Here is a 57,671-nt window from a genome sequence, read left to right as displayed (position 1 = left end):
CGGAAAGAACTGCTGTGTGTCCCTGAGTGTTCAGGGCATGCGCCAGCGCGACATACGGCTGCACATCTCCGCGACTTCCATAGGAATAGACCAGCACTCTCATCATTACCGCCCGTCTCGTTCCGCGTCCCGGCAGGCGCACTCCGCACGTCCCGGCGAGTGCAACTCACCAAAGAGCAAAGGGGCAGCGGGATCGGTTGTCAAGGGCAAGAAGGGAGGTGCTACAAATGTGCGGCGACAAGTGCCACAGCGGCTCTTCTTTACTTCTCAACCGTTCCCAGTACCGATGTTCGTGCTATATGGGCAACGCAGAGGACACTCCGCGTGGCGCTCCCATGAAGCTAAGTGCCGTTGTCTCGGCGGCTTCGCATTCGCCTCTTCGAGAACGCGGAGGGCTGTGGTTAACGTGCGGGGCAGGAGCGCCCTCGCGCAGGTCGTACCGGGCGCTTCGACAGCACCGGCCCACGAGTGTGCAGCACGAGAGGAGCAGCCGATCCGACAGCGCGACCAGCCCAACTCCCGTACCCCTGACCGTCACCGACTCCGAGCACCCCCGGCGGAGGGCCGGTCCACGGCAGGCCGTCCGGCGAGGGCCGGAACGGCGCGCCGGCTCCGGCCTGCGGCATCGATGTCAAGCCGCAACCCGCCAGCCCGTCCTGTAGATTACTGAAAACTCCTCTTCCGAGTTCCGCCGGTACTTGACCATAAAACGACCACAAGGCACTTTCGGTTCGATTTCAGCCTCGTTCCCTTGTGACCGTGAGGGCAATTGGCTGCACATCGACCCTGACCGGGCCCGCACCACGCACCGCACCGCAGCACGTTCGATACACGGGGGTATTGATCATGACGATTCATCTGACGGTTGCCCACACCGAAGGTCTCATGCGAACGGGGATCGTCCGGATTCTAAGAGAAGCCGACGACATGGAAGTGGTCGCGCAAGTCGCCACCCGCAGTCAGTTAGCCCACTCCAACGCCATGCAGCACTCGGACATCGTGGTAATGGACGGCTCATGTCGTGAGCTCTGTAATCCGCAAACCATCAGGGAAATAACGTCCACCACGACCGACGTGCTGCTCCTGACCTCCGACTCCCCGGACGGAATGATCCTGCGCGCGCTCGAAGCCGGCGCGGTCGGATTTCTGCCGGTGAATTCGAGTGCATCGGAACTCTATCGTGCCATCCGGCTGATCGCCGAGGGGAACGGTTTTATCGATCCGACCATCATCCGCCCGCTGACCCGAGCAATCAACCGTACGACCACCGAGGAAGCCGTGGCCTCGGACGCCCGGCTCATGTCGCTGCTGACGCCACGCGAACACCAGGTGCTGGTGTTCCTCGCCCGGGGCCTTCCCAACGCGAGCATCGCACAGCAGCTGAAGGTTTCTGAGAATACGGTGAAAACTCACGTGAGCCGACTCTTGGCAAAGCTGGGCCTCCGCAGCCGAGTTGAGGCCGCGCTGGCCATACGCGACAGCGAAACGTCATTGCCTCGGCTGACGACCGCAGCCAGCCGAGGCAGTGGCCCGACGATCCGCGACAGCAAATCCCCACTCCAGGGCTGCACTCCACGGGGCTCCGGGCAGTAGTCCGAAAGGTGACACGGGTCCCCCACCCGATGTATCGCGTAACACCAACCCCTCCTGTTTGGTGGCAGTTGAACGATGCTGGCACGACATGGGGGAGTTTTCGCGTGCAAGAGATCGCAGCACTGATATCGAATCGGTTCAGCCGGGCAGAACCGCGCAGGCGCGTGGTGGCCTATATGGAAGGGCTACTGTCCCCGACGCTACGGAAGAGCGCCTTCTCCCTGGCGACCCACGCACATGAGGCCGGACCGGACGGGATGCAGCGCCTGCTGCGTACCGCGAAGTGGGACGCCGACGCCGTGCGCGACGACTTGCGCGCGTACGTTCTCCAGCACACCCGCACCGAGAACGACGGCATCCTGGTGCCCATCTGGGAGACCTTCGTCAAGAAGGGACAACACTCCGCGGGAGTTGCCTGGCAGTACTCCAGCACCCACCAGCGCATGGAGAACTGCCAGGTCGGGCTGTTCCTGGGACACACCTCCGAGTCGGGACGCGGCCTGATCGACCGGGAGCTCTACATGCCCCGGCAGTGGCTCCAGGACCGGTCCCCGCAGGACGGGGCAGGCCTCCCACCGGACGTTTCGTACATCACGAAGGCCGGGCTGAACCGCAGGATGATCGCGCGGGCGCTTGAGCACGGCCTGCACACCCCCTGGGTGTCGGTGCCCGACCCCGACCTGTGGGACGAGGATCTGCGGCGGTGGCTCGACTCCACCCAGATCCCCTACGCCCTGCGGCTGCGCCCCGCCGACGCGCTGGCGCTCGCCCCCCGCCGGATGAGGGCCGAGTGGCGCCTCAACGAGGCGCGGGCCAACCTGACGTCCCGTGTGAACACCCTGCCCTGGAACACTCTGCGGTTGCGACAGGAACCGAGCGGGCGCACCTTCTGGATGCTGACGCACAACCCGCCGGGGTCGGCCCGCCCCCACTACTTCTTGTGTTCGGGGCCCGCCACCACCACCATCCCGGAGTTCATCCGCGCGGTAAGGGCCCAGTCGGCCATCAGGCAGTGCCTCGACGCGACCCGGATCGGAGCCGGTCTGCACGAGTACCAGGTGCGCAGCGTCACCGGCTGGAATCGGCACACCACACTGTCCCTCCTGGCCCATGCCTTCAGATCCTTCGCCCTGGACGCTCCGCCCGCGCAGCAGCCCTCCCTCGCCCGCCGTACCCCGCAGGTTCACTGAAGCAAGGAGAAATCACATGTCCGGACAGCCCCCCAGCGTGCCGGCGCCCCCGGGCCCGTACGCCGAACTGTTCGCCTGGAGCGCGCAGATGCGAGCCACCGAACCGGTCGTCTTCGACGAGTCGATGGGCCTGTGGCATGTCTTCGCCTACGCGGAGGCCAAGCGGGTCATAACCGAGCACGAGACGTTTTCCAGCGAGTTCACCACCCCGGAGGAGGAGCTTGCCATCTTCTCGACGGGCAACCTCGCGCTGATGGACCCGCCCCGGCACCGCATGTTCCGCAACCTGGTGTCCAAGGCATTCAGCCCGCGCAGCGTGGCCGGCTTGGAGACACGTCTGACCGGGCTCTGTGCCGAACTTCTCGACAACGTTGCCACGGACCGGCCCGTCGACTTCATCGAGGATTTCGCCTCTCTGTTGACCACGCAGGTCATGGCGGAGCTGCTCGGCATCGAGGCGCAGCACCGGCACAAGCTGCGCGTGTGGTCCGACGCCCTGCTTTCGCAGAACCGCACCGGTTTGGATCTGGAGCCCGCGCTCCTCGCCGAAATCGCACGCACCACCGAGGAGATGGACGCTTTTCTCCGCAAGGAGTTGATCCGGCGCCGCGAGACTCCAGGCCCGGATCTCATCAGCGGCCTGGTGCGCGCGGAGGTCGACGGTGAGCGGCTGGGGGACGACGAGATCGTGGGCATCGTGACGATCTTCCTGGTGGGTGGTCACGTCACCACCACCTCGGTGCTTGCCAGCGCGGCGCAGTGTCTCCATGAACAGCCCGAAGCGGTGGCGAGGTTGCGGGCCGACCGGTCGCTGCTGCCGACCGCCATCGAGGAGATCATCCGGTACCGGCCGCCGTTCTCCCGTGTAGTGCGCCGCTGCGCAAAGGACACCGAGCTCGGCGGCCGGCCAGTCCCCGCAGGCGCCGTGGTCGTGGTGTGGCTGGCCTCGGGAAACTTCGACGAGACGGTCTTCGACGCTCCGGAGCGCTTCGACATCACCCGCACGCCCAATCCTCATCTGGGCTTCGGCAACGGGGTGCACTTCTGCCTGGGCGCCCCATTGGCGCGGCTTGAGGTGCGTATCGCGCTGGATGCCCTGCTGGACCGTTTCGAGCGGGTGACCTTGCGGGAAACCGGCGCTCCCCTGGATGCGTACGACCCCTTCGGGGGCATCCTGGCGCTGCGGAAGCTGGATGTCGTCTTCGAGGGGGCTCCTGCCGTGCGGGCCGACTGAACCGGCCGACTGCACGGGCTCCGATGCCGGGCAGAGCCTGCCCGGCGGATCCTCATGGACGCCTCGTCCAGAGCCAGTTCACCCGGGACGATTGCGCTTCCCCGCCCAGTACGGCCCATGCGCACGCGTAGGGTGTTGCGCACCGTGCGCCCGTTACCGAGCCCACACCCGTGACGGGGCTCGATGCACAAGGAGAGAACACTTGAACACCGGATTACTACTGTCACTGGCGGGCCTCGCACTGCTGGACAGTGCCAGCCTGGGCACCTTGTTCATCCCGGTGTGGCTGATGCTCTCGCCGGCCCGTGTCGGCGCGGGCAGAATTCTCATCTACCTCGCCACCATTTCGGCCTTCTACTTCGGTGTGGGTCTGCTCGTCGTGCTCGGAGCGGGGGCGGTGTTCTCCGCCACCGGGGACGCCCTGGAGAGCCGCAGCGCTCTGTGGATCCAACTGGCCGTCGGCGTAGTGCTGTTCCTGCTGAGCTTCCGCTTCGCCCCGAAGAAGGGCGAGAGGGATTCCGCCTCCGCGTCCGGCCGGTGGCACGACCGCTCCGACGCCCGCTCGTCGTCGGTGGTGTTCATCGTCGGGCTCGCGCTGCTCGCCGCGCTCGTGGAGGTGGCCACCATGCTCCCGTACCTGGGAGCCATCGGCATGCTGACCACCTCCGGCCTCAACGGCGCTGCCGTCGTGGCCCTGTTGGCGGGCTATTGCGTGGTCATGGTGCTCCCGGCCCTGGTCCTGCTCGTCGGGCGGGCCACTGCACGGGCCCGGATCGAACCCCTGCTGGACCGCCTGAACGCATGGATTTCCAAGAGGGCCGACGGCGCCCTGGGGTGGGTGCTGGTCATTGTCGGGTTCCTGGTCGCCCGGGACGCGGCGGCCCGCCTGTGGTTCCCGGAGATGTTCGGCTCCTGAGCACGCTCGTACGCCGGGGGCCCATGACACGGGCTGCCCCGGCGTGTTGTTCCCACTGTTGAGTGGCGCTCAGCGCGGGAGGCGTGCGGTGCCTGGGGTGGGCGCCGCCAGGCCGGTGCCTGCCGCGAGGAAGGTGAGTACGTCCGCGGCGAAGCCCGTCGCGGCGCTCCACGACCGTGTTCCGTGCCCCAGGTCTTCGCAGCGCAGCAGCACGCGGGCGGGATCAGGCACGGCGTGCTGGAGCGCCGCGCACATCTTGCGTGCGTGCAGGGAGTCCACCCGGGTGTCGTTGTCGAAGGCCGACAGCAGGACCGCCGGATAGGCCCGTCCCTCGCGTACCTGGTGGTACGGCGAGTAGGACAGCAGCCACTGCAGTTCCTCGGGATCGCTCGCACTACCGTACTCATGGACCCAGGCCGGGCCCAGACCGGACCGCTCGTAGCGCACCATGTCGAGCAGCGGGGCCGCGCAGCTCACTGCGGCGTACAGCTGCGGCTGCTGCACCGCGGCTGCGCCGACGAGCAGTCCGCCGTTGGACGTGCCGGCGATGGCCAGCTGTTGCGGCGTCGTCCACCCCTCGTCGATCAGCCAGCGGGCAGCGGCGTGAAAATCGTCGAAGGTGCGCTGCTTGTCCGCCCGAGTGCCGGCGCGGTGCCACCGCTCCCCGTATTCGCCGCCGCCGCGGACATGCGGTTCGGCGAACACGCCGCCCGCCCGGACCCAAGCCGCGACGTCCGGCCCGTAGTGCGGTCGCGCGCTCACCCCGAAGCCTCCGTAACCACGCATGAGCAGGGGCCGGGGGGTGCGCGGGGCACCCGCAGGGTCCCGCGGCACAACGAGTGCCATCGTGACGCGCACCCCGTCGGCCGACAGGTAGTGCACCCGCAGGGTTGTTGCCCACTCGGCGTCCGGGGCACGGCCCGCCATGGGGGCCGAGGCGTGGTCCGGGGGTCGCCAGGGGGCGACAAGGCCGTCGTGCGCGTCATAGCGCAGGACGCGCGAGGCCGTCGTGTAGTCGGTGTAGGAGAACCATACTTCGCTGCCGCCCCCGGGCCGGGTCGTCAGCCGGGTGACCGTGCCGGCGCCGGGCAGCTGCGCGCGGGCCGTCTGCTTCCCGGAATCGTCGTCGTGCAGGGTCAGTTCGCCGCAGGCCTCACGGGACCACAAGGCCAGGATCGAGGGGCGGGCGTGCGGCCCCTCGATCAGCACTGCCTCCTCAAGCACCGCGTCGGGCCGCTCGGCGATCACCTCGGTCCAGGGGTCGTCGGGGCTACGGGGATCGAAGGCGCAGAGCCTTCTGCCGCTCGCGCCGTCGTCGGTCAGGACACGGGCCGTACCGTCCGGGCCGATCTCCACCGCGGAATGGCTGCCCTCGGTGGAGCGGACCGGGTGAAAGTCGGGCTTGTCGAGCGGGCCTGCGGTGAGGTCGGCCAGCCACAGCCGGTTGCCCCGCCGGCTACCCACGCGCACCCCCACCACGAGCCAGCGCCCGTCGTCGCTGACGGACAGGGTGTAGGCGGCGCTCGGGTCCATGCCGTCGCCCAGGACGGGCGGATCGGTGTCCGGGTCGGTGCCGATCCGATGCCAGTGGACCCGCCGATACAGGCGCACATCATCTGCCGGGATCGCGCCGGGTGCACGCCCTCGGACGTAGAAGTAACCGTCCTGGCCCGCGACCCAGGCCGGAGCCGGGCCGCGGGTCCGGTCGACGGGCCGCTCAACGCACCGCCCGGTCCTCGCGTCGAGGACGCGCAAGTTGGGCTCTTCCCGTCCTTCAACCGCCAACTGGCAGGCGATCAGGGCGCCGTCGGGGGACGGCGACCACGGACCGAGGACCGTACGGCCCGACGGGTCGCCGGCCGCCGGGTCCAGGACGGTCCGTACGGAGCCGGAGGCAGTGGCCGTACACAGGACCGGCTGTTCGCGGCCCGGCCCCGTGTACTCGAAGAAGCACCGGTCGGCCCGCCACAGCGGGACCCCGATCAGCTCCGCGCCGGACAGCGACCGGACCTGACGGTGCCAGGCCGCACGCGTGCTGTGCGACCGGACGCCGGTGTCGAACCGGTCGTGCTGGTAGCGGAGCCAGCGCACGGTCCGCTCCGACGTCGCCTCCTCCAGCCACCGGTAGGGGTCGGCGACGACACGGCCGAAGAGCTGGTCGGCCGTGTCGTCGCGCGGCGCCGGTGGGGCCGCCTCTTCGCCCATGCTGCCCATCGTGGCGTCGTCCCTTTCGGTGCTACGGCTGCTTGGCTATGAAGTCGGCCATGGCGCCCACCGTCTTCAGGGTTCCCAGGACGTCGTCGGGGATCTTCACGGAGAACTTCTCCTCCACCGTCACGCCCAGCTCGACCAGTTCGAGGGAGTCGATGTCCAGATCCTCCAGGAAGGTCTGGTCGTCCGTGATGTCGGAGACGGCCACGGACGCCACGTCCGACACGACGAGGGCGAGGTTCTGGAAGGCTTCTTCTCGGTTCATGGTTTCTCTCTTCTCGGTGAGTGGTGATGGATGGTCCGAACGTTCCCGTGTGTGTCACGGAGCGGTGCGGGGCTGCCGCGCGGGCACGGCGCCGCCCGAAGGGCCGGGCTCACGCGGACCCGAGGCGTGCGGGGATCAGCTCTCCACGCAGGTAGTGGTCCCGGCACAGTCCACGCTTGACCTTGCGGCTGCTGGTGCGTGGGATTCCGCCCCAGGCGGTGAGGACGACTTCGGTGACGGTGATGCCGTGCCCGGCCGACACCGCCCGGCGGACGTCGGTCCGGACGCGCTGCAGGTCTGCTCCCTGGTTGCGGACCTCGACGACGGCAACGACCTGCTCGCCGTCGGCCGCGTCGATCGAGAAGACGGCCGTCCCGCCGATTCCCAAGTCCTCGTCGAGAGAGGTCTGCACGGTGAACTCGATGTCGGACGGGTCGTGGTTCTTCCCGTCGATGATGACCAGGTCCTTCAGTCGGCCCGCGATGAACAGCAGTCCCCGGTGCTGGAATCCCAGGTCACCGGTGCGCAGCCATTCGCCCAGCACCGGGGCGCCGTCCGACCCGACGCAGCGGGCCCTGAACACCTCTTCGGTCCGCTCCGGTCTGCGCCAGTAGCCGTCGGCGACGTTGGGTCCCTGTATCCAGATCTCCCCCACCTCCCCCTCGCCGGCCTTTGTCCAGGTCTCGGGGTCGACGATCGTGATGTGGACGTCCTGCAGCGGTACCCCGCACGTCACCATCTGCCGGGCGCCCGGTGCCGTGTCGGCGACGGGCTGCGCCCGCCCTCCGGCGAGGGCGTCACGGTCGAAGGCGTACACCAGCTCCGGCTTGACCCCGACGGGCGGCGCGGTCACCCCGAGGGTGGCCTCCGCGAGACCGTAGGCGGGTCCGTCCAACCCCTCGCGCAGACCGCACGCGGCAAAGGCCCGGTTGAACCGGTCCATACTGTGCGGGCGTACGACTTCGCTGGCGTTGACCATCCCTTCCAGCGAGCTGAGGTCCAGCGTCCGCTTCTGGGCGTCGGTGATGCGGTCGATGCATAGTTCGTACGCGAAGTTGGGCCCGCCGGCCCAGACCGCACGGAAGTCGGTGATGAGTTTCATCCACCGGTACGGCGACTGAATGAACGCGCCGGGGCTGACGTTCACCGCGTGGGCACCCAGGCTGAGTGGTATGGCGAGCCCCATGATCAGACCCATGTCGTGGAAGAAGGGGACCCAGCTCGCGATGACACAGCGGGGTTGCAGGTACACCGTCACCGCCGCGATCTGCCGTACGTTCGCGGCGAGGTTGCCATGGGTGACCCGGACACCGCTGGGGGTGCCGGTGGACCCCGAGGTGTACTGGAGATAGGCCAGCGACGACGAGGAGAGGCGCGGCTCCCGCCAGTCCCGGGCACCTTCCTCGACCAGTTCGTCGATGATCAGCACTTTGGGGTGGGGAGCCCCCGGGGGGGCGAGCAGCGGGGTGACGCGCCCGGCCGTCTCCGCGGTGGTCAGGACCAGGAGCGGATCGGCGTCAGCGAGCACCGCGCTGATCCTGTCCCGGGTCCGGTGGACGTCGGGTGCGGGCAGCGGTACGGCCACCAGCCCGGCGTACAGGCACCCGAGGAAGGCCAGCACGTAGGAGATCTCGTGCGGGCAGACGACGGCGACGCGGGATCCAGCCGGGGCCTCCTTCTGCAGGCAGGCGGCGACGGCACGTGCCTTCAGGTCCAGTTCCGCGTAGGTGACCGTGCGGATGAGTCCGTCGGGGTCGTCGTCGTACTCCGCGAAGGAAACGGCCGGGTCGTCGCCGGAGGTACAAGCGAGTTCCCTCACCCTGGCCACCAGTCCGTCCACGCGCACGTCCAGGGCGGCGGGGTTGGCCTCGGTCCACATGTGCTGAGTCCTTTCGTTTCCCTGGCGCCGGCTCAGTGCTTTTGCAGGATGCGCAGCATCTCGTGGTCCAACTGGTGTCCGTGCCAGTCCTCGTAGGCGACGTCGGCGCGCCCGGAGTCGAGCACCCCGAAGGGCCCCCGCAGGTTCCACAGCGCGTAGCCGATGCCGTGATCAGTCAGCAGCCCCAGCGTGTCGTCCAGCCAGGGCAGCACGACGTCGTGCGGAACCTTGTTGTGCGCACCGGTCTCCCCGGCGTGCACTCCGACACCGGAGGCCGCGAGGTCGAACCATGGCTGGAGGGAGGCCGCAAGCCGGTCGCGGTCCCAGTGGGTCTCCCCGATCACTCCGCGTCCCTGCAGCAGTGTCCTGACGGGCTCTTCGATCTCGGGTGGCGGCGCCGGCAACCGCATGGGCCAGGACGGTTCGTTGCTGGTCAGGTCGAGTCCCTGTGGCGAGTACTCGCAGTGGTGGTGCGACAGGGCCAGCGGTGCGAAACCGTGCAGACTCTGCGCGACCCCGTGTGCGGCGCACCAGTCCGCGGGTACCGGGGTGTAGGCCCAGTCGAGCCCCTCGACGAGCATCAGCCGCTCGGGGTCCTTCGCGCGGATGGCGCGGACGGCCGCCGCGTACACCGCCAGGATGTCGCTGTCCGCGAGGGCGGGCACGAGGTCCGTGGCGGGGGGCTCGTTGACGATGTCGAAACTGAGCCGCTTCGAAGGTGTGCCACGGTAGCGCTCGGCGAGGATCTCCCAGAAGTGGACGAACAGGTCCTGGGAGCCGTACTCGTCAGGCACCCACAGGGTGCCGTGCTCGGGCTCGTTGTAGGGGTAGCCGAAATTGGTGTGGCCGGGGGCACGCCACATGTTGAGGGAGACGTGCAGGTCGTAGGCGGCCCCCAGTTCCACGACCCGGTCGAGGATGGCCAGCCGGTCCTCGGGGTACTGCCGCCGCTCACCGTCCCCGATGAAGTAGAGGTACGAGAACGGGACCCGGACGAAGTCGAATCCCCAGTCGCGCGCCCACCGGAAGTCGTCCTCGCTGACCCGGTTGTTGTCCATCGGCATCAGTTCGCTCCAGCGGGCGCTGGTGGCGAACATCTGGTGCAGGTTAAACCCCCGCCAACGGGGGAGCTTCGTGTTGTCCATGTCTCTCCCTGGTCCTCCCCCAGTGCCTGGCGGAAGCCTCGTTGTCAGTGCGTGCCGGGATGAATCACCCCGTCCGCCGGATGCGTGCGCCGGTCAGTACCCGGCGGCTTCTATGCCGAGTGGCACGTCGTCGTCGGGGACCGGTACGCGGATGACCGAGAACTGGCCTTTACGGGCGCGTGCAGCGGCCTCCCGCAGCGTTGCATCCAGTTCCTGCGGGTCTTCGACGGCCGCTCCCCATCCGCCGAACGCCTCCGCCACCCGGTCGGCCCCGTCCGCCGACCACCGGGTCAGGGCTCTGGCCCGGTCCCCGGTCCGTGAGCGTCTGGGCCAGCCGAAGCCGGCGTTGTCGAAGACCACGACGATCACGCCCAGTTCGTGGAACCGCAGCACGTCGAGTGCGCCGACGCTCATCCGGAAGGCGCTGTCACCGGCCAGCAGCACAGTGGGCCGCTCCGGGCGGGCCAGCGCCGCGCCGACTGCTGCGCCCAGGCCGAATCCCATCATCGTCTGCTCGCCGGGGCACACGACGGAGGTGCCCCGGTCGAGCGACAGCACGGGATAGTGGTAGCTCCAGATGTCGTGCAGCCCGTTCTCCTGGACCAGGTTGAGGTCCGTCCCCAGGACCTCCTGCGCTGCGCGCAGGACCGTTCGTACGGGGGAGGTGGCGAAGCCCGCCGATGCGTGCCGGCGCTGTCCTTCGGCTACGTCGCGCTGCACCGCGGACCATGCGATGTCGGGATCCGTTCCCTGGGCATCTAGCCGGGTGACCAGCTCGTCGACGACCATTCCGACGTCGCCGAGCAGCGCCTGCTGCACCGGGCAGCCCTCGCCGAAGGCCCGCACCGAGTGATCGACCTGGATGATGTCGGTGGTCCGCCAGGACTCCCAGCCCATCCGCGCGGTCTCCTCCAGCTTGCTGCCCAGGACCAGAAGCAGGTCCGCGCCCTCCAGGAGCCTGCCCGCGGGGGGTGTGGTGTAGAGGCCGACAAGTCCGAACGCGCGCTCGTGATCCTCATCGATGACGCCCCGGCCCGCGGCGGTGGTGAAGACGGGGCAGGCCAGCAGGTCGGCCAGTTTCCCCAGCCCGCCGGCGTCGGACCAGCGCGTTCCGCCCCCTGCCACGACAACGGGTCTCCGGGCGTTACGCAGTGCGGCGGCCGCGGTGTCCAACTCGGCCTGCGGCGGCAGGCCGCGCGTGCGGCGAACGGGGGGCAGGGCGGCGGGCACCGCGACCTCTGCCGTCGTCACCTCCTCCGCGATCTCGACCACGGTCAGACAGGGCCCCGCGTCGATAGCCAGCCGCACGGCCCGTCGGACGGCCCAGGCAAGCTGCACCGGGGTCTCGACGAGGTGGGTCCAGCCGGCCAGGGACTCCACCATCCGCAGCTGCTCCAGATGCTGGAAGGCACCCTGCCCGATGTGTTCGGCGGGGACCCGGGTGGTGATGACGACGAGGGGCACGGACAGCGACGCGGCTTCCAGCAGTCCTGCCAGGGCGTTGGCGAAGCTCGGTCCGGAGTTGAGGGCCAGGACAACCGGCTCCCGGCTCGTGATGGCATAGCCGACGGCCGCGCAGGCGGCGATCCGCTGGTCCCCGACGACCCTGACATCGAGCTGGGGGAGGATCTGCGCCGCGTCCAGGAGCCCTGGTTCGTCGGACGGAATGCCGAGGACCATCCGCACACCGGCGTCCGCGAGGGTGTGAGACACCACGCTCCAGCAGTCCTGGGCGGCTGCGTCGCGCACCGCCTCAGCCATGGAGGGCTCGCACGGTTCCGGCTCGGGTCGGTCCCAGTTCCGCGGACAACAGGAGCGGGCGCGCGGTCAGCGACGAGCCCACCCGCACATGGCTGGCTTCGGGGCCGTATCCGCCGAGTGGTTCGTTGCCGTTTTCGGCGTCGAGCGCGGTCTGTTCGCGCAGGACGACACTGTTACCTGCTCGCTGCCCGCGGACGGCGCTCTCTCCGTAGACCGATACGTACATGCCGCGTCGGCGTTCGGAGGGGCTGTCCAGCCACTTGACGATGTCCTCACCCGACGAGTACCGCATGACACAGATGACGGGCGAGAAGAACTCCGGCGGGCGGAAGGACGGGTCCCAGGGAAGGTCGATCACGGTGGGCGTGACGAGGCCGGTCGTGAGATCCGCCTGCCCGCCGGTCACCGTCCGGCCGGGGTGGTTCGACAGGAAGGCGGCCGCCTGCTCCACCGCGTCCGGGTAACTCAGCGGCGCCACGGTCGTGGTGGGGTCGGCGAGCGGCCCGACAGGAACATTCGCCACGGCCTCGCCCATCGCTGTGAGGAGGTCGTCGGCCACGTCGTCGTGCGCGAAGACGATGTCGGGGCACAGACAGTCCTGACCCGAGTTGTACAGGCGGGTACGCACCACGTCCTCGGCGACGGTTTTCACATCGGCGTCCGCGCCGACGACCACGGGGTTCGGCCCCGAGCCGAAGGCGAGGAGAGCGGTGCGGTCCGGTAGCCGGTCGCCCACCGCAAGGGCGTTGGCGGGGCGTCCGTTGAAAACCACGACGTCCGACTCCGCGCATCTGGCGATGAATTGGCGCTGCGTCAGTGATACGAGTTCGATGGGCAGTGTTCCGCGGAAGGCCGCGTCCGACGTGATGATCCGGTGGATGTGCTGGGACTGGGATGCGACCCGCTGGGAGGGGCGCATCGTGATGTGCGAGGAGTAGAGCAGAGGAATGAGGCCGAACAGTACGTACGAGTAAAGGACGTTGTTCGACGGCAGGAAAACACCCAGGCCTCCTACGGTACGAGGACGATGCGCGGCCAGCTCGGCCGATGCGCCGCGCAACGCGGCAACGGAGTTGCTGATCTCGTCGACTGCCGCCGTCCGCGTCCCGAACGTCTCCAGGGTGGCTACCAACTCCGCGCGGTTGTCCCACAGCACCCCGGCCGCCTGCTCGGCGAGGTCGCCGGGGCTGCTGCCGGGCGGCGCACCCCGCACCGTGACGGCGCTCCCGCGCGGGGCCGCGCCTGCCAGTGGTTCGGACACGTTTCCTCCTGTGATCGGGGATGACCTGCGGTCGGACGGGGATGATCGGCCCTGGTGGGCGAGGGTCGGGCCGGTAGCTCAGGCGAAGTCGCCGCGGCGCAGGGCCTTCAGCGGATCGCCGTTGTCGTACATGCCGACCAAACCTCCGTCGACCCGGGTGGCGTCATGGGCGACGTATCCCAACAGCGCGAGCAGGTCGTCCCCGAGCGCGGCGGCCTTCTTCGGCGGAACCGCCAGCATGTTGTTGTCCACCGGGCGCAGCCAGCCCGCGCAGTAGCTGAGCGCCAGCCCGCGTCGCGCCTGGTCCTTGGTCTTGTTGGCGCCGCCGCCGTGCAGGACGTCCCCGCGGAAGAGCAGCGCGTCACCCGGCTCCATGACCGCGCGCGAGATCTGATCCATTCTTGGTCGTTCACCGAGGGGCCACTGGCAGCTGCCGGGTACCACCCGGGTCGCCCCGGTCTCCTCGGTGAAGGGCGTCAGCGCGATCATCGCGGTGACATTCCACGGGTGCTCCTCGCGGGGCAGGTGCGGCCACCAGGAGCCGGTGTCCCGGTGGATCAACTGCGCCGACTCGCGCGGGCCTATCTGGATCAGCTCGGCGAGGCTGAGCAGGATCTCGTTGGACCAGTGGCCGAGCATGCGCCGCATGCTCGCAACGATCTCGGCATGGGCGATGAGGGGGTGCGACGCCTGGATCTTCCCGGGTACCCCGTGCAGCCGCAGCGTCTTGCGGCCGAGGAACTTGTCGTACAGCTGCGAGCCGGTGTCCGACCCCGTGGTGCGGGGGTTGTCCTGGAGCCAGGCGTCGAGTTCGCGATTGAAGTCGTCGACGAGTGAACGTGCCACAAGCCCCGGCACGATGGCCGCGCCGACCGTGCGGACACTCTCTTCGATGGCCGGCCAGTCGTAGGGCGCGCGGTAGAGCGGTACGGCCGGGCGGCCGGGGTGCGGGGTGTAAGTGGCCGTCTCGGCCGGCTCTCGGGGAGCTGTCTCCACGATGGTTTTTCCTCTCTTCCTTGAACGATCACTGCGCGGGGCGCCACTGCCGCAGCACGAGCACGGCGTTGTGTCCGCCGAAGCCGAAGGAGTTGCTGACGGCGACGTCCACCGCGTGTGTCTGTGCCTTGTGTGCGACGAAGTTCAGGCCGGGGTCCTCGGGATCGTCACAGTTGATCGTCGGAGGGACCTGACCGGTCTTGATGGCTTCCATCGCGGCAATGGCCTCGACGGCCCCTGCGGCGCCGAGCATGTGCCCCGTCATGCTCTTGATCGAGCTGATCGGGATGGCTTCGGCACGGTCCCCGAAGACACTCCGGATTACCTTGACCTCGGTGGTGTCGTTCTTCGGGGTGCTGGTGCCGTGCGCGTTGATGTAGCCGACGTCCGCCGGTGTGACACCGGCGTCGGCCAGGGCCTGGCGGGCCGCCCGCTGAGCGGGCAGCCCTTCCGGGTGCGGGGCGGTGACGTGGTACGCGTCGGTCGTCGCTCCGTAGCCGGCGAGTTCGGCGTGGACTCTCGCCCCACGGTGCTGAGCGTGCTCCTCGCTCTCCAGCACGACCACGCCGGCGCCCGCGCTCATCACAAAGCCGTCGCGCGCCTTGTCGAAGGGCCGACAGGCCTTCTGCGGATCGTCGTTGCGGCGTGACAGGGCCTGCGACATCGCCGCACCGTTGATGTCGAGCCGGGTGATGGAGTCGTCCACACCGCCTGCGATTACCACGTCTGCCACGCCGAGGCGGATCATGCGCATGGCCTCGCCCAGACAGGTGCTGCCGGTGGCGCAGGCCGTGGTCATGCAGGTCGACGAGCCCTGCAGGCCGAACCGCAGTGACACCTCGCCCGCCGCCGCGTCCACACTGCTGGTGGCGAAGAAGAACGGGCTGACCGCTCGCGGCCCGCGTTGGACCAGCGCCTCCTGCGCGGCGACCGAGGAACGTGTGGGACCGCTGGCGGACCCCAGCACCACGGCGACCCGGGGGGCGAGTTCCGCCGTGATTTCCAGGCCCGCATCCCGGACCGCCTCCTCGGCAGCGACCAGCGCCAGCTGTACCGAGCGGTCCATCCGGCGCGCGATCTTTCGCGGGAGGTAGGCCTCGGGGTCGAAATCCTTGATCTCCCCGCCGATCCGCACCGGGAGGTCCTGTGTCTCGATACCGGTCAGCTGGCCGATGCCACTGCGCCCGTCCAACAGGTTGGCCCAGGTCTCGGGCCAGCTCAGGCCCAGTGGTGAGACCACTCCCCGACCGGTGACGACGACCCGGCCCGCACGGTGCGAACGTATGGCGCTGCTCACGTTCTTCTCCCTTGGTGAAAGTCCCGCCGGGCCCGTTCTTCGAGCGAGGGGAGATCAGTTTTGTCCTTGCTGTTCACTGGAAAGCTGTCCATGACCACGACGAGATTGGGCAGTTCGTAGCGTTCGAGAACCGCCGCGAATCGCGCGTGCCACTCGGCGGCCGGGCGTTGGTGCGGATCCTCGACCAGGTAGACCAGCCGCAGGCCGCCCCGCTCGTCCTCGATGGGCGCCACATGCACCGGGCGTCCGCACTGCTCTGCCTTGCGTGCCAGGTGCGCCGGGTAGAGCGTGTATCCGTGCCGGGTGAGTGCGGACAGCCGGCCCAGCACCCGCAGGCTCCCCCGGTCGTCGAGCACCCCCAGGTCGTGCGTCCGGTAGGCGCCCGGCCTCACGGGCGTGGGCGCACCGCCGTCGGGCGCGAGGTAGCCGGACATCACGTCGGGGGTCTGCACCCAGACCTCGCCCGGCCGGCCCGCCGGAAGGCTGCGGCCCTGCTCGTCGCGGATCGTCACCTCCACCCCGTCCAGTGGCAGGCAGAGATCGGGGTCGCCAGGCGCGGCGAGCGCGATGTTGCCCAGCTCGGAGGTGCCGTAGCCGTCAAGGAGCGGTCCGCCCATCACGGCGTGGAAATCGCGGGCCAGCCGGTCGTCGAGGGGCGCCCCGCCCACGCACCACAGGCGAATCCGGTCCCTTTGGTCCGCCAGCGCCGGGCGGCGCTTCAGCAGCCGCAGCAGCGAACGGTACGTGGAGGGGGTGGCGTCCACCGCGGTCGCGCCGTGCTCGGCGAGCACCCGCAGGGCGCGATCGAGCCGTCGGTAGGGTGCCAGCAGCAGGCCGCATCGCGCCATGTGGGCAAGCAGCACCAGTGAAAACCCGTACTGGTGGGAGAACGGCAACAGTGGCGCGAGTACATCGGCCGGGCGATAGCCCATGCGCTGCGCGGATCTGTGGGTGTTGGCCATGATGCTCGCGCCTGAGCGCACGATCATCTTTGGCTCGCCCGTGGACCCGGACGACCAGGTGACGAGTGCGTCGGCGCGCCGCTCCCACGCGTCGAGGCGCAGCCGGGACGCAGGGGACCCGTGCGGTGCTTCCGCGGGGACCCGGGCACCGACCAGAGCGGTCAGGTCGAGCACGGGCAGCGCACCCGTCAGCTCCGCCGGCGAACCTGTGTCCTGGAGCAGCCAGTTGGCACCGGCCTGCACAGCGGCACGCTCCGCGGAGTGCGCCGAGCGGGCCCGGTCGACCAGCGCGATGCCGGCGCCCAAGTGCATGAGTCCGAGCAACGCCCTCACGAAGGCCGCGGAGTTGTCCGCGTACAGCGCCACCCGGTGGTTGGGCCGCACCCCCGCCTCGGCCAGGGCCTCGGCAGTCGTGGAGTCCTCGGATCCCGGCCGGACGAGGGGATCGATCGCGCTGCCGGCCTCTTCGACGAGCAGGCTCATGGCCTGCACCTGTCGAACGCGGCACATCGTTGCTCTGCCGGCATGTCATCTCCTGTCTCGGTGATCCCGACGCGGGTGTACTTCTACGGCAGAGAAGGGCCATCTGCCGGAGGGAGCGTGCGGGGCGCTGTGTACAAGCGGGAGCGTCCATGGGTTCCATAAAGTCGTTTGTGCGCCTTACGGCCAACCTCTTGCCCAAGACGCTAACCGACCCGAACACCTTTCATAGGGAGTCCGGAGGCAAAGCCGTCGAGACTACGGCACTTGAACATCTCAGAGGGCTTGCTCTCTGCCTGAGAAGGAACACATCGTGCAGGCCGAGGCCGGCCTCCCGACGGATAGTGCGGCACTTGGCGCGGACCGTGGAATTCCCGTACTTTTTCTCCTTGACAACGGCATGCGCCGACTGTTGGCTTACGGACGAACAGCTGCCCTCGGCGACTCGCCCACGGCTTCCCATCCACCGCAGGCCGCCACGTGCGAATCCCACGCACGACACGCACCGCGGTGTACTGGCACCGCATCACTTTCCGTTCCAGCGCCACGAGAGTGAGATAAATGCAAGGGGAATTTGTTTCACTGCGGCCCATCAGGGACCGCGACGACTACGACCTGATAGCCCTGTGGTCGGCGTCCGATGCGGGGTCCTACTCTTCCGGCAGCCAGGTCTTCCTGACCGGCGAGGCCATGGAAGCCTTCGTGGCCAAGCACGGAATCAACTACCTCATGGTCGTGGATCGCAGCGGCGAACCCGTGGGAGGAGTCAGCTGGCAGCAGCTCGCCTACGCGGGGAGTTTCGAGGTCGGCAACGTCGTGGGCTCCTCCGATCTCTGGGGCCTGGGCTACGGCGTGGAATCAGTCAATCTGCTGCTGGAGTTCCTCTTCCATCAGCGCAACGCGCACCGCATCCACCTGATGACCGGTCTTTTCAATAAGCAGATGGTGCAGATCTTCCTCACCGGCCCGATCAGGACGGAGGGTGTTCTGCGGGACTTCTTCTTCCTCGACGGCGAATATCACGACGCTCTCGTCGGTTCTTTGTTGCGCGAGGAGTACTACGCATTCCTGAAAAGCCTGGGGACTCAGCCGAACGACATGGTACCCGTGGCAGACAAAGCGGCCGCCAGGACCATGTTGAACCGTCGGATATCCGAGTTCCCCGCCATACGGCCTGACGGCCGATCGGGAGGTGAAGGCAGTGACACTTCCGCGGCGTGAACTGACGTCCTGGATCGTCGATTGGGTCGCCGGGAGCGCACAGATGTCCCGCGACACGGTCGAGCCCGATCACCCCTTCGGTGACTACGGTCTTTCCTCGGTGAAACTCGTCTCCCTTTCCGGGGAGCTCGGTGATCTGCTCGGCCGGGAACTGCCCGTAGACATCGCCTACAGCTTCCCGACCGTGGCAGCCCTGGCGGATCACCTGTCCGCCGCTCCCCAAGAGGCCCCTTCCGGCGGACCGGCCGTGGTCGGCGCCCCCGAGGACGCCGAGCCCATCGCCGTCGTGGGAGTCGGCTGCCGCTTTCCCGGTGACGTCCACGGCCCGGACCAGTACTGGCAGTTCCTCCTCGACGGCGGCACCGGCATCCGCCGCATCCCCGAAGGGCGTTGGTCCTCTCTGCCGGTCGGCGACCCCAGCCGGTCGGGCTCCGCCGGGCTGGGTGGTTTCCTCGACGGGATCGAGGAATTCGATGCCTCCTTCTTCGGTATCTCGCCCCATGAGGCGACGATGATGGATCCGCAGCAGCGCCTCGTTCTCGAAGTCGCCTGGGAAGCGCTGGAACACGCGGGAATTCCACCGCACACCCTCCGGGGAGAGCGCGCCGGCGTCTTCATCGGCGCCGCCACGTCCGACTACGCACCCTCCAACGCGCAGGACATGGGCGGCTGGAGCGCGACCGGCGCCTCCATGGGAGTGATCGCGAGCCGGCTCTCCTACGTCCTGGGTGCCCGGGGTCCCAGCATGCTGGTCGACACGGCGTGCTCGGCCTCCCTGGTCGCCATCCATCTCGCCTGCCGGAGCCTGCGCTCCGGCGAGAGCAGCCTTGCCCTGGCCGGCGGGGTGAATCTGCTGCTCACCCCCGCCGTATCGGTGGCGTTCGAGGAAGCCGGTGTGCTCTCGCCCGACGGGCACTGCCGGACCTTCGACGCCCAGGCGCACGGCTACGGCCGGGCCGAGGGAAGCGGCGTCGTGGTGCTCAAGCGCCTCACCGATGCCCGGCGCGACCAGGACCGGGTCCTGGCGGTGGTCTGCGGCAGCGCGATCAACCACAACGGGCGCTCCAACGGCCTCATGGCACCGAGCCGCACCGCCCAGGCCGAACTCCTGCAGGCCGCCTACCAGGATGCGGGCATCCCACCCGCTGCTGTGGACTACATCGAGGCCCACGGCACCGGCACCGTGGTCGGCGACCCCATCGAGATCGGCGCCATCACCGAGGTCACGGGTGAGGGACGCGCAGCGGACCGTCCGCTGCTCCTCGGCGCCGTGAAGACGAATCTGGGGCACCTGGAAGCGGCGGCCGGCGTCGCCGGGTTCGTGAAGACCGTGCTGGCGCTGCACCACGGCGAGATACCGCCCACGCTCAACTTCGCCGCGCTCAACCCAGCCGTACCGGCCGACGCTCCGGTGTCGGTGGTGACCGGCCGGACGTCCTGGCCCACCGGCCGTGGCACCCGAACGGCCGGAGTCAGCGCGTTCGGGTTCGGCGGCGCCAACGCACACGTCGTCCTGCAGGAGGCGCCCCCGGCCGCCGACCGCCAGGACACGGCGCCGCCGACCGGCACCCCGCGGCCCGTAGTAGTCACGGTCGACGGCAGTTCGGTCTGTGCGTACCAGGCCGAGGCGGCCCAGCTGCGCGACTGGCTTTCGGAGCACCGGGACGAGGTGACGATCAAGGACCTGGCCCACACCACCACGGTCCGGCGCACCCATGGCCCACTGCGGGCCGCCGTCGTCGCCCGCGACACCGGCACGCTGCTCGATCGCCTTGATCTGCTGGCCACCGAAGGCGGCGGGGGCGGCATCACCACCGGGACCGAACGGCACAGCGCACAACCGGTGTTCGTCTTCTCCGGCCAGGGATCCCAGTGGGCGGGCATGGCCCGCGAACTGCTCACCGAGGACCCTGTTTTCACCCGGGTGCTGACGGAACTGGACACGCTCATCGGCGAAGAATCCGGCTTCTCCGTGCGCGAGGTACTGGAGAACGCCGACGACGCGGCGCTCGCCCCCATCGATGTGGTGCAGCCCGTCCTCTTCGCGGTGCAGGTCGCCCTGGCCGCCGCCTGGCAGGCCCGGGGTGTCGAACCGGTGGCGGTGATCGGTCACTCCATGGGTGAGGCGGCGGCCGCGGTCGTCAGCGGCGCTCTCACGCGGCAGGAGGGGGTTCAGGTCACCTGCCGGCGTTCACGGCTGATGAAAAGGATCGCGGGCCGGGGCGCCATGGCAGTCTTCCCCGTAGCTGCCCAGGCAATGGAGGAATACCTCAGCGCTGGCGGAGCCGCGGGCTCCGTGACGACCGCCGCGCACCTCAGCCCCACCGCCACCGTGGTCTCCGGCTCCCCGGAGGCTGTGAACGCCCTGCTCGACTCCCGGGCGCAGGAAGGCATCGACGGCCTCCTGGTTCAGGTGGACGTCGCGTCGCACTCTCCGCAGGTTGACCAGATCCTCGGCGAACTGGCCGACGAGTTGGCCGCGCTGCGACCCCGCCCACCCCGGATCCCGTTGTACTCCACCGTCGCGGCGGGCCGGGAAGCGCGGATGGACGCCCAGTACTGGGTCGACAATCTCAGAGAGCCCGTCATGCTGGCCGACGCGGTACGCGCCGCCGCACAGGACGGACACGAGGTGTTCGTCGAGGTCAGCCCGCACCCGGTGCTGGCCCGTCCGCTCCACGACACACTGGACGCCATCGGCATCACCGATGCGGTGATCCAGCCGACGCTGCGGCGGGGTGAACACCCCCTGGAGGTCCTCGCGGAGGGCTCCGCGCGTCTGCACTGCCACGGGCACCGGATCGTCTGGAACCAGGTGTGGGCCGGCGGGACCCTGCTCGCACTGCCGCCACGCAACTGGGACCACCAGCCGTACTGGCTCGCGGACGCGCCACCCCCCGCCGCCGTGCTGCCGTCGGCCGAGCACCCTCTGCTCGGTCACCGCACCGAGCCCGCCGACCGGCCGGGCACCTTCATCTGGCAGGCCGCCCTTACGGCGCCCAGCCTGCCTTGGCTGACCCAGCACACCGCCGCCGGGTCGCGCTCCTTGCCGGCGGGCGCCCACGGCGAACTGATGCTCGCGGCGGGACGCGCGATCGGACTGCGCTCCCCCGCCGTCCGGGACCTGGCGTTTTACAGCCCTGTGCCGACGGACAGTGCGCCACTCACGCTCCAGACGGTATGCACGACGGACCCGGGCGCTCCGTCCGCCACCGTGCAGGTGTTCGCCCGGGCCGAGGGTGCGCACGAGTGGCAGCAGTGCGCTTCGGCACGGCTGCACGCCAATGCCGGGCCTCTCCTGTCCGGGCCACCTCCCGCCCGGCCCGCCGGGACCGCGGTGCTCGCCGCGGAGCACTATGCCTCCGCCGAAAGGCACGGCCTGGTGCTCGGCGCCGCGCTGCGCACCGTGGAGGAGCTGTTCACCGGCCCGGGTACCGCCGAGGCGCTGCTCGGCCTGCCCGGGTCCGCCGGTGAGGACTCCCGCTACGTCATTCACCCGGCACTTCTCACCGGCTGTCTGGAGACACTCGCCGCGGCGGCAGGAAGCGCTCGGCCCCAGGGTGCCTTCACGGTGGCCGGGATCGGCTCGATGCGCACAGCGTCCTCCGAGAATCTCGCCGTGACCCGTGTGACGGCAGCGGTGTCCCCCGGCAGCGCGGGCGACACGGTCGAGGGAAGTTGCACGCTGTGGAGCGGCGACCTGGCCGTCGCCGAACTCACCGGCGTACGCCTGGCGCGGGTCGCGGCGGACGACGACGGCGCCGGGGCGGTGACGCCCCCGGAGTGGTCGCTCGACCTCGTCTGGCAACCCGAACCTGTGAGCGCCCCTGCCCGGCGAGCGGGCGGCGACTGGCTGGTCATCGGCGACCACCCGGATCTCATTGCCGCACTGCGTGCGCTAGGGGTGCGCTGCCATGTGCTGCCGACGCCACCGGCGCAGGGCGAAGAGGCCTGGGCGGCCCGGCTGACCACAGCGCTGGAGGCGCACGGCACCCTCGATCGCGTGCTGTTCGCCGCCGGGCTGGGGGTCAGGGGCAGCGCTCCGGCGTCCGCCGCATCGCTGACCTCCGCCGCCGTGACCGCGGTACGGGCCCTGGCCTCGGCGGGCTCCGGCGCGCCGCTCCTGTCCTTCGTCACCTGTGGCGCCCAACGCATCGGCCACGAGGACACGTTGAACCCCTCTCAGGCGGTGCTGTGGGGACTCGGCCGGAGCGTCAGTCTGGAGCACCCCGGCCTGTGGGGCAGCCTGATCGACCTCGATCAGGCTGACACCGCCTCCTGGGCGGAGCAGATCCTCGGCGCCGCCCAGGGTGACCAGAGCGCCTTCCGGGCCGGCGTCCGCCATGTACCGCGCCTGACGCCGAGCGCCCCGGCAGCGGACCCCGCTGCCGTCGGCCCCGAGCCCGATCCGCCCTTCGGCGGGGGCAGCCATCTCGTGGTGGGCGCCAGCGGCTCCCTCGCGCCGCACTTGATACGCCAACTCGTCGGGCTGGGTGCGCGCTGCCTGGTCCTGCTCTCCCGCAAGCCCGCCGAACAGCCGGACCCCGCGACCTCCTCGCTCCCCGAGGGGATCAGGATCGTACGGGTCGCGGCCGACGTGGCCGACCAAGAGGCCCTGGCGGAGCTGTTCGCCCGGTTCGGAACCGACCTGCCCCCGCTGCGCGCCGTCTACCACGCGGCTTTCTCGCGCCAAGTCGTCCCGATCGTGGACATGACCCGGGCGCACATCGACGACATGTTCCGCGCCAAGGTGACCGGTTCCGCGGCGCTGCACACCCTCGCCGCCGACCACCACGTGGCCGACATGGTCAGCCTGTCGTCGACCACCGGCCTGCTCGGCTCCGGCGGCCTGGCGCACTACGCGGCTGCCAGCTGCTACCAGGACATGCTGGCCCACGCCTGGAGCAGACGCGGTCTGCGCGTCAGGACTCTCGTACTGGGCCCCTGCGCCGAGGGCCTTGCGGGGACACCGGAGGCCGACGTGGTGAAGGCTTCGGGTCTGCGTCTCATGCCGGGCCGGCTCGCGCTGGCCCCGGTGCGCGACCTGCTGACGCAACGTCGGGAGCATCTGGTGGTCGCCGACGCCGACTGGGCGGAGGTGGCCACCGCGCTCGCCATGGCCACCGGCTCGCCGCTGCTCGACACCCTGACCGGAGCCCGTAGCCCTGCGAAGGGTGAACAGCGGCCACCCGTCGTGCTCTCCACCCCGCCGGCGGGCAACGACGTCAAAGCCCACGCCCTCGCCCCGCCCCTCAGCGGTGTACGTACCCGACAGGCCCTCGAAACGCTGGTGCAGCAGGAAGTGGCCCGCGCCATGGGGTGCGCCCCCGCAGCGGTGCGCACCCGGCAGAACCTCTTCTCCCTCGGCATGGACTCGTTGATGAGCCTGGTGGTCCTGCGCAGGCTGCGCGCCGAACTGGCCCTCGACCTCGACCCCAAGGACCTTCACCAACACCCCACGGTGGCGTCGCTCGCCGCGTTCCTGTCGACCTTTTCCTCGGGCTTTTCGCCGGACTCTCCGTCGGGCACCGCAAAGGAGGACCACACATCATGAGCCGAGTGGCACTCGTCACGGGCGGCAACCGCGGCATCGGCCTGGCCGTGGCGCGACAGCTGGCCAAGGACGGCCTTGAGGTCGCGGTCACCTACCGTAGTGACCCACCCCCCGAGTTCTTCGGCGTACGGTGCGACGTCCGCGACACCGAGTCGGTCGACCGGGCCGTTGCTGAGGTCCAGGAGAGGCTGGGGCCGGTCGACGTCCTGGTCGCCAATGCGGGCATCACCCGCGACCGGCCGTTCCTCACCATGTCGGAGGAGGAGTTCACCGATGTGGTGGACACCAATCTGATGGGTTCCTACCGCGTCACGCGCCGAGTGGTGCGCGACATGATGCGCCGCCGCAGTGGTCGCATCGTGATGGTCTCTTCGGTGGCGGGTCTGGTCGGCTCCGCCGGGCAGGCGAACTACGCCTCCTCCAAGGCCGGCCTCGTCGGCCTGGCCCGTTCGCTGGCGCTGGAACTGAGCGGGCGCGGGATCACGGTGAACGTGGTGGCTCCTGGCTGGATCGCCACAGACATGACGTCCGCGCTGCCCGAGAAGGTGACCGCAACCATGCACACACAGGTGCCTCTGGGACGGCAGGGAACGGCCGAAGAGGTCGCCGAGGTGGTGGCGTTCCTGGCCGGCGAGGGCGCTGGCTATGTGACCGGCGCGGTTCTGCCGGTCGATGGCGGCCTTTCCCTTGGGCGGTGATGTCGGTGCTCAGTGGGAAAAGCATCCTGGTGACAGGCGTGATCACCACCTCGTCCATCGCGTTCCACACCGCCCGGGAGGCCCAACTCGCAGGTGCCCAGGTCGTTCTGACGGGTCTGCGGCCGCGCCTGGTCAACCGCATCGCTGCCCGGCTTCCTCACCCCGCCCCGGTCGTGGAGCTGGATGTGACCGACACCGAGCAGCTGCGCACCCTGGCGGGCCGCGTCACCGAGCACACCGACCGCCTCGACGGGGTACTGCACTCGATCGCCTACGCCCCACAAGGCGCGCTGGGCGGGCGGTTCATGGAAACTCCGTGGGAGGACGTCGCCACGGCCGTCCACACCTCGGCCTACTCCCTGAAATCACTGGTGAGTTCGGTGCTTCCACTGATGAGCGAGGGAGGTTCGGTTGTCGGTCTCGACTTCGACGCGTCCGTCTCCTGGCCGGACTACGACTGGATGGGCGTGGCCAAGGCAGGTCTGGAGTCCACGGCCCGATACCTGGCTCGCTACCTGGGGCCGCAAGGAATCCGGGTCAACCTTGTCGCCGCGGGGCCGTTGAACACACTCGCCGCCGGCCGAGTGTCCGCAACCTCAGAAAAGGACACCGCCTGGGCCGACAACGCTCCGCTCGGCTGGGACGAAGCCAATGCCACACCGGTGGCCAGGGCCTGCGTCGCGCTGCTGTCGGACTGGTTCACCGCCACCACTGGGGAGATCGTGCACGTCGACGGAGGCGTTCATGCCATGGGATTCTGAGACCGAGGGGGACGCGGCACTGTCCCTGTCGGACATCGCCGAGTGGTACACCACCAGGATCGGCAAGGAGATGGGCCCCGGCCCCTGGCACACGGTCACCCCGGCCGACGTGATGCGTTTCGCCGACGCGACCCACGACTGGCAGTGGATTCACCTGGACGCCGAGCGGGCGCTCAACGGCCCCTACGGTGTGCCGGTCGCCCACGGGTTCTACGCCCTCTCCCTCGTCCCCCACCTCACCTCCTCCCTGCTCGACCTGCGCTGGACTTCCCTGGGTCTGAACTACCGGGTCGACCGGGTGCGTTTCCCCGCCCCCCTCCCCGTCGGCGTACGGATCCGGGCCGGCGCACACATCAAGAGCGTCCGCGTCAGACCGCGGGACTTCCTGGAAGTCGTTCTCGCGGTCTCGGTGACAGCCGAGGGCCAGAGCGTGCCTGCCTGCACCGTCGACCATGCCCGCCTCTACCAACTCGCGCCCGGAGCAACACTCCCGGTCGACGGGCCGGTGGACTTCACCCCCGATCCGCGCCCCGGCTCCTGAACCGCCCGCCGATCCGTCCGGCTTTACGACCGCCGTTACGTCCACCAATCCGCCCGTTCCAGGAAGGCCGAGGAGGTTCTTGTGCGCTCAAGCCCCCGCCACGGCGGCTTCACCGTCCTGCTCACCTCCACGCTGTTCTCCGGAGTCAGCAACGCGATGGCCGCCGTCGGCCTGCCCTGGCTGGTCTTGGAGCACACCGGCGAGGCCTCGTCCGCGGGCCTGGTGGCCGCGGCCGGCTCCCTCCCGCTGCTCGCGGGCATCGTCTTCGGCGGAGTCGTGGTCGACAAGATGGGCCGCGTGCTCACATCGGTCGTCTCCGATGTCCTGTCGGCCGTCTCGGTGCTCCTGGTCGCCGTCTTCTACCTGCAGGACTGGTTGCCTCTGCCGCTGCTGGTGGCACTGGTCGTCCTCGGAGCCGTCTTCGACCAGTCGGGGGTGATCGCCGAGGTGGCCCTGGTCGCGGACTACGCCAACTCCGGCGGCCTGTCGCCCCAACGGGCCAACGCGCTGCACGCGGCCGCCACCGGCCTGGCCGCGACCTGCGGCCCGGGGCTCGCGGGTCTGCTCATCGGCGTGACGGGGGTGGGCTGGATGCTCTGTGCGACGACTGTGCTGCCCGCGCTGGCCGCGGCTCTCACTTTCGCCGTACGCAGATCGGTGCCCTCCGGCCGCGGCACAGCACAAAAGACGCTCACCATCGAGTCGGGCGAGGCGGCCCCGCGCGCCGTCCGCCGCCACCTTGCGTACGCCGTCGAGGGCTTCTCGGTGGTCCGTGCGAACCGGCTGCTGCGCGTACTGGCCATCCTGTCCTTCGGCTTCAGTATCGGCTCACTGCCGGTGCAGAACATCGCCCTGCCACAGCACTTCCAAGCACGCGGCAGCCCTGAGGTACTGGGACTGTTCCTGTTGTGCACCTGCGCCGGAGGCATCGTCGGAGCTCTCGCGTTCGGCGCCCTGACCCGCAGGATTTCCAAACGGACACTGTTCATCGCGGCGATCGCCGGCTCCAACGTGCTGCTCTTCGCCCTGGCCACCCTGCCGGACACCCTGCCGCTGCTCGTACTGGCCACGGCGCTCGGCCTGGTCGCCGGACCGATCACCCCCATCTTCAACATCGCGCTCCAGGCCCGGGTGCCGACCGAGGCGCTCGGCCGGGCCATCAGCGTCTTCACGGTGGCCGCCTGCATCGCCGCACCGGTGGGCTATGTCGTCTGCGGTCCCTTGATCGACGCCTTCGGGGCGGGCGCGGCACTCCTTCTCCTCGCGGTGGCGATGGTCCCCATCTCCCTTGTGGCGCTCCTCTCCCCCGCGCTGCGCGCGCTCGACAGCCCCGTGCTCCCGGTGGGGCCGGCCAACCCCCGCCCTGTTGCCGAACGAACCGAATGAGGAAGGGAACTCCGTTGCCACCCACCACCGCCCCCCCGGCCTCCGGGGCCACGACGCCGTACTTCACCGGCCGCACGCTGTTGCTCATCGCCTCCGGCGCCGTCAACTCCGTGCACCTGCCGTACTGGTTGACCTGGCTGCGCAAGCAGTATCCCGAGGTGGCCGTGAAGGTGGTGGCCACGCGCAGCGCACTGCGCTTCACCACCCTGCAGGCCCTGTCGGCGCTCACCTCTCACGAGGCGATCGTCGATGCCTGGCCGGACGAACCCAGGCCCACCGCGCTGCACATCGACCTCGTCGAGTGGGCCGACTCGGTGGCCGTCTACCCGGCGTCGATGCACTACGTCTCACGCGCCGCCCTGGGTCTCGCGGACAGCCCCAGCCTGCTGACAGTACACAGCACCGCTGCCCCGGTGGTGATCGCTCCGTCACTGCCACCACGGGTGGAGGAAAACCCGGTGTACATGCGGCACATCAAGGCGCTCGAGGAGCGTCCCAATGTCTCCGTGGCACCCACCCAGGCTGCCGTCAGCGTCACGACGGGCCGCAAAGAGGCGCGCTCCTCCGCACCGCTGTGGACCGTTCTGGCGGCCCTGGAGAACCTGCGCGAAGCGACCGCCGGCGGCATCGATGAAATACAGGGCAGAAATTGAAGGAAAGATATTGACCCGCCCCGGAGAAGACCGCATGCTTAGTCAAGAAATACCAGAACGGCCATTTCGAAAGAATCCAGATATCACCTTTCGAAATCCTTCGGACTACTTTCCGAAATGCCTTTGAGTATGCAGAATGTAATGCACTCATTGATCGAGCGGGGGAAATTGTGGCCACAGGGGATCGTCAGATCTACTGTTACGCGGACCAGCAGTTCTTCGAGATGCCCGACCGCTGGAATCGCGGCCTTCCCCCGTTCGTCGTCTCGCAGCGCCCCGCCCCGGACGGCTGGACCAGGGCCGTACGGGGCAGCTGGACCCAGCTGACGCCCCCGGCGGCCCCACCCCGTACCCAGGGATGGAAGATCCACGTTTCGGCCGGCCACGAGCAGGCGGACGCGGCCTGCGCCATCGTGTGGGAGTTCTGCATCCGCGAGAACGTCCGCTTCAAGCACCTCACCAGCCCCGAGGTGTATCTGGCTCACAACGCGAAATACGCCCCCAGGTCAGGCAGCGGAAAGCTCCTCACGATCTACCCTGCCGACGACGAGCAGCTGCTCGACATCCTGCAGGACCTGTCGAAGGAGCTCGACGGAATCACCGGCCCACGCGTCCTGAGCGACCTCCAGTGGCCGGGCAGCCCGCTCTTCCTGCGCTACGGAGCTTTCGTCGAGCTGTTCTGCACCGACACCGAGGGCTCGGTCGTGCCGGCCCTGGTCGAACCCGACGGCGGACTGACCCCCGATCTGCGCCGCCCGGTCTTCACGCTCCCCGACTGGGCCCCGGTGCCCCCTTTCATCAAAGAAGTAATGTCACGGCGCACAGCACAGGTGGAATTTCCCTACCGAATACAGAAAGCACTGCATTTCTCGAACGCCGGCGGGGTCTACGCTGCCGAGCGCAAAAGCGACGGAAGCGCCTGCGTACTGAAGGAGGCCCGCCCGCACGCGGCCCTCGACATGCAGTTCGGTGATGCGGTCGGACGACTCCGCCAGGAGAAATGGGCGCTAGAACTGCTGGACGGCGCCGACGGGGCGCCGCGACTGCTGGACTATTTCTCCGTCGACAGCCATGAATTCATGGCCATGGAGTACATAGAAGGCGTCAATCTCTGGGTATGGATGGCTCGCAACCACCCCATGCTGATCGCCGACTCCCCGACCCCCGCGGACTACGGGGCGTACACCGACGAGGCACTCGCCCTTCTCGGGCAGGTGGAAGAAACCATCAGTGCCTTCCACACCCGGGGCGTCGCCTTCGGTGATCTGCATTTCGGCAACGTCATGGTCCGGCCCGACGGAACAGTCGCCCTCATCGACTACGAGGCAGCCTTCGCCGCCACGGACGAGGACCATGTGCCGGCCCTCGGCACTGCGGGCTTCTCCGCCCTGTGCGGCCGACGGGGAGCGGCGATCGACCACTACTGTCTGGCCGCCCTGAAGGCCGCCCTCTTCTTCCCGTTCGAGAAGGTGCGCGCCCTGGACCGGTCCAAGACGGCCGAGCAGCTGGCCTTCATCGCCGAACGCTTCCCGCTGCCCGACGGGTTCCTCGACTCGGTACGGCGTGAACTCCTGCCCGAGGGGACTCGCCCTGATCCCGCGCGCCGCCTCGCCCTCGAAGCGGGCCCGGACTACCGGCACGACGCCGCCGCTTCCATGGCGTCCGCCATCGCGGCGTCCGCCGACGTACAGCGCCACGACCGGCTCTTCCCCGGCGACTCCGAACTCTTCAGGACCGGCGGCGCGGGATTCGCCCACGGCGCCGCGGGGGTCTTGTGGAGCCTGCACACAAGCGGATTCCCGGTACTCCCCGCACATCAGGAATGGCTGGTCGATGCGGCCCGCACACCCCGCCCCCACCAGGGCTTCTACGACGGCGCCCACGGCATCGCCCATGTCCTGGACCAGCTGGGACACACCGCAGCGGCCGAGGAGTGCCTGGACCGGGCCGCCGAACCGTCACGCCACGTACGAAGCATCGGCCTGCGCGACGGGCTGGCCGGCATCGGACTCAACTACCTCCACCTCAAACGTCGTTGGCGCACCACACGTTTCGACCGGGACATCACCACCATCGCCGAACGCCTGTCCGCGGCCCTGCACGCCAACCGCCCGCTCACCGGCCCGGGAACCCATGCGCCGCATGTCCGGGCGGGACTGATGCACGGCTGGTCGGGAGTCGGGCTCTTCTTCCTGCGCCTCCACGAGGACCGGCTCGACCCCCAGCACCTCGATGCCGCCGCGTCCGCCGTGCACCGCGACCTCGACCATTGCGTCATCACGGCCAACGGCTCCCTGCAGGTGGAGGATCCCAAGGTCCGCACCCTGGCCTACCTCGACGTCGGAAGTGCCGGCATCGCCCTGGTCGCCGACGAGATCCTGGCTCTGCGCCATGACGGCCGTCTGCACGAACAGCTCCCCGCCCTGCTCGACGCCTGCGCATCGGAGCTGGTTCTGCAACCACAGCTGCTCACCGGCCGCGCCGGCCTGGTGGCCGCGCTGGAGCGCAACGGCCGGCGCGACCCGGGCCTGGACACCGACCGTGCCGTGCGGCGGCATCTGGCGCGCTTCGACTGGCACGCGCTGCGCTACGAGGGGCACTTGGCCTTCCCCGGCGACTTTTCACTCAAGCTCTCCATGGACCTTGCCACCGGCACCGCCGGCATCCTGCTGACCGCCCAGGCCGTCATGGGAGCGAAGGGCTCGTTCCTTCCCTTCTTCACCGACCGGCCTCCCGTCGGCACCGGCTGACCGGCAGCACCGGGCAGCCCCACAGACCCCCCTCGATCACCGATCGCGGGCCCAGGCACCTCACGGCGCCTGACCTCCGACGAACACCAGCCATTGAAAGGAGGTGTGTGACATGGACCAGATCCTGGACCTTCAGGGCCTCGAGACCTCCGGCGAGGAGACCGAGCTTCCCGTCAGCACCCTCAGCGCCACCTGCTGACCCCCGCCCATCCGCCACGACTCACAGGGAAAGGAGGTGTGTGACATGGACCAGATCCTGGACCTTCAGGGCCTCGAGACCTCCGGCGAGGAGACCGAGCTTCCCGTCAGCACCCTCAGCGCCACCTGCTGACCCCCGCCCATCCGCCACGACTCACAGGGAAAGGAGGTGTGTGACATGGACCAGATCCTGGACCTTCAGGGCCTCGAGACCTCCGGCGAGGAGACCGAGCTTCCCGTCAGCACCCTGAGCGCCACCTGCTGATTTGTTTCGCGCAGGTAGAGCATGGTGCGGGGGGTCGACGACGCCTCGCACCATGCTCGCCCGCAGGACCGGCCGCCCGCGCCGGACCGTCCTCGGTCAGGGGGCCGGCGTCCAGTACGGATCGCGGCCCGTCGACGCCAGCAGTTCCTCGAACGGCGTCGCCCCGTCCCGCGTCGGGTACTGGTCCGCGAACACCTTCATTGCCGGGCCGTCGGACCCCCGTCTGCTGGCCGACGCCTCCCGGCGCCACCTGACCACCTGGCGCCGGCACCCCGCCTCACGACACCGCACGCCGCGACCGCGTCGACGAACCACCCGCGCGCCTGGTCCTCCACCATCATGCCGCTGGAGGTAGACGCTTGTTCGCGCGCGTGTGACCTGACCTGCGGCTGCCACTCGGATTCCGTCTCCTCCACCAAGGCGGCCTGCTTCTTCTGTGGCTTCGTCAGCTTCCCGGCGAGGTAGCGCTCCACTGTCCGGCGTGAGGTGCCCAGGCGCTCCGCCAGTGCCTTGGTGGATCCCTTGTATCGCGTGCGAAGGAATTTCATACGCGCTTTCGCGGATTTCGACGCGGGCCGGGTGAAGATCTCCCGCTCCGCCCGTGCGAGGGCCTCTAGTACTCCAGCCGTAGATCGTGATCTTCATGCCTGAGTGGCTTGTCGTCGGTAGTGGCTGGCCTGGGATCGGGCCTGGTGGCGGCGTCGCCAGTCGGACCAGCCGAGCCGGTGGACGGCGTCGTGGACGGGTTGGACGACGAGCGTGACGAACAGTCGTTGGATCTCGTTGCAGGTGAGCGGTATGAGGGCTTCGGGTGCGGGGTGGCGGGCGTGTTCGTCCGCGCGGACGACGGCCAGGAAGGCGTGGGCGAGCATGACCAGGGTGACCCAGCGGGACCAGGACGGGTAGCGGCGGACCTGGTGCTCGTCCAGGGCGGCCAGGCCCTTGCCGGACTGGAAGAACTCCTCCACCCGCCACCTTGATCCAGCAACTCGCACCAGGGTGGTCAGCGGCACCGGTGCGGGCGAGTAGCAGCGGTAGTACGCGAGTTCGCCGGTGCTGCGGTTGCGGCGGATGAGCAACTGGCGATTCCCGGGCCGGGAGTCGACGAGGTCGATGACGACCCAGTCGTAGAAGCGGTGGCCCTTGGCTCCGGCCCCTGCGGACAGCTTCTGCCAGGCCCGCTTGGGCACCTTCTTGGCCAGGGCGTCCGCGCGGAACTTCCCGGCGCCTGTGGTGACTTCGTGCGAGCAGGCCACCGCGAGGACGTAGCCGGTGCCGCGTTCCTCCAGCGTGGTTCGCAGCGTCGGGTTGCCGCCGTAGACCTCGTCCCCCGCAACCCAGGCGGCCCGGTGGCCGGCGTCCAGGAACCGGGCGACCATGCGAGCGGCCAACTCCGGCTTGGTCGCGAACCCTGTCTCCTCGCCGAGCCCGGCGGCCCGGCAGCGGTCGGAGTCGGAGGTCCAGGAGCGAGGAACGTATAGTTCCCGGTCCACCGCGGCGTGTCCGCGTCGTCCCGCGTTCACCAGGTAGACAGCAACCTGGGCGTTCTCGATCCTGCCCGCGGTGCCGGTGTACTGCCGCTGCACGCCGACCGTGCCGTTGCCCTTCTTCACGTCGCCGGTCTCGTCGACTACCAGAACCGCCTGGCCGTCGTGCAGGTGCTCCACCACGTAGCCACGCACGTCGTCGCGGACCTGGTCGGCGTCCCACTTGGCCCGCCCGAGCAGGTGCTGCATGCCGTCCGGGGTCCTCTCTCCGGCCCACTCGGCGATGGTCCAGCAGTTCTTGCGCGGCAGGTCCGACAGCAGGCCGAGTACCAATTGCCGGACCCGACGCCGGGGTTCGACCCGCGTGAACCGGCCTGCGATCCGGCTCATCAGGCCCTCGAAAGCCTCCTGCCAGCGGGCAGGGTCTACGCTGTGACCTGCGGCCACCACATGATCGTTTGTCTTCACACACCGATGATCAACGGTGGCCGCACCCGTCTCCACAGCGTGTCAGGGTCGCGCAGCGTTTGCCTGCCGTCCTGTGTCAGGAGGACATGTGCAACGTGGCGAAGTCTGGTGGGTCGAGTTCGACGAGCGGCGGCTGGTCGTACTGCTGTCGGTAGACGACGCGTCCGGGATCCGGGCGATGCAGGTCGTCGCTCCGGCGGGCGTCGACATCAGCGGTCTGGGCGTCGAAGTGCGAGTTGGCGCCATGGAAGGACTGCCTTTCGAAGGCGTGCTGCGGTTCGCCCTCGCGCGTCCAGGCTTAACCCCTTGCACGTGGCTAACCACCGTGTCCCGGGACGACCTGATCGAGCGGGCAGGCGTCCTGTCCTCCCCGAAACTCAGCGAGATTGAGGATGCCCTCCGTCTCAGCGGACAGGCGAAGGAGCGGACCCCGGCGACAACCGCGAAGCTCAGCGAGATAAGGGACGCCCTCCGTCTCGGCGGCCTCGGGTAGGCGGGGAAGGAACCGACACCTCCCGATGGCGTGGCCGATCTCGTCCAGACGATCAACGCTGGCCACCTGTCTCCTCGGCACCCTTCACCATCGAGATCACGAACTACGGCTGGAGTACTAGGACGTGTTTGAGATGTTGATCAAGGTTATGAAATGATCTTGGGATGTCTCGTGGTGACCTGACGGACGCGCAGTGGGATCGGCTGGAGCCGCTGTTGCCTCCGATACCGAAGATGGGCCGGCCTCCGAGGGATCGGCGGCAGGTGTTCGACGGGATCTGGTGGCGGGCCCGGACCGGCTCGCCCTGGCGGGATCTGCCCGAGCGGTACGGGCCCTGGGAGACGGCATATGCGGTGTTCCGGCGCTGGCAGGTCGACGCGACCTGGACCCGGATCCTGACGAAGTTGCAGGTCAAAGCGGATGCCGACGGGATCATCGAGTGGGAGGTCTCGGTCGACTCCACCGTGTGCCGCGCACATCAGCATGCCGCCGGGGCCCGCAAAAAGGGGCTGACGATCCGGGCCGGCCGCGCGAGGACGGCCTGGCGGCCGAGCCGGACGACCACGGTCTCGGACGTTCGCGCGGCGGGTTGACCACCAAGATTCACCTCGCCGTCGACGCTTCCTTCCACGTCCTGGCCGCTGTCATCACCGCCGGACAGAAGGGTGACGCACCGGCCTTCGAGCAGGTGATGGCCCGGATCCGTGTCCCCCGGACCGGTGGTGGGCGCCCACGGACCCGGCCCGTCCACGTGCTTGCCGACCGGGCCTACTCCTCCCGCGCCATCCGCTCCTACCTGCGCAAACGCCAGATCCCGCACACCATCCCGGAGAAGCGTGACCAGGCAGGACACCGCCTCCGACGAGGTTCGGCAGGCAGACGCCCACCTGCCTTCGACCGCGAGATATACAAACGCAGGCACAAAGTCGAGTGGCCGATTCGCCCTGCTGAAACAAGCCCGTGGCGTCGCCACGAGATACGACAAACTCGCCGTCCGCTACAAAGCCACCGTCCAACTCGCCTTGATACGACAGTCGCTATGACCACATCTCAAACACGTCCTAGGGCCTGTGTGATGTCGTGATCAGTCGGCGGTCTTTGATAGGTCGTCGATCCAGATCATCGCGGCGCGGAGGTGGACGCCGGCGAGGTAGCTCTCGGGCGATTTGTCATATCGGGTGGCGATTCCTCGCCAGGCCTTCAGCTTGTTGATCAGGCGCTCGACGGTGTTCCGCTCCTTGTAAAGGTCCGCGTCATAGGTGACGGGTCGGCCACCTCGTGCGCCCTTCTTCTTCCGGTGGGCGGCCTGGTCCTTCTTCTCGGGGATGACCGCTTTGATGCCGCGTTTGCGCAGGTAGGAGCGGTTGCCGCGGGATGAGTAGGCCTTGTCCGCGGCGACCGCGCCGGGTCTGCTGCGAGGGCGGCCGACGGGCAGGCGGACTCGGACCCGCGCGAGTACGGGGATGAACTGGGGGCTGTCCCCGGCCTGCCCGGCGGTCAGGACCAGCGCGAGCGGACGGCACCTGCGGTCTGCGGCGAGATGAAGTTTGCTGGTCAGCCCGCCCCGGGACCTGCCGAGCACAGCTTCTTTCAGGCGGAGCTTGCGCCTGCGCCGGGTCCGCCGGCGCTCGTCCTGTCCGTTCTGTTCCTCCGGTCCGCCCCTTTTTGCCGTGCGGTCTCCTGCTCCTGCGCGGCTTCTTCCAGGGCGTCCATGAGGTGCTTGCTGACACGCATGCCTGCGGCGTCGTGGTGGGCGCGGACCGCTGTGGAATCCACGCTGACCAGCGACAAGTCTGTTCGTCCGGCGCGGGCGCCTTCGGCGATCAGGCCTTCCAGCAGGGCGGAGAACACGCCGGCGTTCCGCCAGACGCGGAAGCGTCCGTAGACGGTGGCCCAGGGGCCGAACTCTGCAGGCATCTCCCGCCACTGACCGCTGGACCTAAACCGCCAGATCACACCCTCGAACTGCTCCCGCAACCGCTCCGGATACGGACCGTACCTACCGATCGGCAGATACGGCTCGATGAACTTCCACTGATCATGGGTGAGTTGCCTACGCGTCACGACCAAGGTCCTACCGGATCCCGCTCCCACAAAGAGGCGAAACACGGTAACTGATCACGACATGACACAGGCCCTAGACGCCAACCGGTTGTTTTCCGGCTCCTTCGTTCGTGCCTGGCAGGGTGCACGGTCGTGGGGGCGTGGTCCTGCCGGGCACGAACCACCAACAACTTCACAGAGGCACGACTGCCGTCCCTGTTCGCGAAGGAGCGGTCATCACAGACTTTTTACCCGAGTCAGCGACCACCCTCTGAGGAACCCAACCAAGGACAAGCAGTTCTCAATGCGGGCTCGTACGACGCGGTGTGGCAGGAAAAGCTCCTGAGCAACCTCGGCCTTGGGTCGCTTGGGTCGCTCCGGTCGTCTGGGTGGCATGTTCAAGAAGTGGCTCCGGCTTCGCTCCGGGGGTTAGGGATTGTCGGGGCTGTCTCGGCTAGCCTGTGGTGACTACCCTTTGGTCTTTGAGTCGCTTCGGTCGCTGAGAGGAACTGCGCATGGCCCTGACCTGGGGATTTCCAGTAGCGACTCAGTACGATTCCCAGTGACTGATGAAGTGGGGTCCAGGCCTGGGGGTCCGTTGGAAGTCGCGCTGTGGTGCGCCGTACAGGGCTGGCCGGTGCATCCCCTGGCGCCTCGGCGTAAGACTCCAGCGGCCAACTGCCATGCCTGCAGGGGCAAGGCACACAACTACCGGGACTGTGCGTGTATTGCGTTGGGTCGCTGGTGCCACGGCTTCCACGCCGCAACCTGCGACCCCAGTCTGATCAGCGCATGGTGGGGCGAGCGGCCGGACTTCGGAGTGGGGGTCTCCTGCGGGCCGGCCGGACTGGTGGTGATTGACGTCGATGCCCATCAGGCACCACTGCCGGGGCCAGGGCGGCTGCTGCCGGGCATTCACATTCCCGAAACGGTGTCACTGCGGGGTCTGCGCCACGGATTTCATAGTCTTGCCGTCCTCGCGGCGCTGCGCGAAGCTCTGGACCCGGCCCAAGACGAGTCGACCCTGCGGGTGCGGACCCCGTCGGGGGGCATGCACATCTGGTACGCCTCGGAGCTCGGACAGGCCTGGCGCTGTTCTGCGGGCTCCAGTCCTTCCCGTGCGCTGGCCTGGCAGGTGGATGTGCGGGCCCACGGCGGTTACATCATCGCGCCCGGCACCAAAACGGATACTGGGTCCTACCGGGCACTGGGCACCGTGCGTAGGCCAGCCGCGCTCCCTGGCTGGCTTGCGGTGGAACTCGCCCGCACCGGGCACCTACCGGCGCCTCCGGCCCAACGCACTACAACGCCCATGCCCCGGCGGGCGCATGAAGCAGTCATTGCCGCTGGCGGAGGGCGTGATGTCGCAGCCCGCACCTTCGACACGGTGCTGGCCGCAGTCATCGGCTGCGGCGCCGTAGCCGAGGGCGCCGGTTTCAGCGACAAACTCAACCGCGCTGCCTACACCGCAGGCGGCCTAGTGGGCGCTGGCCATCTGACCGCCAAAGAAGCCGAAATCGCCCTACTGGGCGCTGCCGCTCAGGCACGTCCCGGACAGGAACGGCGCGCCCTACAGATCATCCGAAGTGGGATGACCGCGGGCAGTCGGCAACCGCTCATTCTGGGAGACCGTACGTGAACCACGCACCCGGCCCCTATGACGAGGGGCTGTTCGACCCGTCGGAAGTCGCCCGGCAGATCATGCTGTCTCCCGCGGTGGTACCTGCCCAGGCCACCGCCGTCCAAGACCCAGCAGGCCAGGCCACCGAGCACGGCCTGCTGGCGGACAGTCTCAGCGACCGCGGTAACGCAAAGCTGTTCGTCTCCCTGTACGGACGGGACTTCCGCCACGTACCTGGGCTGGGCTGGTACCGCTGGTGCGGGTACCGCTGGGAGATCGACGAAGATGACACCGTGCTGTGGGCGGCCGGCGAGATGGCCGAATCCCTTGCCCAGAGCGACCCGCAGGGACGCCACAACAGCACAGCGTTGCGCCGGCACCGGCGCCGCTCACTGTCGACGTCGGGCATGAAGGCCATGCTGATGCAGGCCAAAGCCGCACCCGGCATGGTCCTCAACGCGTCGCTGCTGGATGCCGACCCATACGCGCTATGCACCCCCGAGGGCGTCGTCGACCTGCACACCGGCCTGCTCGCCCCGCCCGACCCGGAGAAGCACTACCACTCGCGAGCAACCAGCATGGCCGCGCGGGCCATGCCCACGCCCCGCTGGCAGCGGTTCCTCACCGACACCTTCGGTGACGATGACGACGGCCACCAGATGATCGACTTCGTGCACGAGCTGCTGGGCTACTCCATCACCGGCGACGTCGGCGCGCAGATCATGCCCTTCCTCTACGGGCAGGGCAAGAACGGCAAGAGCGTCCTGCTCGATGTGATGGTCAAACTCCTCGGGGACTACGCCGACGCTGCCCCGCCCGGCTTCCTGATGGCCCGTCCCTTCGAGGGGCACCCCACCGACCTGGCCGAGCTGCACGGCCGGCGCATCATCGTGTGCTCCGAACTCAAGCCCGGCGACCGCTTCGACGAGGCCCGCGTCAAGCACCTCACCGGCGGCGACCGCATCAAAGCCCGCCGGATGCGCCAGGACTTCTTCAGCTTCAGCCCCACCCACAAGCTCTGGCTGCTGGGCAACCACCGCCCCGAGGTCGGCACCGGCGGCTACGCGTTCTGGCGACGGATGAAACTCATCCCCTTCGAGCGCGTCGTCGCCGACGACCGCAAGGTCGACAACCTCGCCGACGTCCTGGTCACCGAGGAAGGTCCCGGTATCCTCAACTGGCTGATCAGCGGCGCCCGCCGCTACCTCACCGGCCCCCGGGACCTCACCGGGCCCCAGCAGGTGCGCACCGCGACGACCGCGTACGCCGAGACCGAGGACCACACCGGCCGCTTCCTCGGCGAGTGCTGCACACTGGATCCCGCCATGCGCGCCGAACAGGCCCAGCTCTACAGCAGTTACAAGAACTGGTGCCAGCTGGAAGGCTCCAACCCCGTCTCCTCCCGTGCATTCGCCGCCCGGGTACGTGAAAACGTCGGTCTTGCCACCCCGAAAGACATGATCTTGTCGAACCAGCGGAAGTTCTACCCTGGCATCGGACTCAACGCTGAACTGGGAGACAACGCATGAGCGCGCTCATCGAGCCCTCGCAAATCGCCCACGAAAGCGAACTCGTATGGCTCGAGGACACCGAGGCCCTGGACTACGTACGCCAGAGCCTGGACCGGCTCCCCACCCGCCGCGGAAAGCCCGCCTACCACCGCGACGGCCGCATGGTCGGCTACGCCACCCTCAGCACGGAGGCCCGCTCCTCCAGGGCCTCAGGGACCTTCCTGCGACGGGTTTTCTGGCTCCTGCCCCACGACCGGGACGGCCAGCCCGACGGGCTCTACGAATCCGGCGCGCCTTCCGAGGCCGTCGATCCGCGGACCCTCTCACCCCGCGTCAAAGGCTACAAAACCCAGCGCTCCGAGGGCGGGCCGGAATCCGACGCGATGCGTGAACTCGGAATAACGCTGCCAAAATCCTGAGCCACGCCGCTCCACCCAGTTCAGCGACTCAAGCGACTGCTGCCCGTACCTGCTCTCAGGGACGGGCAGCAGTCGCTCCATGGGCAGCGACTCAAGAGCGCAGCGACGCAGCGACTGAGTCGCTGTGGCTCCGGTCGATGAAAAAACACAGGTCAGAGCACTTTCATGAGCCCCTCAGCGACCGAAGCGACCCAAGCTTGGGATTATGAAGACATTCCCGTGTGCGTGTGTGTGCGTCATAGATAGAGGGCTTGAGTCGCTTCAGTCGCTTTCCGTTGTCCTGCAGGTCTTTGACCTGCAGTCTTCTACCGTCGAACCAACAGCGACCGAAGGCTGCTCAGTCGCTCCAGCACAGCGACCTAACTTTCAGCAACGCAAAGGCAGCACTCTGGTACTCCCCAAGTTGCAGACTCGCGCTTGCGCAGTCCCCGGAGCGGTAAGCAGCAGCTACGTGGGCTTCGAGGTTCTCGCTTCTCAGACCTCGATGTACGCGACGGCGACCACGGCCCGCAGGGCGGTCACGTAGTAGATGACGCGCACTCCGTCGACCTCATCCGCGTAGTCGCGCAGCAACGTGCCAGTCCGGTGATCATTTCGTAGAGCACGCATCCGAGCGAGTACAGGTCGGACCGGTGGTCGGAGGCGCCATTGAAGCACTCGGGTGTCATGTAGGCCGGGGTGCCGATCAGGACGCCGGTGGTGGTGATGTCGTGTCGGGCGTCGCTGCTCTTGGTGATGCCGAAGTCGACGACCGTTGCCTTGCCGCTGGAGCGGACGAAGGCCGAGGGCGTACTTGAAGTCGATCCTGGCCCGGACCGCCTCCGCGGCCTGCCGGTCGGTCAGTCCACTCGACGAACTGCAACACCAGCACCAATGCCAGCCGCCCCGGCGACAAGGCGGGCTTGCCCCGGGCCGGGAACAGGTCCGCGAACTCCTCGTCTGTGAACAACGGCCCCAGCTCGTCCCGCAACCGGATCGCAAGACTCCCCCTTCGGGAACGCGGCACGCGGCACCCGCACCGTCTCCGCCGGAACCGCGTCCGGACCCTTCGGCTGCATCGACACCCGCACCCACCCCATACGACAACGTCGGCCTGCAAGACCACAAACGGGTCTTGCAGGCCGACGTCACGCGAGGCCCCGAATTAACCAACAGCGCCGATTCGATTCGGTCCGGGGCCCGCGGGTTATGTGAGGCATGTAGTCACAGAGGTGACCAGGAAGGGCACGTCATCGGTGACCACCTTGCCGGGTCCTGGGGCAGGGCCGCGCGCACCTGCCAGGTCGGCCTGGCAGGTGCTCCATGCCACGGAGTGAGCGGCGGGCGGGTCTGTATGGTCGCCGCCGGCCTCCAACCGGACGACGTCGCCGGACGGAGCAGCTTGTTGGTGCCACGTTGCCTGGGGCTGCGCGGGGCCGCCGATAGTCGCGCAGCCGGCGTGGAAGCAAGCGAGCCGGGGTCTCGGAGTCCGGCACCGCCAGCCGCTTCGCCCAGGCCGGGACCGCCGGACACTCGTAGCCGCGCTCGCGACACCACGCCAGCCAGGACAGCACCGATGCCCGGCGGGAGTTCCAAGTGTTCACCGCCGCGGTGCCCCAGAGCACTTCGAGGGCTTCCCCCATTTCATCGTCCGCGACCGAGCCGAGCGGCCGGCCCTCGCCGATCCGCAGCGCAGTCTTGCCCACCCCGATCCCATAGGCGCGGACCGTGTTCGGGTTGCCGAGCGAGTCGAGGAAGAGATCGGCCGCCGTCCGGACGCTGAGCGCCTTGCCGGTCGGCAGCTGTACGACGCTGGGCACCGCTTCCCCCTTGCCACAGATAACAGGGCCGCTTCGCGTAGGACCCGAAGAGCGTCACCGCAGGTGACGAAGCAAACTACCGCGGATATTGGGGTGTTATCTGCGGGAAGACTTCAGCCCCATCCCGGTGCCGATGCTCCGTCAGCCGCCGACCACGGCCGACGAGGCTTAGCGCACGATCTGACATGGATGTTCCTCAAGCCCCAAAACCACAGGGGCGAAATGCGTTCCCATCACGCAGCAGGGCTTCGGCGAAGTCGCGTGACGTCCGTTTCGTGATCACGCGAGCCCGAGGAGGGTGAGGGGCCGGTTCGCGTCACGGGCGTTGTGGCGGAGGGCGGCGGCGATGTTGGTTGAGCCGGCCAGTCGCGGGGCTCCGATGGCGAGGTTGCGGCAGGTGACCATCACTCGGGGCGCGTTGCCGGTACGCAGTTGTGAGGCGTCCTCGGTGAACGTGGTGTCTCTGACGTGGTGGAGGGCCTCGACCTGAAGCCCCCAATTCTCCGCAGCCGCTTCACAGAAGCTGAGCCAGAACCGCGAGTCGTGAACAAGGCCAGCCCTCCAAGGGGCACAGAGACGAACCACGCCACTTGAATGCATGGATTGCGGAGACTGAGTCCAGCGGTGAGCCGCTCCGGCCGTAGGGGGGAGAAATGCGGCGTTGGCCCGACATCCTGCGGGCCGTCATCTCGCGTGGCAGCCCGCAGATGTTCCCCGGCTCAGGCGATCCACAGGCCAGATCCCAGCCGTACGGCCTGGAGGGCGACATAGAGCTCCGCCGACGCCTTGGCGTCCGTGGTGCGTCGCCCCGTCAGCTCGGCGATCCGGTTGAGGCGGTACAGGACCGTGTTGCGGTGGCAGTGCAGGCGCTGCGCGGCTGCCGCCGTAGAACCGCCGCTGGCGAACCAGGTGTGCAGGGTCTCCAGCAGCTTGGTCCGCTCCGCCTCCGGCAGGGTGCGTAGCGGGCCCAGTACGGCCTGGGCCACCTCCGCCGCAGTGTCTGGGGAGACCGCCGCGAGGATCGCGACCGGTGAACTCCCGTAGACATGGGCTCCGTTCGCCTCGGGCGGCAGACACTGCACCGCCAGCTGGGCCTCACGCCACGCCGTGGGGGCGTTGACCGGAGCGTTGAAGGGGCGGCTGACACCGAGGCGGCCACGCGCGGTGCCCGTGAGTTGGTCGACGGCGGCGTCGAGCAGTTGCTCGTTTGGGAGCGTCATCAGGCCCGCCAGCGTGCCGATCTGGCAGACCCATTCGGAGCCAATGCCGATGGCCCGCAGCCGGTCTCCCAGCCGGGCCGGCGCCTCCTCGCTCGCGTGGGTCTCGGCGCACACCACGAGAAAGGTGCCCTTGCGGTCCAGCTTCAGCACCCTCGCGATCTCCCACGCCTCGGCGCTCGTCCCGGCCCGGCCATCTAGCAGGGTCGCCAGCATCACCCTCCGGGCTACGGTGTCGCGCCCGACCCGCACCTCGACCGTGCTCCGGTACGCCTCGGCGGCCGCATTGGAGTATTCGTCGATCGCCATCCAGATGCCTGACACCTTGGGCAGCAACTGGGCCGCGCTCTCCTCTTCCGAGGTCAGCAGGAGGAGCCGTTCCCAGAGGAAGCGCCCGGCCGTGCGGTAGGCGTGCAGCAGCGCGGCCAGCGGGATGCCCTGAGAGGCCTTGAGTCGTCCGGCCGCGCGCGGGGCGTCGAGCGTGCTCGGCCCGCCCCCCAACGCCGTGAGCAGCGTCAGGAGGTTGGCGCGCACCGCTGTGCGCAGCCGGTCCCGGTCCAGCAGGGTGCTCTCGGCGTAGGATTCTTCGCTGTTCATGATCTCGACGGTCAGCTCTTCGGAGAGCGCGTCCACATCGACCAGCAACCGGCCGACCAGCACCGCGACAGCCTCGTCGGATCCCAGCTCTGCTGTCACGCGCTGATTCTAGGTTCCACCCTGTGTGCGCGGGCACAAAAAGACGGCTCTTTTTCCGGCCCCCCGCCTATGGCCGGATTCGTGAGGGAGGGGTGGAATCGCGAAGAGCGCGTGGCGCATCGTCAGACCTCGGATGCGGCGGTGGTACGGCCATGGCGGATCAAAGGAGATCGGATGAACACCTACGACTACGTCATCGTCGGAGCTGGATCCGCGGGGTGCGTGCTGGCGGCACGGCTCTCAGAGGACCCGGGCGTCCGCGTAGCGTTGATCGAGGCGGGCGGAGCCGACACCGCCCAGGAGATTCACATCCCTGCCGCCTTCGGCCTGCTGTTCAAGAGCGAGCTCGACTGGGACCTCGACACGGAGCCCGAACCGGGACTCGGAGGTCGCCGCGCCTACTTGCCCCGAGGCAAGGTGTTCGGCGGCTCCAGCTCGATGAACGCGATGATCTACATGCGCGGCAACCCGGCCGACTACGACGGATGGGCCGCGGCCGGGGCCACCGGCTGGTCCTACGCACAGGTGCTGCCGTACTTTCGCCGCTCGGAGGACAACGAGCGCGGGGAGGACGCCTTCCATGGGGTGGGGGGCCCTCTGCGGGTGAGCGATGGGCGCTCTCGCCACCCCCTGGCGGCCGCCTTCGTCGAGTCCGCCATACGGGTCGGGCACAAGCGCAACGACGACTTCAACGGCGAGTCTCAGCTGGGCGTGGGCACCTATCAGTTGACCCAGCGCGACGGCATGCGGTGCAGCGCGTCCGTCGCCTACCTCCACCCCGCGTTGCACCAGGAGAACCTCACCGTGCTGCCTTCGGTCCGGGCCCACCGGGTGCTGATCGAGCACGGGCGGGCCACCGCAGTCGAGGTGCGCCGCGACGGCGCCGTCGAGGTCGTCCGCGCGGAACGGGAGGTGATCCTCTCCGCAGGCGTCTACGAGTCCCCGAAACTGCTGATGCTGTCCGGCGTCGGGCCCGCCGCCGCGCTGTCTACCTTCGGCATCGACGTGGTGGCGGACCTCCCCGTCGGCCGGGGACTCCAGGACCATTACATGGCACTGCTGAACTTCCGCACCCACGTCGAGTCGCTGATGACCGCCGCGGCCCCAGAGAACGCCGCCCTCCTCCAGAGCGAGGGGCGCGGGCCGCTGACTTCCAACATCGGTGAGGCGGGCGGGTTCTTCCGCAGCCGCGACGACATCACACTCCCCGACGGGCAGCTCCACCTGGCCCCTGTGCTGTTCCACCAAGAGGGCCTCGGCCCTGTCGCCGAGCACGGGTTCGCACTCGGCCCCTGCGTCCTGGCCCCCACCAGCCGCGGGCAGGTGACGCTGCGCTCGTCCCGCCCGGACGCCGCCCCACGGATCGTGCACAACTACCTGACGACGGCTGAGGACCGCGACTGCATCGTGAATGGGGTCCGGATCGCCCTAGACATCGCGGCGCAGTCCCCGCTCGCCGAAGTGATCACCGGTCAGTACGACGTCCCCGAGTCGGACTCCCGGGCGGACGTCCTGGCCTGGGCCCGCACGTCTGGGATGACGCTGTTCCACCCGACCTCGACCTGCGCCATCGGCTCTGTGGTCGATCCCGAGCTGCGCGTCTTAGGGGTGGAAGGGCTGCGGGTCGTCGATGCGTCGGTGTTCCCCTCGGTCCCCCGGGGCAACACCAACGCCCCGACCGTCATGGTCGCGGAGAAGGCCGCCGACCTCATCAAGGGAAGTGTGCGATGACCGCGTCGGCGTCGGCCGTGGAGCAGGAGGCGCAAGCCGACCAGGCCTTGGCCGACCTTGTCCGGGGCGAGGCGGCCTGGGCGCTGTGCGATCTGCCCCACCGCAGGCGGCTGCTGGAACAGGTGCGCGCCGCCACCGCCGCGCAGGCGCCCGCCTGGGTGCGCGCCGCCGCCGCGTACAAGGGCCTGCCCGAGAGCAGCCCGCTGCTCGGCGAGGAATGGACCTCGGGCCCGTACCCCGTGCTGACCGGCACGGCCGCGCTCGCCGAGAGCGTGCGCGCGCTGGAGGAGGGGCGCAGCCCGGTGGACGGGTTCTTTCTCGGGGAGGCGCCGGGCGGGCGCGTCGCTGTACGGGTCCTGCCGCACGGCGTCTATGACCACCTGCTGCTGAGCGGGTTCAGCGCGGAGGTGTGGATGCCCCCAGGCGTAGGCGCTGAGAGTGTGCGCGAGCGTGCCGGGCTCGCCCTGCGCCAGCCCGCCCGGACGGCGGGCATCGGGGTGGTCCTCGGCGCCGGCAACATCACGTCCATCCCGGTGCTGGACGTGCTGTACGAGTTGTACGCCCACAACCGCGTGGTCGCCCTCAAGCTCAACCCGATCACGGATGGGCTGCTCGACGTATTCCGCGCGGTACTGGCCCCGCTGATCGAGGTGGGAGCGGTACGGATCCTGACAGGTGGTGCCGATATCGGAACCCACCTGGTCCACCACCCCGCTGTGGGGCACGTGCACATGACCGGCAGCGCCGCGACGCACGACACGATCGTCTTCGGTATCGGAGCCGATGGCGCGAACCGCAAGCGGAACGGGACGCCGCTGCTGACGAAGCCCATCACCAGCGAACTGGGCGGCGTCTCCCCGACCCTCGTGCTCCCCGGCGACTGGTCGGAAGCGGACCTGCGCTTCCAGGCCGAGCACGTGGCCACCCAGCGGCTCCACAACGGCGGCTACAACTGCGTCGCGGCCCAAGCCGTGGTTATCGGCGCCGACTGGCCCCAGAAGAACAACTTCCTTGCCCACCTGCGCACGGCGCTAGCCAGCTTCCCGCGGCGTCCCGCCTACTACCCGGGAAGCGAAGACCGGGTGCGGCAGGCCCAGGAGGCCTACCCCGGCGCCCAGACTCTTGAGGGGTGTGTCCTCGTCGAGGGCCTCGACCCGCGCGCCCCCGGGCCACTGCTGACCACCGAGTACTTCGCACCGGTACTCGGGGTGGTCGAACTGCCCGGAGACGCACGGGCATTCCTCGACGCCGCCGTCCGCACCGCCAACGAGGATTTCGCCGGCACGCTGGGCGTGAACCTCATCGCCCACCCGCGCACCCTCGCCGGCCTCGGCCCCGCCCTAGAGGAGGCGATCGTCGCGCTGCGGTACGGCACCGTCGCGGTGAACGCCTGGACCGGGTTCGGCTACCTGACCGCGGCCGCCAGATGGGGTGCCTTCCCCGGGCACACCCTGAACGATGTGCGGAGCGGCATCGGGGTCGTGCACAACGCGGTCCTGCTCGATGGCCCCGAGCGCACCGTCGTACGGGGCCCGTTCCGTCCCGCTCCCCGCTCCCTCCTGCACGGCGAGGCCTCCTTGTCCCCGAAGCCCCCGTGGTTCGTCACCAACCGGACCGGCGCGAGCACGGGACGCCTGCTCACCGAGTTCGCCGCCGCCCCTCGGTGGTCCGCCCTGCCCGGAATCTTCGCCTCCGCGTTGCGCGGCTGACCGCCGGGCCCAATGGCACCGCAGGGCGCTCCCGGACCAAGGCTGGTGGCCCGTCCCGGCCCGGAGCGGGAGGGTTTCGGTGCTTGGGTGGGGCAGGCGGCTTGCGGGTGCCTGAAAGCACGGGTCCGCCCCACTGGACGCGTGATCCTTTACCGTATCGAAAGCCTCATGCTCCGACCCCGCACCGCCACCCAGTCATCCTCATCAGCCGAGGAATCCAAGCACACTTACTCGAACTCCTCGGCATCGACCAAATGCGACCCCGCTGGCTGGAAACCTAAAATCTCCATATACGAAGTCACCGACCAGGTGCCACTGAGGCTCCCGAGAGCTCCCGGTCGGCCGGGAGCGGCCCGACGCGCACCGCACGGCTCAGTGCTCGGGCCGTCTGGGACGGATCGAGGAGGTCGATGGCCTCGAGATCGCACAGCACCTCGTCCGCACCGCCGACAGAGCGGAACTTCTCACCCACGATGGAGCGGTGGTCCCGACGCGTCGCCGGGCCCGCCGAGCCGGTGAAGGTCTCGCACTCCTCGGTCAGGGCTGTGCCATCGGCCAGCTCGATGTCGACTCTGGCGCCGATCGCCATCGTCGCGTTCTCCAGGGTCTCCTCCTGCGGGCCCAGCCCGGCCAGGATGCGCGGCACGTCCTCACCGCCCCAGGCGATCAGTTCCGGCCAGTCCAGGGCGCGGTCGCCCGCCTGGCGCAGTGCCTCGCCCAGGGGGGACGTCGCCTGCACCATCCGCTCCGACAGCCGCATGTCGTGCTCGACCGTGACCCTGTCAGCCAGGGCCCAGCGGGCCTCGTCGCCGATGGCCGACGGGGTCAGGTCCTCGACCCCGAAGGACCCCGTCAACAGCAGTGTGGCGACACCGTACCCGACCGACAGGGTCGCGGCGGAGACACTCGTGCCCGGACCGTCCAGGGCCGGGGTTACCTTCCGCTCCATCTGCCAGGTAAGCAGCGAGCCGTGGACGATAACGCGCCGGACGCGTGAGAGATCGAGCGCGCCGAGCCGCCGGTGGAGACGCTGCGCGCAGTCGAAGGCCGCGTGCAGGTAGGCGCTGCCCGGGAAACGTTTGTACGACAGCGTGTCCGTGTGCCACCGGCGGCCCAGGCCATGGGTCACCGCGTCCGGCAGGGGCACCGCCGACAGATGCGCCAGTAGCCCCTCGGGATGCTCCAGGATGGTGTCCGGCCCGGCCAGCCCGTGGGCCGCGGCGTCGCACGCGTCGAGCGCCAGGCGGACCGGCGCCGCCGCGCTGAGCGCCTTGACGTCACTGGTCACTACCCCGTGGTGGAGGGGGACGGCCAGGATCCCGAGGGCCAGACCGAGGCCCGCCGTCCACTCCCGCTCGGACGCGCCCCGGGCGTGGAGCCGGGCCGCCGCCGCGCTCGCCAGGTGGCAGTGTGTGTTGGTCTGGCCGCGGAAGAAGGGGCTGAGGATGGTCGCCGCCGAGATGCGCGCCGCGCACTCGTTCGCGACGACGATCGAGGTCAGCAGCGACTTCCCATCGAGCCCACCCCGCGCCGCCTCCGCGATTGCGACGTTCACCGCCCCGGCCGACACATGTCCCGAATAAGCCACCTCGTCGAAGTCGAGGGCCGTCGCCAGCGCCGCCAGTACGTAGGCGGACCGCCCGGCGTCGGACTGGAGCGGGGGGCCGAACGCCTCGACGATCCTCCTGCCGAGGGGGTGGTTCAACGAGCCGCGGACGGCCGCGAGGTTCGAGACGAGCTGGCTGCGGGCGGCCGCGCGGGTGTGCACGGGGATGTCCTCGTAGGTCACCGTGCGGGCCCAGGCGGCCAGCGTGGCGGTCAGACTTGCCCGCGCACCGGCGCTGGGCGGAGCGGATGCGGCGACGGCGGGTCCGGTGGACGTCATGTTCGCCTTCCTTCGTCGTACGGCGGCGCCCATGGGTGTGCGCGTGCCGGACCGCCTGTGAAACCGGCCGGCTCCTGCAACCCCCAGTAGGCGCGCTCGTGCCACAGCAGCGGACGGCCGTCGCCAACCCGCACTGCGGTCAGCCGTCCGTACACCACGACGTGGTCTCCGACCTCGTCGAGGGAGTGGACGTCGCACCAGCCGACGGTCAGTGTCCCGCCGATCGTGGGGGCGCCGCGCACCAGCCGGACCTCGTGCCCCAGGTCCTCGAACCGCGAACCGTCACTGGGCGGCCGACTGAACCGGTCCGCCAGGTGCGACTGTTCCTCGGACAGCAGGTGGATGGCGAAGCGCCCGGCATGCCGGATCGCGGTCACGGTCCGCGAGCCGCTCGAGATGCAGCACAGAACGATGGGCGGCGCGATCGACACGCTGGTCAAAGTGCTCACGGTTGTCCCCGACCACCCGGAGGCGCCGCACGCCGTCACCACGGCCACGCCGGCCGTCATTTTGCGGAAGTACGCGCGGCACGAGGCGTCGCCGGGCGCCGTTCCGCCAGCGTCCACCGCCTCCGCCGGCCGTATGGAACCGAGACGGACCACAGGATCAGCCCTCCTTAAACCACGGAGGGGCGTCCGCCGCGGTCAGCACCGTCAACGCCGCGGGCACGACATGGATGTCGTACGAAGGCGTGGTCCGCGGCATGACCTCCCCGTCGTGTTCGTACAGCACCGGCTGCCCGCCGGTCTCCTCGACGGTGATCCGCTCGCCGCGGCCCCAGGTGATGCCTGGGACGGAGTAGACGTCGCTCTGGACGGCGGCCTGTGCGAAGGCCTGCATGTCCGCGGCCGAGGTCACCACAGTGATGTCGAGCTGGCCGTCGTCGACCAGCGACTGCGGAACCAGGTTCAACAGCCCCCCGCGGTAACGGAAGCCGCCGACGATCGTCTCGACGATGCCGCCCTCGTAGAGCACCTCGCCGTCGACGGTCACGCGCCCCTGATACGGTATGTGGCTCTCCATGGCGGCCACGGCGGCCGCCATCAGCAGGTTCCGCCCCTTCTCGGGCCGGTCGCGTGCGGCCAGCAGCGTCGCGGCGAACAACCCGCTGCCGGAACCGAGCACCACGATGTGGTCGTTCTGCTCGATCCGGGCCAGATCGATCCTCCGGGTGGCCGCCCCGCCGCGCAGGGCCAGCGCGGCCACCGTCTCCCACGGCGCGTCGTTCCACAGCCCGCGGTAGACGGAGTTGCCCGTGCCGCCCGGCGCGACGAGCAGGGGCGGAACCGCCAGGGCCCCCGACTCGGCGGCCCGAAAGATCCCGGTGGCCACCTCACAGATCGTGCCGTCGCCCCCCACGCTGACGATCAGGTCGGGCGGTGCGGCGCCGGCGGCCATTTTGTACGCGATGTCGCGGGCGTCACCAGGGGCGGTCGTGCGCACCGTGCGCACCTCGGTGGCGCCGACCGCTTGCAGGCTGGCCACGATCCGGTCCCCGTCACCCCCTGCCGCCGGATTGACCACCACGGCGACGCGCAGACGTTGAGTCATGCTCCTCCTACCTTTCCTGATGCTGTTCCCGACCAGTGCCTGACCGGACCGGACCTACGACTCGAGCCTGCGCACGACGCTGACGCGCGCGCCTCGCTTGGGGATCATGGTGATGTGGTTCATGGTGCTGCCCTCGTCCTCGGGATCGACGGCCCTGAGCTCCACGACCCGCAGCACCCCCGCCAGCACAGTCTCGACCTCCATCTGGGCGAACATGGCGCCGATACACCGGCGTACGCCGCCGCCGAACGGGATCCAGGCATTCTGGGGCGGGCTGCCCTCCAGCCACCGCTCCGGCCGGAACAGCTTCGCGTCGGCGCCCCACAGCCGCGGATCGCACTGCACGGCCCCCACGGACGGCAGCACCGCGACCCCGGCGGGAAGCCAGTAGCCGCCCAGTTCGATCGGTTCGGTCAGCCGCCGGGCCACGTTGTGGATCACCGGCCTCACCCGCAGCGCCTCCTTGAAGACCGCCGTCCGGTACGCATCCTTCGGATCGTCGAGCCCTTCGCGCACCCGCGCCAGGACCTTCGGGTGGCGCAGCAGGCGCTCGAAGAGCCAGGACAGCGCGACTGCGGTCGTCTCGTGCCCCGCCACGAGCAGGGTCATCACCTCGTCGCGCACGACCTCGTCGTCGGGCTCGCTCTCCACCAGCATCGACAAGACATCCGTGCGGTCGGAACGCCCGGGGTCGCGCCGACGTCTGGCGATCTCCGCGTAGATCAGCGCGTCGGCGTGCTCGAGGTTTCGCACCACGTTGCGCCAGGGCCAGACCTTGCCGAGCCCTGGCCGGATCCACACCAGGATGTCGGAGAGGCCGATGTCGGACACCTGGCGCAGGGCCCGGCTCAGTTCAGCCGCTCGATGCAGGTCCTCGACGCCGAACACGACTCTCACCATGATCTCCAGAGTGAGCGCGTAGGCCCGCTCCAGGAACTTCACGGGTTCGCCCACCGGCCAATTACGCGCCTCCTGTTCGGCGATTTCCCGCATCGTCGTGGTCAGCGCGGCGATGCGGTCGTGGTGGAACGGCGGCATCATCCGCTTGCGCGCAGGCTTGTGGTCGGGAGCGTCGAGGGTCAGCAGCGAATGCCGGCCGACGATCGGCACGAGGAGCGAGTTGCCCTCACCCGCATGGAAGACCTCCGGCGCGCCCCGGAAGACCTCCTTGATGTGCTCAGGATTGCGCAGGATGACGAACGGGCCGCCCGGCACCACCCGCAGAGTGACGATGTCCCCGTACCGGTCGTGCATCTGCGGCAGGTAGTGCTGACGCCCCCGGCGGAAGCTGATCGTCTGCCTCAGCACGGATTCCGGCGGTCCGGGAGGCATCCGGTCCATCGACTCGGTGATCGACACGCTGCTGATCGAGGCCGATGTCATCAGCCGCTCGTTAGCGCTCGCGTTGTCGCGTCCGGCACTGCTCATGGTGCTCTCTCCGTCCGTCATGCGTGGTTGCCCGGGGCGTACGGCCGTCCGGCCTCGGCTGTCAGGTGGGCCAGGTAGCGGTCGAGCACCCGGTCCACGAGGCGGCCCCGCGGCATCCACGGGGCTTTGGGCCGCATCCACGGCAGGGCGAACGACAGGTCGTCCCTGTTCCCGTCGACGATTCGGCGCGCCAGATGGGCGCCGTGGTACGCCGAGATCGCGAGCCCGTGCCCGTTGCATCCTGCGGCGTGGTGTAGTCCGGGGTCGCCGCGGTCCCCGCCGACGACCGGTAGGCCGTCGCGGGTCATGCCGACCGGACCCGCCCACGAGGACTCGATCTCCACGTCAGCGAGCACCGGGGACAGGGCCCGCACGGCATCGCGCAGCAGGCTGGGTACCGGCGCGAGCGAACCGTGGGGGCCGCGTCGCGCCGCTCCGCCGCCGACTACGATCCGCCCGTCGGGCGTGAGCCGGAAGTAGGGTGACAGCTCCCCGTGCTCGATCAGCGGCTCGGTGCGCAGCCCGTCCAGCGCCGCGAGGGCCTCGCTCGGGAGCTTCTCGGTCACCCCGGCCTGCACCCGCAGACCCAGCACCCCCGCCGACGCAACCGCCGCCGTACCCAACGCATTGACCGCCACCACGACGTGATCGGCGACGATCGCACCGTCGTTGGTGGACAGCGTGGTGAGCAACCCTCGCCGGATTCCGCGCACCGGGCTGCGTTCGAATACGGTCAGGCCGCGTTGTTCGCCGATCCGGGCCAGCTGAGCGGTGAGCGCGGCCGGGTCCAGGGTCGCGGCGCCGGGGTAGCGCAGCCCGCCCCGGTAACCGGCCGCCACGGCGGGCAGCTCGTCCTGCCCGACCAGTCCGACGGGCAGCCCGAGGGCCGCCGCCGCGTCGGCCTCCCGCCGCTGCTCCCCGGCGGCCTTCTCCTCGCGGGCAACGACGAGCTGGGTCCCCGGGGTCAGGTCGCAGGAGATCCGGTGACGCTGCACCAGACCGAGGACGTGCCGGACCGCAGCGACCGACCAGAGGTAGGAGGCTCGTGCCACGTCGTCGCCGTACCGGCGGCGGGCGACACTCAGCGCCGGCCCGATCCGCGGGCCGAGCAGCCCGGTGCCCCGCCCGCTCGCCCCGGCCGCCACGTGGTCCGCCTCCAATACGACCACCCGCAGGCCGGGGTCGAGTTCGAGCAGCTCCACCGCGGTGGACAGGCCGGTCAGCCCCGCCCCGATGACGGCGACGTCGTAGCGATGGGTGCCGTGCAGACGGGGGGGCGCGGCTGTGTGTGTGCCCGCCCAGGGGACCCTGACCCTGTCCATCACCGGCTCCGCAGCACGTCGGCGAGACTGAACCGCCGGGTGCCGGCGATGGCCCGGGCTATCGCCCGGGCGTCGACCGCCATGTCGGGCAGCTGGCCGGGGGGCAGCCGGTAGCCCTGGAAGTACAGTCCGGGCGCGTGCGGCGCGGTCTGCCCGCCGTGGACGACGGGGCGCCCGCCGGGCTGCGCCAGGATGTCGAGGTGCCCCAGGAAGCGTTCCATGTCGGGCCGCTGCCCGGTCGAGGCGATGACGACGTCCGGCTTGATGCTCGTACCGCCCTCCAGCAGCACGTCCTTCTGGTCGAACCCGGTGACGCCGGGGACAACTTCGATCGTCCCGTCCCGGACGGCGGGGATCAGCCCGCGGTCGATGGCCCCGTAGGAGTGCCCGCTGCGGGCCACGCCCGCCATCGTCCCCTCCTTCGGCGCGGCCAGACCGTAGGACGACAGGTCGCCCCACTGCATCTTGTGCATCAGTAGGCTGACCCGGTTGACCAGCGCGTGCGGCAGCGGGCCGTGCTTGATGGCCTGGCACAGCAGGGACGTGGTCGGGCTCAGCTTGAACAGCACCGGCATGTTGCGTATCGACATGCGGACCCGGGACGCGCCGGCGTTCGCCGCGGCCACGGCGATGTCGATCCCCGTCGGCCCACAGCCGACCACCAGGACGTCCTTGCCTACGTAGGGATCGGGCAAGGTGTAGGACCGCGCGTGCAGGAACTCCCCCTCGAAGCCTTCCAGTCCGGGCCAGTCCGGCACGAAGGGCTTGCGATGCAGCCCTGTGGCGACGACGACGTTCCTCGCTGGCAGGTCCCCGCCCGAGGTGCGGACCACCCACCGGCCGGCCTCCCGGTCGACTTGGTGGACCTCGGTCTCGTAGCGGATGTCGGGGTTGAGGACCTCCACGTACTTCTTCATGTAGGTGAGGAAGTCGTTGCGCATCGGCCACGGGCCGAACTCCGAGGCGAGCCGCATGCCCGGCAGCGAACTCAGCCGGCGCCACGAGTTCATCCGCAGCGACGGGTAGTAACCGTGCCAGCTGGAGCAGGCGATCTTCTCCCGGTCAATGAGCAGGGGGTTGAGACCGGCCTCCTTTAGCGTCCAAGCCACCGCGAGGCCGCCCGGCCCCGCGCCGATGATGATCGGGCGTTCACTGCTCTCGGACATGCGTTCCTCACCTCAGACCCGTTCGGGTGTCGGACGTGCCGCGCCATGTTGCGCGACGACACGCTTCTCGAACTCCACGAACGCGGGCACCGCCACCGGCTCGAACTGCACCCTGAAGGATTTCAGGAAGTTGCCGAAGAGCGCGCGGTCACCGCACAGGTGGATCGGCACGGCGAGGAAGGCCCACTCGAAGCCCGCGACCGCCGCCCACACACCGAGTACGACGGCGTGCGTGACAAAGCTGTGCATCGTGTTGTAGAGGACGTAATAGACTTTGGAGATCCGGCCGTTGATCGAACCCCGGAACGCGATCGCCCCCGGGATGTAGCCGATCAGGTCGATGTAGACGAACAGCAGCACCGCGACCCACCAGCGCACCTCGGACAGGTGCAGGAGAAAGAGGGCCGCGCACACGAGGAGCGCAACGCCATACTCCCAGCGCAGCAGCCGGAAGGTCACCCTGCTCTCGAACCGGTTCACATGGTCCATGGCTGGCCTCCGGACCTACGCCGCAGGCGCGGCGTCGGGCTCACGCCGGATCCCGAGCCGTGCGGTCACCGCCATGGCGGTCGCCGGGTCGCCGACGACGTGCGCCTCTCCGAGCAGCCGATGGACGATGGTGGCGATCACCTCCTTGAGGACCTTCGTCGCGATGGGCTCGAGCACACCCGCCAGGCTGGGTATGCCGAAGTCGAAGGTGGCCTCGAAGGTCACCTCGCAGCCGCCCGCAATGGGCTCCACCCGCCAGGACCCGCGGAAGATGTCGAAGTCGCCGTCCGTCTGTTCGAAGACGACCCGGCGCATGCCGGGCTGAAGGTAGTCCACCTCGGACCAGCGCAGGGGGCCGTTGCGGAAAAGGATGTCCCACTCGCTGACGAGCGGTTCGTCGTCCTTGTTGCCGTGGACGACCACGGAGCGCACCTCGTCCACGAACTCCGGGTACTTCTCGAAGTCGGTGATGCGTTGGTACGCGAGGTCCGCGTCCGCGGCGAACGATTGCAGCTTCAGTTCCAGGCTACGCATCTGCCAGCACCTCGTACTCGGGGTTGTGCTCGGCGACCGTTCTGGCCGCCTGCTCGAACCGGTCGAAAAGAAAGGCCACGTCGGAATCGGTCATCGTCGCGGGCGGAGTGAGCCGCACGACATGGTCCGAGTTGAGTGACAGGTTCGCGACGACGTCGTGGGCGATGAGCGCCATGAACAGGTCCGCCGCCATCGCGGGGTCCGCGAACTCGATTCCGATCAGCAGGCCGGCCCCGCGCACCTCGTACGGGTGGTGCGGCAGGTACGCGGCGATGATCCGCTCCAGCTCCGGCGTCAGCCGGGCGCCCAGAGCGGCGGCCCGCTCGATGAGGCCGTCCTCCTGGATGGCCAGGATCGCTCCGCTCACGGCGGCCATCGCGATCGGCGCCGCCGAGAACGTCGAGGTGTGAAGGATCGGGTCGCGGTCGAGGACGGCAAAGGTTTCCTCGGTCGCGATGGTCGCGGCGACAGGCATCACCGCCCCGCCCAGCGCCTTGCCCGAGAGCAGGATGTCGGGGCTGACGCCCTCCACGTCACAGCCCCACCACGCGCCGAGCCTGCCCAGGCCCGTCTGCACTTCGTCCACGGCCAGCAGCGCCCCGAACTCGGTGCACACCTCGCGCACGGCCCGCAGGTAGCCCGGCGGCGGGATCACCACACCGCCCTCGCCCTGCACCGGTTCGACGATCACGCAGACCTCGCCCGGATACCGGCTCAGCACCTTCACCAGCGCGGGGACGTCCCCGAACGGGACGTGGTCGACGTTAGGCAGCAGCGGCCGGAACGGACGCTGGAAGGTCTCCCTCGCGGTCACCGACAGGGCTCCCATGGTCTTGCCGTGGTAGCCGCCGGTCATTGACACCAGACGATGACGCCCGTTGAGGCGCGCGAGCTTGATCGCCGCCTCCACGGCCTCCGTCCCGGAGCCTGAGAAGTGCACGCGGTTCAGGCCGGGGGGGGTCACCGACGTCAGCAGCTCCGCGGCCCGCGCGGCCGCCGGATCGAGGAAGATCCGCGTCCCGATCGGGTGCTTCCGCAACTGACGCTCGACCTCGCGCACCACCCTGGGATGTCGAGCACCGGTGATGAAGACCCCGTACCCCCCGACGTTGAGGAACCTGCGTCCCTCGCCCGTGGTGAGCCACGCACCGGAGGACTCGACCTCCACGTGCCCGCCCAGCACCTCGGCCAGCCGGGCGCGGCCCGAGCTCATGGTGCGCCGGTACGCCAGGGCCACCCGCTCGCCGTCCGTCACCGGGCCGTTGTCCGTACTTGTGTCCTTGGGCATCTGGCACCTCACTCGAACCTGAGTACGTCACCGGAGAAATTCGCGGCCAGCGCCCGGCTGGTGCTGGACTTGGACGGCGGGTGGAAGCTCACGCAGAGGCAGGCCGATGCGAGGTACGCCACATCCGGGGAGGAGATGAAGGCCATCCCGCCCAGTGCCTCGACCGCCCTCTTCGAGGCGTCCACGATCGCCTCCTGGGCGCCGTATCGGGCGATCATTGCCTTGGTGAGGGCCGCGTTGTCGCCCTCCTTCGCCATCAGATGGCGGGCGATCCCGTCCAACAGCTGCGCCGCCGTCTCGATGCGCACGCCCAGGTCCGCCACCAGCTCCGCGCTGAGCTTCCCACTCGCGAAAGCCCGTTCCACCAGAGCACTGGCCATGCCCAGGTAGCAGGAGGTGATCAGCATCTCGAACCACATGAACCCGACGCTCTGCAGTTCGTCGAGCTCGCCCCGCTCACCGGTGTCGGTGGGCACGACCAGCCGGTCATCGACGAAGACGTCGGTCAACTGGACCTCGTCGCTCTCCGCACCGGCCAGCACGTTGCTGCCCCAGAACGGATGGACCGACACACCGGGCGTGTCTGCCGGTATGAGCATCAGCACCGTCTCGGATCCGCCGCCCTCGGCCCGCACCGAGACGCTGGCCGACAGCAGGTCCATGGAACGCGAGATGCTGCACGGACGCTTGGACCCATTGACGACGATGCCGCCGTCCTTGCGCACGCCACCCACGGTCGGGGACAAGATCCCCTGCCCCGGGTTCCCCTCGGCGAACCCGGAGGAAACCAGCAGGTTCTGCGTGGCTATACCCTCCAGCAACGCCCATTCGACCCCACTGGAGCGCAGGCTCTCGGCGAGGGTGAAGACAGTCGCCACCGAGAAGTGGTGCATCGTCGACGCCACCGCCAGGGATGGCGCGGCAGCCCCGATCGCACGGGTGACCTGGATCGCCTCCAACGGAGAGGCACCGGAGCCCGAGTAGCTCTTCGGAATGACCAGGGCCGGCCCGCCGCTCGCCCGGAAAAGCTCCAGGCCGCGGTTGCCGGGCTTCTCGAGCCCGGCAAGGGGGATCCGCGCCAGCTCGGACAGGAGGCCTGGAAGGTACTTGTCACAGACCTCCCGTGCTTCGTCAAGAGTGCGCATCGCGCCCCTCCTCCTTCTCCCGCGACGACCGCGGGGAACCGTTCGCGACGATGGAGACACCTTGGATGTGCGTGGTCCTCAGCACGGGGTAGTTGGCCTCGCCGAAGACCCCGCCGGTCAACCCCGTGCCCCCGTGCGAGGGAAGCGGAGCGGTGAAGGCGATGTGCGAGTCGTTGACCTTAAGCAGTCCGCCCTTGACCGTCTCGGCGACGAATCGGTCGATCACATGCTCGTCCTGTGCCCACAGCGAGTTCCGCAGCCCGTACAGGTTCGTGTCGACGAAGTCGACGAAACTGTCGAGCAGGGTCTCGTCGTCGGTCGGCTCGGGGACGACGACCGGCAGCAGAGGGAAGAAGGTCTCGTGCTTGACCACGTCCGACGCGCGTGCGTCACGTAGACCGTCGATCCGCAGGACCGTTGGTTCGAGGAAGAATCCGGAGCTGTCCCGGGTT

43 protein-coding genes and 6 pseudogenes (2 of these 49 only partly in view) are annotated in these 57,671 nt (G+C 69.1%); 19 read left to right on the top strand and 30 right to left on the bottom strand.

The window, feature by feature from the left end; all coding sequences use genetic code 11:
• Positions 1-103: the 5' portion of a glycosyltransferase gene (locus ACLLJJ_RS41165; RefSeq protein ID WP_434600672.1), read on the bottom strand. Its footprint begins 1,205 nt before the window's first position; only the first 103 of its 1,308 coding nucleotides appear in the window; it begins with the start codon at positions 101-103; the stop codon falls past the left edge of the window.
• Positions 104-846: 743 nt separating this feature from the next.
• Between ACLLJJ_RS41165 and ACLLJJ_RS41160 the strand changes: the two genes are divergently transcribed.
• The 4 genes from ACLLJJ_RS41160 to ACLLJJ_RS41145 all read left to right on the top strand — a co-directional run bounded on the left by ACLLJJ_RS41160 (position 847) and on the right by ACLLJJ_RS41145 (position 4,933).
• Positions 847-1,593 carry a LuxR C-terminal-related transcriptional regulator gene (locus ACLLJJ_RS41160; RefSeq protein WP_434599920.1) on the top strand — a complete coding sequence of 249 codons (747 nt, stop codon included), beginning with the start codon at positions 847-849 and terminating at the stop codon, positions 1,591-1,593.
• A gap of 104 nt (positions 1,594-1,697) precedes the next feature.
• Positions 1,698-2,783: an IS701 family transposase gene (locus tag ACLLJJ_RS41155; RefSeq protein ID WP_434599919.1), complete on the top strand. Its 1,086-nt coding sequence runs from the start codon at positions 1,698-1,700 to the stop codon at positions 2,781-2,783.
• A gap of 16 nt (positions 2,784-2,799) precedes the next feature.
• On the top strand, positions 2,800-4,017 hold the full coding sequence (locus ACLLJJ_RS41150) for a cytochrome P450 (protein WP_434599918.1): 1,218 nt from the start codon (positions 2,800-2,802) through the stop codon (positions 4,015-4,017).
• A 202-nt stretch (positions 4,018-4,219) separates the two neighbouring features.
• On the top strand, positions 4,220-4,933 hold the full coding sequence (locus ACLLJJ_RS41145; protein ID WP_434599917.1) for a GAP family protein: 714 nt from the start codon (positions 4,220-4,222) through the stop codon (positions 4,931-4,933).
• A gap of 69 nt (positions 4,934-5,002) precedes the next feature.
• Here ACLLJJ_RS41145 and ACLLJJ_RS41140 read toward each other — a convergent pair whose 3' ends face one another.
• From ACLLJJ_RS41140 to ACLLJJ_RS41100, 9 genes are all read right to left on the bottom strand, one after another.
• The gene (locus ACLLJJ_RS41140; protein WP_434599916.1) at positions 5,003-7,138 is read right to left on the bottom strand and encodes a prolyl oligopeptidase family serine peptidase; all 2,136 of its coding nucleotides are present in this window, start codon (positions 7,136-7,138) and stop codon (positions 5,003-5,005) included.
• Positions 7,139-7,169: 31 nt separating this feature from the next.
• Positions 7,170-7,409: a phosphopantetheine-binding protein gene (locus tag ACLLJJ_RS41135; protein ID WP_434599915.1), complete on the bottom strand. Its 240-nt coding sequence runs from the start codon at positions 7,407-7,409 to the stop codon at positions 7,170-7,172.
• A gap of 109 nt (positions 7,410-7,518) precedes the next feature.
• Positions 7,519-9,288 carry a fatty acyl-AMP ligase gene (locus ACLLJJ_RS41130; RefSeq protein ID WP_434599914.1) on the bottom strand — a complete coding sequence of 590 codons (1,770 nt, stop codon included), beginning with the start codon at positions 9,286-9,288 and terminating at the stop codon, positions 7,519-7,521.
• Between the two features lie 32 nt (positions 9,289-9,320).
• The gene (locus ACLLJJ_RS41125; RefSeq protein ID WP_434599913.1) at positions 9,321-10,433 is read right to left on the bottom strand and encodes a glycoside hydrolase family 5 protein; all 1,113 of its coding nucleotides are present in this window, start codon (positions 10,431-10,433) and stop codon (positions 9,321-9,323) included.
• Positions 10,434-10,526: 93 nt separating this feature from the next.
• Positions 10,527-12,194 (bottom strand): thiamine pyrophosphate-binding protein, encoded by a 1,668-nt coding sequence (locus ACLLJJ_RS41120; RefSeq protein ID WP_434599912.1) that lies wholly within the window; start codon positions 12,192-12,194, stop codon positions 10,527-10,529.
• Positions 12,187-13,455, bottom strand: coding sequence for an aldehyde dehydrogenase family protein (locus ACLLJJ_RS41115; protein WP_434599911.1), 1,269 nt, complete (start codon positions 13,453-13,455; stop codon positions 12,187-12,189). Before ACLLJJ_RS41115 ends, ACLLJJ_RS41120 begins: the two co-directional genes overlap by 8 nt.
• A gap of 78 nt (positions 13,456-13,533) precedes the next feature.
• On the bottom strand, positions 13,534-14,451 hold the full coding sequence (locus tag ACLLJJ_RS41110; protein WP_434599910.1) for a phytanoyl-CoA dioxygenase family protein: 918 nt from the start codon (positions 14,449-14,451) through the stop codon (positions 13,534-13,536).
• Between the two features lie 28 nt (positions 14,452-14,479).
• The gene (fabF, locus tag ACLLJJ_RS41105; protein WP_434599909.1) at positions 14,480-15,748 is read right to left on the bottom strand and encodes a beta-ketoacyl-ACP synthase II; all 1,269 of its coding nucleotides are present in this window, start codon (positions 15,746-15,748) and stop codon (positions 14,480-14,482) included.
• Positions 15,745-17,193: a class I adenylate-forming enzyme family protein gene (locus tag ACLLJJ_RS41100; protein ID WP_434599908.1), complete on the bottom strand. Its 1,449-nt coding sequence runs from the start codon at positions 17,191-17,193 to the stop codon at positions 15,745-15,747. Before ACLLJJ_RS41100 ends, fabF begins: the two co-directional genes overlap by 4 nt.
• Before the next feature lie 558 nt (positions 17,194-17,751).
• Here ACLLJJ_RS41100 and ACLLJJ_RS41095 point away from each other — a divergent pair.
• The 8 genes from ACLLJJ_RS41095 to lanKC all read left to right on the top strand — a co-directional run bounded on the left by ACLLJJ_RS41095 (position 17,752) and on the right by lanKC (position 30,754).
• Positions 17,752-18,411, top strand: a complete 660-nt coding sequence (locus tag ACLLJJ_RS41095; RefSeq protein ID WP_434599907.1) for a GNAT family N-acetyltransferase — start codon at positions 17,752-17,754, stop codon at positions 18,409-18,411.
• A complete protein-coding gene (locus ACLLJJ_RS41090) occupies positions 18,383-23,965 on the top strand; it encodes an SDR family NAD(P)-dependent oxidoreductase (protein WP_434599906.1) in 5,583 nt (1,860 codons plus the stop codon). Before ACLLJJ_RS41095 ends, ACLLJJ_RS41090 begins: the two co-directional genes overlap by 29 nt.
• Positions 23,962-24,663 (top strand): 3-oxoacyl-ACP reductase FabG, encoded by a 702-nt coding sequence (gene fabG, locus ACLLJJ_RS41085; protein ID WP_434599905.1) that lies wholly within the window; start codon positions 23,962-23,964, stop codon positions 24,661-24,663. The genes ACLLJJ_RS41090 and fabG overlap by 4 nt, the downstream gene beginning before the upstream one ends.
• The gene (gene fabI, locus ACLLJJ_RS41080; RefSeq protein WP_434599904.1) at positions 24,660-25,424 is read left to right on the top strand and encodes an enoyl-ACP reductase FabI; all 765 of its coding nucleotides are present in this window, start codon (positions 24,660-24,662) and stop codon (positions 25,422-25,424) included. Before fabG ends, fabI begins: the two co-directional genes overlap by 4 nt.
• Positions 25,408-25,965 (top strand): MaoC family dehydratase, encoded by a 558-nt coding sequence (locus ACLLJJ_RS41075; RefSeq protein ID WP_434599903.1) that lies wholly within the window; start codon positions 25,408-25,410, stop codon positions 25,963-25,965. The genes fabI and ACLLJJ_RS41075 overlap by 17 nt, the downstream gene beginning before the upstream one ends.
• A gap of 81 nt (positions 25,966-26,046) precedes the next feature.
• On the top strand, positions 26,047-27,351 hold the full coding sequence (locus tag ACLLJJ_RS41070) for an MFS transporter (protein WP_434599902.1): 1,305 nt from the start codon (positions 26,047-26,049) through the stop codon (positions 27,349-27,351).
• A 14-nt stretch (positions 27,352-27,365) separates the two neighbouring features.
• Positions 27,366-28,004, top strand: a complete 639-nt coding sequence (locus ACLLJJ_RS41065) for a flavoprotein (protein WP_434599901.1) — start codon at positions 27,366-27,368, stop codon at positions 28,002-28,004.
• A gap of 170 nt (positions 28,005-28,174) precedes the next feature.
• A complete protein-coding gene (lanKC, locus tag ACLLJJ_RS41060) occupies positions 28,175-30,754 on the top strand; it encodes a class III lanthionine synthetase LanKC (RefSeq protein ID WP_434599900.1) in 2,580 nt (859 codons plus the stop codon).
• Between the two features lie 660 nt (positions 30,755-31,414).
• Here lanKC and tpg read toward each other — a convergent pair.
• Both tpg and ACLLJJ_RS41050 read right to left on the bottom strand, forming a co-directional pair.
• Positions 31,415-31,822: pseudogene (gene tpg / locus ACLLJJ_RS41055) on the bottom strand (telomere-protecting terminal protein Tpg); the annotation flags it as partial.
• Between the two features lie 36 nt (positions 31,823-31,858).
• Positions 31,859-33,094 (bottom strand): IS701 family transposase, encoded by a 1,236-nt coding sequence (locus ACLLJJ_RS41050; protein WP_434600671.1) that lies wholly within the window; start codon positions 33,092-33,094, stop codon positions 31,859-31,861.
• Positions 33,095-33,260: 166 nt separating this feature from the next.
• On the opposite strand from ACLLJJ_RS41050, the gene ACLLJJ_RS41045 reads away from it, so the two are divergent.
• Together ACLLJJ_RS41045 and ACLLJJ_RS41040 are read left to right on the top strand one after the other, a co-directional pair.
• The gene (locus ACLLJJ_RS41045) at positions 33,261-33,665 is read left to right on the top strand and encodes a type II toxin-antitoxin system PemK/MazF family toxin (RefSeq protein ID WP_434599899.1); all 405 of its coding nucleotides are present in this window, start codon (positions 33,261-33,263) and stop codon (positions 33,663-33,665) included.
• A 164-nt stretch (positions 33,666-33,829) separates the two neighbouring features.
• Positions 33,830-34,708: pseudogene (locus tag ACLLJJ_RS41040) on the top strand (IS5 family transposase).
• A 41-nt stretch (positions 34,709-34,749) separates the two neighbouring features.
• On the opposite strand, the pseudogene ACLLJJ_RS41035 reads toward ACLLJJ_RS41040, so the two are convergent.
• Positions 34,750-35,729, bottom strand: a pseudogene (locus ACLLJJ_RS41035) (IS5 family transposase).
• Positions 35,730-36,306: 577 nt separating this feature from the next.
• Between ACLLJJ_RS41035 and ACLLJJ_RS41030 the strand changes: the two are divergent.
• The 3 genes from ACLLJJ_RS41030 (at position 36,307) to ACLLJJ_RS41020 (ending at position 39,259) form a co-directional block, all read left to right on the top strand.
• On the top strand, positions 36,307-37,347 hold the full coding sequence (locus ACLLJJ_RS41030; protein ID WP_434599898.1) for a bifunctional DNA primase/polymerase: 1,041 nt from the start codon (positions 36,307-36,309) through the stop codon (positions 37,345-37,347).
• A gap of 62 nt (positions 37,348-37,409) precedes the next feature.
• Positions 37,410-38,858 (top strand): DNA primase family protein, encoded by a 1,449-nt coding sequence (locus ACLLJJ_RS41025; protein WP_434600670.1) that lies wholly within the window; start codon positions 37,410-37,412, stop codon positions 38,856-38,858.
• Positions 38,855-39,259, top strand: a complete 405-nt coding sequence (locus ACLLJJ_RS41020) for a DUF6009 family protein (protein ID WP_434599897.1) — start codon at positions 38,855-38,857, stop codon at positions 39,257-39,259. Before ACLLJJ_RS41025 ends, ACLLJJ_RS41020 begins: the two co-directional genes overlap by 4 nt.
• 474 nt (positions 39,260-39,733) lie before the next feature.
• Here ACLLJJ_RS41020 and ACLLJJ_RS41015 read toward each other — a convergent pair whose 3' ends face one another.
• The 6 genes and pseudogenes from ACLLJJ_RS41015 to ACLLJJ_RS40990 all read right to left on the bottom strand — a co-directional run bounded on the left by ACLLJJ_RS41015 (position 39,734) and on the right by ACLLJJ_RS40990 (position 42,971).
• A complete protein-coding gene (locus ACLLJJ_RS41015) occupies positions 39,734-39,868 on the bottom strand; it encodes a hypothetical protein (RefSeq protein WP_434600710.1) in 135 nt (44 codons plus the stop codon).
• 14 nt (positions 39,869-39,882) lie between these two features.
• Positions 39,883-39,996: pseudogene (locus ACLLJJ_RS41010) on the bottom strand (hypothetical protein); the annotation flags it as partial.
• 40 nt (positions 39,997-40,036) lie between these two features.
• Positions 40,037-40,323, bottom strand: a pseudogene (locus tag ACLLJJ_RS41005) (transposase); the annotation flags it as partial.
• A gap of 384 nt (positions 40,324-40,707) precedes the next feature.
• A pseudogene (locus ACLLJJ_RS41000) lies at positions 40,708-41,058 on the bottom strand (site-specific integrase); the annotation flags it as partial.
• A gap of 279 nt (positions 41,059-41,337) precedes the next feature.
• Positions 41,338-41,643, bottom strand: coding sequence for a hypothetical protein (locus tag ACLLJJ_RS40995; RefSeq protein WP_434600709.1), 306 nt, complete (start codon positions 41,641-41,643; stop codon positions 41,338-41,340).
• Between the two features lie 134 nt (positions 41,644-41,777).
• Complete coding sequence (locus ACLLJJ_RS40990) at positions 41,778-42,971, bottom strand: PucR family transcriptional regulator (RefSeq protein ID WP_434599896.1); 1,194 nt, start codon at positions 42,969-42,971, stop codon at positions 41,778-41,780.
• A 174-nt stretch (positions 42,972-43,145) separates the two neighbouring features.
• Here ACLLJJ_RS40990 and ACLLJJ_RS40985 point away from each other — a divergent pair, with 174 nt between their 5' ends.
• Both ACLLJJ_RS40985 and ACLLJJ_RS40980 read left to right on the top strand, forming a co-directional pair.
• Entirely contained in the window at positions 43,146-44,702 is a 1,557-nt protein-coding gene (locus ACLLJJ_RS40985; protein ID WP_434599895.1) for a GMC family oxidoreductase, read from the top strand.
• Positions 44,699-46,411 carry an aldehyde dehydrogenase family protein gene (locus ACLLJJ_RS40980; protein WP_434599894.1) on the top strand — a complete coding sequence of 571 codons (1,713 nt, stop codon included), beginning with the start codon at positions 44,699-44,701 and terminating at the stop codon, positions 46,409-46,411. Before ACLLJJ_RS40985 ends, ACLLJJ_RS40980 begins: the two co-directional genes overlap by 4 nt.
• Before the next feature lie 298 nt (positions 46,412-46,709).
• Here ACLLJJ_RS40980 and ACLLJJ_RS40975 read toward each other — a convergent pair whose 3' ends face one another.
• From ACLLJJ_RS40975 to ACLLJJ_RS40925, 11 genes are all read right to left on the bottom strand, one after another.
• Entirely contained in the window at positions 46,710-48,296 is a 1,587-nt protein-coding gene (locus ACLLJJ_RS40975; RefSeq protein ID WP_434599893.1) for an MmgE/PrpD family protein, read from the bottom strand.
• Entirely contained in the window at positions 48,293-48,805 is a 513-nt protein-coding gene (locus ACLLJJ_RS40970; protein WP_434600669.1) for a flavin reductase family protein, read from the bottom strand. Before ACLLJJ_RS40970 ends, ACLLJJ_RS40975 begins: the two co-directional genes overlap by 4 nt.
• 97 nt (positions 48,806-48,902) lie before the next feature.
• Complete coding sequence (locus ACLLJJ_RS40965) at positions 48,903-49,847, bottom strand: diacylglycerol/lipid kinase family protein (protein ID WP_434599892.1); 945 nt, start codon at positions 49,845-49,847, stop codon at positions 48,903-48,905.
• Between the two features lie 54 nt (positions 49,848-49,901).
• Positions 49,902-51,275 (bottom strand): cytochrome P450, encoded by a 1,374-nt coding sequence (locus ACLLJJ_RS40960; RefSeq protein WP_434599891.1) that lies wholly within the window; start codon positions 51,273-51,275, stop codon positions 49,902-49,904.
• 17 nt (positions 51,276-51,292) lie between these two features.
• Entirely contained in the window at positions 51,293-52,597 is a 1,305-nt protein-coding gene (locus tag ACLLJJ_RS40955) for an NAD(P)/FAD-dependent oxidoreductase (protein ID WP_434599890.1), read from the bottom strand.
• Entirely contained in the window at positions 52,597-53,763 is a 1,167-nt protein-coding gene (locus ACLLJJ_RS40950; protein WP_434599889.1) for a flavin-containing monooxygenase, read from the bottom strand. Before ACLLJJ_RS40950 ends, ACLLJJ_RS40955 begins: the two co-directional genes overlap by 1 nt.
• Before the next feature lie 12 nt (positions 53,764-53,775).
• Positions 53,776-54,252 (bottom strand): hypothetical protein, encoded by a 477-nt coding sequence (locus tag ACLLJJ_RS40945; protein WP_434599888.1) that lies wholly within the window; start codon positions 54,250-54,252, stop codon positions 53,776-53,778.
• A gap of 15 nt (positions 54,253-54,267) precedes the next feature.
• Positions 54,268-54,786, bottom strand: coding sequence for a type II toxin-antitoxin system RatA family toxin (locus ACLLJJ_RS40940; protein WP_434599887.1), 519 nt, complete (start codon positions 54,784-54,786; stop codon positions 54,268-54,270).
• A complete protein-coding gene (locus ACLLJJ_RS40935) occupies positions 54,779-56,074 on the bottom strand; it encodes an aspartate aminotransferase family protein (protein WP_434599886.1) in 1,296 nt (431 codons plus the stop codon). Before ACLLJJ_RS40935 ends, ACLLJJ_RS40940 begins: the two co-directional genes overlap by 8 nt.
• An 8-nt stretch (positions 56,075-56,082) precedes the next feature.
• Positions 56,083-57,219: an acyl-CoA dehydrogenase gene (locus ACLLJJ_RS40930; protein ID WP_434599885.1), complete on the bottom strand. Its 1,137-nt coding sequence runs from the start codon at positions 57,217-57,219 to the stop codon at positions 56,083-56,085.
• A protein-coding gene (locus ACLLJJ_RS40925) for an aldehyde dehydrogenase family protein (RefSeq protein WP_434599884.1) crosses the window boundary here: on the bottom strand, positions 57,206-57,671 show its 3' end. It continues 1,133 nt past the right edge of the window; only the last 466 of its 1,599 coding nucleotides appear in the window; its start codon lies off the right edge, out of view; its stop codon occupies positions 57,206-57,208. The genes ACLLJJ_RS40930 and ACLLJJ_RS40925 overlap by 14 nt, the downstream gene beginning before the upstream one ends.

The organism is Streptomyces sp. A5-4 (genome assembly GCF_051131715.1).
GTDB lineage: Bacteria > Actinomycetota > Actinomycetes > Streptomycetales > Streptomycetaceae > Streptomyces.
The sequence above is the reverse complement of the archived record's forward strand: the minus strand, read 5'-3'. Positions and strand labels throughout refer to the sequence as shown.

Bases quoted from the DNA above. Each gene is read 5' to 3' on its own strand.
- ACLLJJ_RS41160 (WP_434599920.1), top strand. From the start codon at position 847: ATGACGATTCATCTGACGGTTGCCCACACCGAAGGTCTCATGCGAACG.
- ACLLJJ_RS41150 (WP_434599918.1), top strand. From the start codon at position 2,800: ATGTCCGGACAGCCCCCCAGCGTGCCGGCGCCCCCGGGCCCGTACGCC.
- ACLLJJ_RS41140 (WP_434599916.1), bottom strand. From the start codon at position 7,138: ATGGGCGAAGAGGCGGCCCCACCGGCGCCGCGCGACGACACGGCCGAC.
- ACLLJJ_RS41135 (WP_434599915.1), bottom strand. From the start codon at position 7,409: ATGAACCGAGAAGAAGCCTTCCAGAACCTCGCCCTCGTCGTGTCGGAC.
- ACLLJJ_RS41130 (WP_434599914.1), bottom strand. From the start codon at position 9,288: ATGTGGACCGAGGCCAACCCCGCCGCCCTGGACGTGCGCGTGGACGGA.
- ACLLJJ_RS41125 (WP_434599913.1), bottom strand. From the start codon at position 10,433: ATGGACAACACGAAGCTCCCCCGTTGGCGGGGGTTTAACCTGCACCAG.
- ACLLJJ_RS41120 (WP_434599912.1), bottom strand. From the start codon at position 12,194: ATGGCTGAGGCGGTGCGCGACGCAGCCGCCCAGGACTGCTGGAGCGTG.
- ACLLJJ_RS41100 (WP_434599908.1), bottom strand. From the start codon at position 17,193: ATGAGCCTGCTCGTCGAAGAGGCCGGCAGCGCGATCGATCCCCTCGTC.
- ACLLJJ_RS41095 (WP_434599907.1), top strand. From the start codon at position 17,752: ATGCAAGGGGAATTTGTTTCACTGCGGCCCATCAGGGACCGCGACGAC.
- fabG (WP_434599905.1), top strand. From the start codon at position 23,962: ATGAGCCGAGTGGCACTCGTCACGGGCGGCAACCGCGGCATCGGCCTG.
- ACLLJJ_RS41075 (WP_434599903.1), top strand. From the start codon at position 25,408: ATGCCATGGGATTCTGAGACCGAGGGGGACGCGGCACTGTCCCTGTCG.
- ACLLJJ_RS41050 (WP_434600671.1), bottom strand. From the start codon at position 33,094: ATGAGCCGGATCGCAGGCCGGTTCACGCGGGTCGAACCCCGGCGTCGG.
- ACLLJJ_RS41025 (WP_434600670.1), top strand. From the start codon at position 37,410: ATGCTGTCTCCCGCGGTGGTACCTGCCCAGGCCACCGCCGTCCAAGAC.
- ACLLJJ_RS41020 (WP_434599897.1), top strand. From the start codon at position 38,855: ATGAGCGCGCTCATCGAGCCCTCGCAAATCGCCCACGAAAGCGAACTC.
- ACLLJJ_RS41015 (WP_434600710.1), bottom strand. From the start codon at position 39,868: ATGCGTGCTCTACGAAATGATCACCGGACTGGCACGTTGCTGCGCGAC.
- ACLLJJ_RS40985 (WP_434599895.1), top strand. From the start codon at position 43,146: ATGAACACCTACGACTACGTCATCGTCGGAGCTGGATCCGCGGGGTGC.
- ACLLJJ_RS40980 (WP_434599894.1), top strand. From the start codon at position 44,699: ATGACCGCGTCGGCGTCGGCCGTGGAGCAGGAGGCGCAAGCCGACCAG.
- ACLLJJ_RS40975 (WP_434599893.1), bottom strand. From the start codon at position 48,296: ATGACGTCCACCGGACCCGCCGTCGCCGCATCCGCTCCGCCCAGCGCC.
- ACLLJJ_RS40970 (WP_434600669.1), bottom strand. From the start codon at position 48,805: ATGACGGCCGGCGTGGCCGTGGTGACGGCGTGCGGCGCCTCCGGGTGG.
- ACLLJJ_RS40965 (WP_434599892.1), bottom strand. From the start codon at position 49,847: ATGACTCAACGTCTGCGCGTCGCCGTGGTGGTCAATCCGGCGGCAGGG.
- ACLLJJ_RS40960 (WP_434599891.1), bottom strand. From the start codon at position 51,275: ATGAGCAGTGCCGGACGCGACAACGCGAGCGCTAACGAGCGGCTGATG.
- ACLLJJ_RS40955 (WP_434599890.1), bottom strand. From the start codon at position 52,597: ATGGACAGGGTCAGGGTCCCCTGGGCGGGCACACACACAGCCGCGCCC.
- ACLLJJ_RS40950 (WP_434599889.1), bottom strand. From the start codon at position 53,763: ATGTCCGAGAGCAGTGAACGCCCGATCATCATCGGCGCGGGGCCGGGC.
- ACLLJJ_RS40945 (WP_434599888.1), bottom strand. From the start codon at position 54,252: ATGGACCATGTGAACCGGTTCGAGAGCAGGGTGACCTTCCGGCTGCTG.
- ACLLJJ_RS40940 (WP_434599887.1), bottom strand. From the start codon at position 54,786: ATGCGTAGCCTGGAACTGAAGCTGCAATCGTTCGCCGCGGACGCGGAC.
- ACLLJJ_RS40935 (WP_434599886.1), bottom strand. From the start codon at position 56,074: ATGCCCAAGGACACAAGTACGGACAACGGCCCGGTGACGGACGGCGAG.
- ACLLJJ_RS40930 (WP_434599885.1), bottom strand. From the start codon at position 57,219: ATGCGCACTCTTGACGAAGCACGGGAGGTCTGTGACAAGTACCTTCCA.